Annotated in this window: 43 protein-coding genes and 1 pseudogene; 41 read left to right on the top strand and 3 right to left on the bottom strand. The window is 29.8% G+C overall.

The genetic code is table 11. The features are described from left to right. Positions 1-335 precede the first annotated feature (335 nt). The 6 genes from CHL78_RS12835 (at position 336) to CHL78_RS12810 (ending at position 7,422) form a co-directional block, all read left to right on the top strand. Positions 336-1,901 (top strand): sodium-dependent transporter, encoded by a 1,566-nt coding sequence (locus tag CHL78_RS12835; protein ID WP_094368980.1) that lies wholly within the window; start codon positions 336-338, stop codon positions 1,899-1,901. Between the two features lie 266 nt (positions 1,902-2,167). Then, on the top strand, positions 2,168-2,866 hold the full coding sequence (locus tag CHL78_RS12830) for a hypothetical protein (RefSeq protein ID WP_094368981.1): 699 nt from the start codon (positions 2,168-2,170) through the stop codon (positions 2,864-2,866). Between the two features lie 77 nt (positions 2,867-2,943). Continuing rightward, complete coding sequence (gene rlmD, locus CHL78_RS12825; protein WP_094368982.1) at positions 2,944-4,305, top strand: 23S rRNA (uracil(1939)-C(5))-methyltransferase RlmD; 1,362 nt, start codon at positions 2,944-2,946, stop codon at positions 4,303-4,305. A 351-nt stretch (positions 4,306-4,656) separates the two neighbouring features. Further along, positions 4,657-5,715, top strand: a complete 1,059-nt coding sequence (locus tag CHL78_RS12820; protein WP_094368983.1) for a lysylphosphatidylglycerol synthase transmembrane domain-containing protein — start codon at positions 4,657-4,659, stop codon at positions 5,713-5,715. Between the two features lie 124 nt (positions 5,716-5,839). Beyond that, positions 5,840-6,262, top strand: coding sequence for a DUF3783 domain-containing protein (locus CHL78_RS12815; RefSeq protein ID WP_094368984.1), 423 nt, complete (start codon positions 5,840-5,842; stop codon positions 6,260-6,262). A 224-nt stretch (positions 6,263-6,486) separates the two neighbouring features. After that, positions 6,487-7,422, top strand: coding sequence for a phosphoglycerate dehydrogenase (locus CHL78_RS12810; protein ID WP_094368985.1), 936 nt, complete (start codon positions 6,487-6,489; stop codon positions 7,420-7,422). A 107-nt stretch (positions 7,423-7,529) separates the two neighbouring features. Here the strand turns inward: CHL78_RS12810 and CHL78_RS12805 are convergent, their stop codons facing one another. Further along, positions 7,530-8,510: a hypothetical protein gene (locus CHL78_RS12805; RefSeq protein ID WP_094368986.1), complete on the bottom strand. Its 981-nt coding sequence runs from the start codon at positions 8,508-8,510 to the stop codon at positions 7,530-7,532. Between the two features lie 236 nt (positions 8,511-8,746). On the opposite strand from CHL78_RS12805, the gene ligA reads away from it, so the two are divergent. The 27 genes from ligA (at position 8,747) to proC (ending at position 40,942) form a co-directional block, all read left to right on the top strand. Further along, positions 8,747-10,768 carry an NAD-dependent DNA ligase LigA gene (ligA, locus tag CHL78_RS12800; RefSeq protein ID WP_094368987.1) on the top strand — a complete coding sequence of 674 codons (2,022 nt, stop codon included), beginning with the start codon at positions 8,747-8,749 and terminating at the stop codon, positions 10,766-10,768. A 109-nt stretch (positions 10,769-10,877) separates the two neighbouring features. Beyond that, positions 10,878-12,227, top strand: coding sequence for a ribonuclease PH (rph, locus tag CHL78_RS12795; protein ID WP_094368988.1), 1,350 nt, complete (start codon positions 10,878-10,880; stop codon positions 12,225-12,227). Continuing rightward, positions 12,227-12,697: a metallophosphoesterase family protein gene (locus CHL78_RS12790; RefSeq protein ID WP_094368989.1), complete on the top strand. Its 471-nt coding sequence runs from the start codon at positions 12,227-12,229 to the stop codon at positions 12,695-12,697. The genes rph and CHL78_RS12790 overlap by 1 nt, the downstream gene beginning before the upstream one ends. Positions 12,698-12,719: 22 nt before the next feature. Next, the gene (locus CHL78_RS12785; protein WP_094368990.1) at positions 12,720-13,256 is read left to right on the top strand and encodes a DUF2179 domain-containing protein; all 537 of its coding nucleotides are present in this window, start codon (positions 12,720-12,722) and stop codon (positions 13,254-13,256) included. Positions 13,257-13,375: 119 nt separating this feature from the next. Next, on the top strand, positions 13,376-14,662 hold the full coding sequence (tig, locus tag CHL78_RS12780; RefSeq protein ID WP_094368991.1) for a trigger factor: 1,287 nt from the start codon (positions 13,376-13,378) through the stop codon (positions 14,660-14,662). A 77-nt stretch (positions 14,663-14,739) separates the two neighbouring features. Then, positions 14,740-15,330, top strand: coding sequence for an ATP-dependent Clp endopeptidase proteolytic subunit ClpP (gene clpP, locus CHL78_RS12775; RefSeq protein ID WP_094368992.1), 591 nt, complete (start codon positions 14,740-14,742; stop codon positions 15,328-15,330). Between the two features lie 15 nt (positions 15,331-15,345). After that, positions 15,346-16,593 (top strand): ATP-dependent Clp protease ATP-binding subunit ClpX, encoded by a 1,248-nt coding sequence (gene clpX, locus CHL78_RS12770; protein ID WP_094368993.1) that lies wholly within the window; start codon positions 15,346-15,348, stop codon positions 16,591-16,593. 569 nt (positions 16,594-17,162) lie between these two features. Next, positions 17,163-19,520 (top strand): endopeptidase La, encoded by a 2,358-nt coding sequence (gene lon, locus CHL78_RS12765; RefSeq protein ID WP_094368994.1) that lies wholly within the window; start codon positions 17,163-17,165, stop codon positions 19,518-19,520. Further along, entirely contained in the window at positions 19,510-20,121 is a 612-nt protein-coding gene (gene yihA / locus CHL78_RS12760) for a ribosome biogenesis GTP-binding protein YihA/YsxC (protein ID WP_094368995.1), read from the top strand. The genes lon and yihA overlap by 11 nt, the downstream gene beginning before the upstream one ends. 204 nt (positions 20,122-20,325) lie before the next feature. Further along, positions 20,326-21,693, top strand: coding sequence for an APC family permease (locus CHL78_RS12755; RefSeq protein ID WP_094368996.1), 1,368 nt, complete (start codon positions 20,326-20,328; stop codon positions 21,691-21,693). 202 nt (positions 21,694-21,895) lie between these two features. Beyond that, the gene (locus CHL78_RS12750) at positions 21,896-22,969 is read left to right on the top strand and encodes a PRK06851 family protein (protein WP_094368997.1); all 1,074 of its coding nucleotides are present in this window, start codon (positions 21,896-21,898) and stop codon (positions 22,967-22,969) included. A 125-nt stretch (positions 22,970-23,094) separates the two neighbouring features. Next, positions 23,095-23,775: a DUF881 domain-containing protein gene (locus CHL78_RS12745; protein WP_094368998.1), complete on the top strand. Its 681-nt coding sequence runs from the start codon at positions 23,095-23,097 to the stop codon at positions 23,773-23,775. Beyond that, a complete protein-coding gene (locus CHL78_RS12740; RefSeq protein ID WP_243446437.1) occupies positions 23,768-25,147 on the top strand; it encodes a GspE/PulE family protein in 1,380 nt (459 codons plus the stop codon). The genes CHL78_RS12745 and CHL78_RS12740 overlap by 8 nt, the downstream gene beginning before the upstream one ends. Next, a complete protein-coding gene (locus CHL78_RS12735) occupies positions 25,134-26,318 on the top strand; it encodes a type II secretion system F family protein (protein ID WP_094368999.1) in 1,185 nt (394 codons plus the stop codon). Before CHL78_RS12740 ends, CHL78_RS12735 begins: the two co-directional genes overlap by 14 nt. A gap of 29 nt (positions 26,319-26,347) precedes the next feature. Next, complete coding sequence (locus CHL78_RS12730) at positions 26,348-26,731, top strand: type II secretion system protein (RefSeq protein WP_243446436.1); 384 nt, start codon at positions 26,348-26,350, stop codon at positions 26,729-26,731. 45 nt (positions 26,732-26,776) lie between these two features. Beyond that, a complete protein-coding gene (pilM, locus tag CHL78_RS12725; protein WP_094369000.1) occupies positions 26,777-27,631 on the top strand; it encodes a pilus assembly protein PilM in 855 nt (284 codons plus the stop codon). 79 nt (positions 27,632-27,710) lie between these two features. Beyond that, positions 27,711-28,076 (top strand): hypothetical protein, encoded by a 366-nt coding sequence (locus CHL78_RS12720; protein ID WP_158540698.1) that lies wholly within the window; start codon positions 27,711-27,713, stop codon positions 28,074-28,076. 1 nt (position 28,077) lies between these two features. Then, positions 28,078-28,560, top strand: a complete 483-nt coding sequence (locus CHL78_RS12715) for a hypothetical protein (RefSeq protein ID WP_094369002.1) — start codon at positions 28,078-28,080, stop codon at positions 28,558-28,560. A 242-nt stretch (positions 28,561-28,802) separates the two neighbouring features. Then, positions 28,803-29,828 carry a YecA family protein gene (locus CHL78_RS12710; RefSeq protein WP_199534046.1) on the top strand — a complete coding sequence of 342 codons (1,026 nt, stop codon included), beginning with the start codon at positions 28,803-28,805 and terminating at the stop codon, positions 29,826-29,828. 152 nt (positions 29,829-29,980) lie between these two features. Continuing rightward, positions 29,981-30,358 (top strand): hypothetical protein, encoded by a 378-nt coding sequence (locus CHL78_RS12705; RefSeq protein WP_094369004.1) that lies wholly within the window; start codon positions 29,981-29,983, stop codon positions 30,356-30,358. Between the two features lie 197 nt (positions 30,359-30,555). Then, positions 30,556-32,151: an NAD(P)/FAD-dependent oxidoreductase gene (locus CHL78_RS12700; RefSeq protein WP_094369005.1), complete on the top strand. Its 1,596-nt coding sequence runs from the start codon at positions 30,556-30,558 to the stop codon at positions 32,149-32,151. 141 nt (positions 32,152-32,292) lie between these two features. Further along, positions 32,293-33,921 (top strand): Na/Pi cotransporter family protein, encoded by a 1,629-nt coding sequence (locus CHL78_RS12695; RefSeq protein WP_094369006.1) that lies wholly within the window; start codon positions 32,293-32,295, stop codon positions 33,919-33,921. A gap of 161 nt (positions 33,922-34,082) precedes the next feature. Beyond that, complete coding sequence (locus tag CHL78_RS12690; protein ID WP_094369007.1) at positions 34,083-35,429, top strand: glucose-6-phosphate isomerase; 1,347 nt, start codon at positions 34,083-34,085, stop codon at positions 35,427-35,429. A gap of 174 nt (positions 35,430-35,603) precedes the next feature. After that, entirely contained in the window at positions 35,604-36,683 is a 1,080-nt protein-coding gene (gene htrA, locus CHL78_RS12685) for a serine protease HtrA (RefSeq protein ID WP_094369008.1), read from the top strand. A 141-nt stretch (positions 36,684-36,824) separates the two neighbouring features. After that, the gene (locus CHL78_RS12680) at positions 36,825-37,736 is read left to right on the top strand and encodes a trans-4-hydroxy-L-proline dehydratase activase (RefSeq protein WP_094369009.1); all 912 of its coding nucleotides are present in this window, start codon (positions 36,825-36,827) and stop codon (positions 37,734-37,736) included. A 4-nt stretch (positions 37,737-37,740) separates the two neighbouring features. Beyond that, positions 37,741-40,110 (top strand): trans-4-hydroxy-L-proline dehydratase, encoded by a 2,370-nt coding sequence (gene hypD / locus CHL78_RS12675; protein WP_094369010.1) that lies wholly within the window; start codon positions 37,741-37,743, stop codon positions 40,108-40,110. Between the two features lie 28 nt (positions 40,111-40,138). Next, the gene (gene proC / locus CHL78_RS12670; protein WP_094369011.1) at positions 40,139-40,942 is read left to right on the top strand and encodes a pyrroline-5-carboxylate reductase; all 804 of its coding nucleotides are present in this window, start codon (positions 40,139-40,141) and stop codon (positions 40,940-40,942) included. Positions 40,943-41,039: 97 nt separating this feature from the next. Here proC and feoB read toward each other — a convergent pair whose 3' ends face one another. Next, on the bottom strand, positions 41,040-42,980 hold the full coding sequence (gene feoB, locus CHL78_RS12665) for a ferrous iron transport protein B (protein WP_094369012.1): 1,941 nt from the start codon (positions 42,978-42,980) through the stop codon (positions 41,040-41,042). 14 nt (positions 42,981-42,994) lie between these two features. Beyond that, the gene (locus CHL78_RS12660; protein ID WP_094369013.1) at positions 42,995-43,213 is read right to left on the bottom strand and encodes a FeoA family protein; all 219 of its coding nucleotides are present in this window, start codon (positions 43,211-43,213) and stop codon (positions 42,995-42,997) included. 369 nt (positions 43,214-43,582) lie between these two features. Between CHL78_RS12660 and CHL78_RS12655 the strand changes: the two genes are divergently transcribed. From CHL78_RS12655 to CHL78_RS12620, 8 genes and pseudogenes are all read left to right on the top strand, one after another. After that, positions 43,583-43,744 (top strand): aspartyl-phosphate phosphatase Spo0E family protein, encoded by a 162-nt coding sequence (locus tag CHL78_RS12655; protein WP_094369014.1) that lies wholly within the window; start codon positions 43,583-43,585, stop codon positions 43,742-43,744. A gap of 100 nt (positions 43,745-43,844) precedes the next feature. Next, on the top strand, positions 43,845-44,684 hold the full coding sequence (locus tag CHL78_RS12650) for a mechanosensitive ion channel family protein (protein ID WP_094369015.1): 840 nt from the start codon (positions 43,845-43,847) through the stop codon (positions 44,682-44,684). An 85-nt stretch (positions 44,685-44,769) separates the two neighbouring features. After that, positions 44,770-45,393: an MgtC/SapB family protein gene (locus tag CHL78_RS12645; RefSeq protein ID WP_243446435.1), complete on the top strand. Its 624-nt coding sequence runs from the start codon at positions 44,770-44,772 to the stop codon at positions 45,391-45,393. Positions 45,394-45,441: 48 nt separating this feature from the next. Next, positions 45,442-46,287 (top strand): DegV family protein, encoded by an 846-nt coding sequence (locus CHL78_RS12640; RefSeq protein WP_094369017.1) that lies wholly within the window; start codon positions 45,442-45,444, stop codon positions 46,285-46,287. A gap of 27 nt (positions 46,288-46,314) precedes the next feature. Next, entirely contained in the window at positions 46,315-48,099 is a 1,785-nt protein-coding gene (gene pepF / locus CHL78_RS12635; RefSeq protein ID WP_094369018.1) for an oligoendopeptidase F, read from the top strand. 189 nt (positions 48,100-48,288) lie between these two features. Beyond that, entirely contained in the window at positions 48,289-49,122 is an 834-nt protein-coding gene (locus tag CHL78_RS12630) for a phosphate ABC transporter substrate-binding protein (protein WP_094369019.1), read from the top strand. Positions 49,123-49,413: 291 nt separating this feature from the next. Continuing rightward, entirely contained in the window at positions 49,414-50,337 is a 924-nt protein-coding gene (gene pstC, locus CHL78_RS12625; protein WP_094369020.1) for a phosphate ABC transporter permease subunit PstC, read from the top strand. 1 nt (position 50,338) lies between these two features. Continuing rightward, positions 50,339-50,585: pseudogene (locus tag CHL78_RS12620) on the top strand (phosphate ABC transporter permease PstA); the annotation flags it as partial.

Here is a 50,585-nt window from a genome sequence, read left to right as displayed (position 1 = left end):
AGTTAAAGATGGAGAAACTGTTACAGTAGATGCTGCAAGAGGCGTTGTATACAGAGGATCAAGTAGAGTTTTATAAAACTCTATAGAATAAATATTTAGAATATAACATAAAATTACTGGAATATTTAGAAAATTTAAAAAATAAACTTGAAAATATATCCAATAAGTGATACTATATTTTTAAGTTATATATTTGACCACTAAGTTTTGTAAGCTTAGTGGTTATTTTATAGATTGAATTATTTGAAAATTCAAATGATTCAATCTATAAAGAGTAATAATTATTTCCTTTATAAAATATAAATATAATAATACTAATAAAAGGGGGAAAATCAATGGCAGAAAGTAGAGAGAATTGGGGATCGAAAATAGGACTTATACTAGCGATGGCTGGAAATGCTGTTGGACTTGGGAATTTTTGGAGATTTCCATATGTAGCTGCGTCCAATGGTGGGGGAGCATTTATGATACCATATTTCTTTGCTCTAATCGTTATAGGTATACCTATAATGTTAGTAGAGTGGAGTATAGGGCGTTATGGAGGTAAGCATGGACACGGTACATTGGGACCTATGATGTACTTGCAAGCAAAGAAGGCTATGAAACCTAAGAAGGCAATTATAGTTGGAGCACTATGTGGAATGATAGCCTTTGGAGTTACTATACTAGTTAACTCATACTACAATCATATAATAGGATGGTCACTTGGATTTGCCGTAAGCTCTTTGACAGGTGGATATACAGGAGATCCAACAGGATTTTTTGCAAATTACATTCAAGATCCTAAGAATTTAGTTTTCTGGGTACTAGCATTAATATTTTTAGCAGTAGCAGTTATGAAAGGAATACAAAAAGGTATAGAATCATGGGCGAAAATTATGATGCCGGTATTATATGTATTTGGGATAATATTAGGTGTTAGAGCATTAACATTAGGTTCTCCTGTTGACCCTGATTGGAGTTCATTAGCAGGATTAAATTTTATATGGAATCCAGATTTTAGTCAATTATCATGGCAATCTGCTATAGCTGCAGCAGGTCAGATATTCTTTACACTATCTTTAGGAATGGGAATAATTCACAACTATGCTTCTTATCTACAACCAGATGAGGATATAATTACAGCATCTGTCGCAACAATATCACTTAATGAATTTGCAGAGGTTATATTAGGTGGTACAGCTGTTATACCTATTGCATATGCATTTTTAGGACCTGAAGGTATAAAAGGAAGTATAGGGCTAGCATTTATGGCCTTACCTAATGTATTTAGTACGATGACAGGTGGTGGAATATTTGGAGCTATGTGGTTCTTCTTATTATTCTTTGCAGGTATAACATCGGCAATAGCTATGTATAACTACCTAGTTGCATTACTAGAAGAAGATGCAGGAATAGAAAGAAAAAAAGGTGCTTGGATAGTATTTATTGGATACTTAATAGTTGGAGCCCCAATAGCATTAGAGTCAATTTTAACTAAGAGCGCTAACTTGGTATATTTCACAGAGGTTGATAACTGGATAGGTAACTATATTCTTATAGTTTTAGGATTAATAGAAATAATAGTAATTGGATGGTGTGTAAGAGATAGTGCACTTGAAGAAATGAATAGAGGTGGACTATGGAAGGTTCCTAAGTGGTTCTTTAGATTATTCCATCAATTCTTAACTCCAGTTACTATAATAACTTTCTTAGTATTTTTTACAAGAGATTACTGGTTAGCTGGTAATTTTAAGATAGTTCCTAGTTATATAGCAGAAATACCAGAGTTTGCTATATGGGTTAACCTAGGTAGAGTTGTTGTATTTGGGGTATTACTAATAGGATTTATACAATCTTATAAATCTATTAGAAGTAAATATAGAGCTGAGATAGATGCCAATAAAGAATTAGCGAAATGATATTCATAAATAAAGAGGAGGAATGTATAAATGACAGGTGTTGCATGGGGGTTTATGGGAACGATATGGGTTATTATATTTACGACTATAGGGATATCAATGAATAAAATAATAAAAGATCAAAAATAAGTTTTAAAAATATATACAAAAACCCTACTTAGTTGTAGGGTTTTTTAGCTACATACCATGCATGAAAAATATAAAAGTTAAAATATTCTGATATATGAATAGCATATATAGTAATATATAAACAAGGGGGGTCTACGATGAATGCAAATTTAGTAGTGAGTACAATTAATCAATTGAGTGTTGAAATAGGAAAGGCAAAATACATAAGAGAAAATAAAAGAAGTAAATATATATCAACTTTACAAGAAATACATAAAACTTATCAGCAAATAGAAATATCAGAGAACTTTAAGAATCAATATAATCAATTGAATTCAAAGGGTATAGAGTTAACGAAAGAGATAAGGAATTCAAGAGAAAAAGGCAATGAAAAATTAGAAAGCAGTATAGAAATATATATAAGATATCTCAAAGCATCGTTATGTGATTTTAGAGGAAGCACAAATAATTTGAGAAAGTATATAACGAGCTTTTTATTTAGCTCTATTTTATTCTTAGCGCTATCACCACAGTTTTATGGATTTATATTACCAATACTATTCTTTATCCCAATTTATCTAGGATTAAAAGGAGTTAAGAAAAGGTCTATAAGTGGATTTTATATGACGCTGAGTCTAGTTCCGGTTGCGCTAATGACATCATTTACATGGCTAAGATATGGAATCAATGCATTTTCAGACTATGCAGGAGCAGTCACAGCTATTATAAATAGTGGAGTAAGTGAAAGTTTAGCTAAAAGTTTAGTATATATTGGTCCATTAGGTGGAGCTGTATTATTAATATTTGCTTGCTTACAGCTGTACAGAGGATATAAAAGTAAAGATTTATTTATATAGGGGCTTTATAAGCCTCTATTTTTTTGGTAAAATAAAATATTGAAGTTTATTAAAATAAATGTACGGAGGATAAACCTATGTTATTAAAGAATGAAAGTTATATAGTTGATATAGTTGATATAGGTCAAGGCGGAGTTGGAGTCGGCAAGTACGATGGATTTACTGTTTTTGTAGAGGGCGGATTAATACAAGATAAAGTTAAGGTTAGGATTACTAAGGCTAAAAAAAACTATGCAGAGGGTAAAATGCTAGAAATTATAGAAAAATCTCCGTTTAGAGTAGACAGAATTTGTAGTGATACTTTAAAAGATTGTGGTGGATGTCAAATTCAAGAGCTTAATTACCAAAATCAACTTGATATTAAGACCAATGAAGTTAAACAAGTTGTAACTAGAATAGGAAAGTTAGACGACGTAGTTATACACGAAACTATAGGTATGGAAGCGCCTGTAAGGTATAGAAATAAAGCTCAATTCCCTATTCAAAAGGTAAATGGTTCTCCTGTGATAGGATTTTATAAGAAGAAGAGTCATGAGCTAATACCAACAGATAAGTGTGTAATACAGCATGATGTAAATGATAAAATTATGAAAATAATAAAAACTTATATCAATGCATATAAGGTTAGTATATACGATGAAAAAAATAATACTGGGGTTTTAAGACATTTAGTAACCAAGATAGGATTTACAACTAATGAAGTAATGGTAGTATTAGTTGCAAACGGAAGAAAGTTACCATATCTAAATGAACTAGCATCAGTATTAAGAGAAAATATACCAGGATTTAAGACGTTGGTAGTTAATGTAAATAGAGAGAAGACTAACGTGATACTTGGAAAAGAAAATATAGTTATTTATGGAGATGGTAAAATAAATGATTATATAGGAGATTTAGTTTTCGAAATATCTCCACTATCATTTTTCCAGGTAAATCCAGTTCAAACTGAAGTGCTATATAATAAAGCTTTAGAGTATGCAGAACTAGAGGAAAATGACACAGTATTTGATATATACTGTGGGATAGGGACTATATCATTATTCTTAGCTCAAAAAGCTAAAAAGGTTTATGGTGTAGAGATAGTAGAAGATGCTATAAAAGATGCGAAGATTAATGCAGATTTAAATAAATTAGATAATGTTGAGTTTTATGTAGGTAAAGCTGAAGAAGTAGTACCTAAGATGTATAAGGAAGGAAAGACTGCCAACGTAGTAGTAGTAGACCCTCCTCGAAAAGGCTGTGATGAAAAGGTATTAGATACAATCGTTTCTATGGACCCAGATAAAGTAGTTTATGTTTCTTGTAACCCATCAACTTTAGCAAGGGATTTAAATTATTTAGATCAACATGGATTTAAATGTGTAGAAATACAACCGGTAGATATGTTCCCTCACACAATGCACGTTGAGTGTGTGGCGAAAATTGTTAAGAAAAAATAAATATAACTTTTACAAAGCTATCAAGAAATTTCTTGATAGCTTTTTTAGTTAAGAAGGATAAGAGCTATGGTTATTTATTGATGCATACATGTATAAAATTAAACAATTAATATATATTTAAATTAAGCAATATAAATTTAGAAAATAGATGGAGAATACCCTATCTTGGTAACATCAATTGGAGTACTATCATATTCAATGAGTAAGAGCACTAGTGGGATTAATTAAAATAAAATAAGAATATAACAAAATTGTAAGACTATTTGTAATAAAAATTTAAGATTTATAAGATATACTAGAGGTAGAAATAATTTTAATAACTTAAATACAGGGAAAGGTTAGGAAAATTAAATGAATAAATTCAAAAACATAAATAAAAGTTTATTACAATATACATTTTTAATTTTACTAATGGCAATAACTACTTATCTAGTATTCAAGAGCTTAGACATTAGTATGCTCTCTAGTGTAGTGAAGATGGTAGACTCAAAATTTATTTTACTGGGTGCATTGTCAATATCGCTTTATGTATACCTTGAAGGGCTAGTGCTAAAGATTATGATTGATGACACACAGAAGGTAAAAGTAAGATTCATAGGATTTAAATTAGCTATTATGGGGTTTTATTATAATTTAGTTACTCCTTTTGCATCGGGAAGTCAGCCAATGCAAATTTATATACTTAATAAGTGTAAAGTTCCTCTAAGTAAGTCAAGTGCAATAGTAACTAATAAATCTCTTATTTATCAGACTATGGTTACTATTTATTGTAGCTCACTAATTTTAATAAATTCAGCTTCTTTAAAAGGCAAAATGCCTGGAATGATGCTTTTAGTTTATATGGGAATAGCAATAAATGCATTTACTATTATTATGGCAGTGTTAGTAGTATTAAATCCAAATAAGGTTAAAATAATTGCACGTTTTATTATAGGTTTTATATCTAGATATAAAACCTTTGAATTCTTAGTTAAGAAGCTAGATAATGTTGAAAGTTTTATAGATGAATATAGCCAGTCTGTAAGGTCGATAATTAAGAATAAGAGAGTTTTGTTTTTAACTATAGTACTTACAGTAATACAATTAACTTGTTACTTTAGTATATCGTTTTGGATATACAAAGCATTTAACTTAGATGGTCATAGCTATATATATTTATTAACTTTACAAGCATTCTTATATATGGCAATATCTCCAATACCTACACCAGGTAACATAGGGGCAAATGAGATAGCATTCTTTACAATATTTAATACAGTATTCCCTAAGCCTCTTATGGGATATGCAGTATTTTTATATGGTGGATTTATGTATTATTTGATATTAATAGGAAGCGGAGTATTTACAGTAATAACTCATTATAGAATGAAAAAGAAAAATTATACACAAATAGCAAGTGAACTTGTATAAAATAAAAAAGAAAAATAAGCAGATCTAATATATCTTCTTATTTTTCTTTTTTATAGAGATGTTTTAATTATAGCTTCTTGTGGTAAAAATTAATATAGTAAGCATTTTAAAGGGAGGAACAAGTATGTCGTTTGAAAAAATTAATAATGTTAATGTGCAGGATAAACATGATAGAAGTTGCATACTGATAGTAAATTTTGATAAGAAGGAATTATTAACAATAAGAAATATAAGTAGTATGCTAGGTATGAGAGATCATATTATCTTAAATAATATAAATGGGGATAGCGTAATAAGAGATATACTAGAGGATAAATTATCTGGTGAGTGTAATAATGGTATGAAAAATAAATCAATAATATTTAACAATATGCCTCATAATAAAATAAATGCATTCTTAGATAGTCTTAAGAAAATGAAAATAATGAGGCCTCTAACTGCTATGGTAACTGATACATCTATTGATTGGACTTTAAATAATCTAATAATGAACCTGGAAGAAGAGAGACAAGCTATGAAAAGTGGAAAGACTATTAATCATAAATAATAAAATATATTAGAAATTAAAAAATTTATATATAAAGAATGTTAAATTGGTTAAAATATATTTAAATAAATGCAATCACACCTCGCAGTATTAACATCATAGCCAGTGCATTTATTTTAAAATAGATTAAGTCCTTCAAAAATTTTGAAGGACTTTTTTAGTTATAAATATAATAAAAATAAGTATCGAGTAAAATATTTAGATTAAATATGGAGGAGAGTAAAATGAAAGTTTTATTTACCGAAAATTACGGAGAAGAAAAGTTTCAAAAGATAAGAGACTTAGGATACGACCTCATGTATATACCAGAGCGTAAAATAGAAAATAATGATGAAATAAATTTAGCACAAGTATTAGTGACTTATAATCCGTTTAGCAATTTAGATATAGATAAAATGAAAAATCTAAGGTACATACAAATCACAAGTGTAGGAATCGATCAAGTACCTAAGAGAAGTATCATAGAAAATGATATTTTGCTAGCAAACAATAGAGGTGGATATAGCATACCTATGGGAGAATGGATTGTAATGTATATACTTGAAATATATAAAAATACTATGAATCTATATAACCAACAATTAAATAAAATTTGGAGAGTTGATTATTCAGTTGAGGAATTGTGTGGCAAAACAATTGGGTTTATAGGTACTGGAACTATAGCAACAGAGGCTGCCAAAAGATTAAAGGCTTTCGAAGTGGAAATATGGGGAGTAAATACAAAAGGTAGAGACACTGACTATTTCGATAGATGTTTTTCTACTGAAGATATGGATATAGTATTTAGAGAGTGCGATGTAGTAGTTGTTACTATACCATCTACTAAGGAAACTATAGGTATGATTAATGATAATAAGTTTAAAATTATGAAAGATAACTCAGTATTTATAAATGTAGGTAGAGGGAACATAATTCATGAGGATGATTTAATAAAAAATATCAGAAAGTTTAAAGGGGTTGCATTAGATGTTTTTGAAGAAGAACCACTGAGTACAGAAAATAGTTTGTGGCAGTATGAAAATGTAATAATAACACCTCATAATTCTTGGATATCTAATATGAACAAAGATAGAACTTTTAACACTATATATAGTAATTTAAAAAGCTATATACAGGGCAAAAATATAAATAATATTGTGGATATAAAAAAGGGATATTAAAAAACTAGAAGGTGTATTTAAAATTGCACCTTCTAGTTTTTTAAGCTGGATGAGCTAAATAATTTATAAATAGATACGTATTAATTATATTTACTAGATTTCTGTATTTATGGCAATCTACTAGAAATAGATAAATTGCTACCTAAGGCTGGAGTGCTTGTTGAATCTATAGATAATGCAACTATTTCTAGTGGAGGGATAAATAGAGGTGTATTTCCACCTGAATCAGCTAATACAAGCATAGCATATTCATTTTTATAAACATCTCCTTCTCCAGATGTATTCACACCCAGTGAAAATGATATATGATACCCTACTGATAAATAATTTTTTATAGAAGTAATCATATCTGTATCACAGCCCTTTGGAATTGGTATATCTGGGATCAAGTAGGTTATACTTGTATCGTACACAGATCCATCTCCAACATATATTGCTATAATATGATTTATAGGTATTGATATTAAACCACCGTTATTATTTATTATAAAAATACCAACGTCACTGTTTGGGTTTGAAGAATATAATTGATAAGGTTTACCTGTTAGAGGGGATGAGGCTAAAGATGTTGTAAAAATAGACATAGTATAGTTGGGGTATTTTTCTATAAGTTGCTTTATAATATGAGCTAATTGTAAGTAAGAAAAACACAAGGATGTATTACTAAGTCCCTCAGATGTGTTTGTGTCATATTGAACAGCAACTAGTGAAGCTTGAATAGGTGTTGATCTAGAAAGAGTTATACTACCAGGATTGATATTTTTTAATGATAGGGTAGTATTAGGTGTGATTATATTAATAATTGCAGTTCCAAAGACTTCTCCAGTTTTTATGGGAGAACATCCTTTGACTATATCTCCTTGTGAAGAGCTAAGTGCGAAGGTAACAGAATTAGAATTCAAAGCCAGTTGTGTAGCAACCCACCAGTTAATAAGGTAATTTCCAGTTTCATTAAACGTTATCTCACCAGTAATATTAGAATAAGTAATGTTACCGTGAGAGTATCTTATATTATCAAATATAAGGTTGCTATTAGTAGTAAGTGTTGCTGGAATAGAGCATTTTATTTGCAACGATGTATTATTCATAATAATCATCCTTTCAATTAAAATATCTAAAATAAACTTAATACATTCTATTATTAATACATATAAAAAGTTCAATTAACTTAATTCAAAGGATTTGAATTAGTAAAATATACAATTATAAATTAAAATATTAGAATTGTATAAAATAAAATATTTAAAAGGACAAAACTATAATGATATACTAAACAATATAAAGTTATAAAATGGCAATAATATTAAATAAGAGGTGATATGATATGAATACTAAGGATAAAATAGATAAATTAATAGAAGATATAAATTATCACAATGAAAAATATTATAATCAAGATTTGCCTGAGATATCAGACTTTGATTATGATAATTTAATGAAAGAATTAATTAAACTTGAGGAAAAATATCCTGAGTTTAAGAGGGTAGACTCTCCAACTAATCGTGTAGGAGGTAAACCTCTAGATAAATTTGATCAAATCGTACATAAAATACCTATGTTAAGTTTATCAAATGCTTATTCAAGTCAAGATTTACAAGATTTTGATAAAAGGGTAAGAGATATGGTAAGTGGTAAAGTAGAGTATGTAGTAGAATTTAAGATAGATGGACTATCTGTAGGTGTTACATATAGTAATGGAACTTTTGAAAAAGGAGCTACTAGAGGTGATGGAGTAGTTGGAGAAGATATATCGAAAAACCTAATGACAGTGAAAAGTATACCTCTAAAAATACAAGATAACAGTGAGTTAGTAGTAAGAGGAGAAGTATATATATCTAAAGGAAATTTCAAAAAAATAAATGAGCAACAAGAAGAAGCAGGGGCACAACTTTTTGCTAACCCAAGAAATCTTGCAGCAGGTTCTTTAAGACAGTTAGATCCTAAATTAACAGCAAAGAGGCCTTTAGATATATTTGTGTTTAATCTTGAACATATAGATAATAAGGAATTTAAAAGCCACAGTGAATCATTAGAATTCTTAAAAAATCTTGGATTCTCTGTAAGTCCTAATTACAAGGTATGTAATAGTATAGATCAAGTTATTGGATTTATAGAGTATTGGACTGAGAATAGAGACAAATTAGACTTTGAAATAGATGGTATGGTAATCAAAGTAAATAATTTAGATCAAAGGGAAGATATGGGATATACGGCAAAAAGTCCGAGATGGGCTATAGCATATAAATTCCCAGCAGAGAAGAAGAAGACTAAAATACTAGATATAATTGTGGAAGTAGGGAGAACAGGAACAATAACCCCAACTGCTATACTTGAACCAGTTAGGTTGGCTGGAACTAGTGTAAGTAGAGCAACTCTTCATAATGAAGACTATATAAAAGAAAAAGATATAAAAATAAATGATACAGTAATAGTTCAAAAAGCTGGAGATATAATACCACAAGTATTAGAGGTAGTAAAAGAAGAGCGTACAGGAGAAGAAATAGATTTTAATCTTCCTGACAAATGTCCAGTATGTTCAGAGCCAACAGTAAGGTTAGAAGGTGAAGCTGCAGTTAAATGTATAAATATTTCGTGTCCAGCTCAAATAAGAAGAGGTATAATACACTTTGTATCTAGAGATGCAATGAATATAGATGGATTAGGAGAGTCAATAATAACATTACTGTTAAATGAAAAAATAATCAAAGATATATCTGACTTATACTATATAAATAAGGATGATGTTATAAATTTAGAGCGTATGGGTGAAAAATCAGCAACTAACTTAATAAATTCACTTGAAAAGTCGAAAGATAATGACTTATGGAGACTTATAAATGGATTAGGAATTAAATTTATTGGTGTTAAGGCTGCTAAAATTCTTGCAAATAGCTTCAAAGATTTAGATAAAATTATTAATGCAACAGAGCCAGAACTAGTTAATCTAGAGGAATTTGGTGAAACTATGGCGAATAGTGTGGTTGAATTCTTTAAAGAAGAGAAAAACCTAAGTGTAATAGAAAAACTAAAAAATGCAGGTGTAAATACTAAGTCTATTGAAAATGAAGATTCAGGGATAGTTAAAGTATTTGAAGGTATGAAAATTGTCTTAACAGGAACTCTTCCAACTTTAAAAAGAAATGATGCAAAAGAAATAATTGAATCTAGAGGTGGTAAGTCAACTTCAAGTGTTAGTAAATCAACTACATTTGTATTAGCAGGAGAAGAAGCTGGGTCTAAACTTACTAAGGCTAATGAACTAGGTGTTAAAGTAGTTGATGAAGATGAGTTTTTGGAACTATCAAAGCTATCTTCTAAGGAAGAGGTTGAAAATAAATTAGTTTAGTAAATTTATTTTTATAAAATATATAAAGTTGTTAGTAAAATATGTATATAATAGATAGAGTAGAGACTAAATATAAAAGTTTAATAATTGATTTGAGAGAGGTATCAACATGGCTAGAATAGGTAATAGAAAAAATGATGAAATAAGAGATATAAAAATAACTAGGAACTATACGAGATATGCAGAAGGTTCTGTGCTTATAGAAATGGGAGAAACTAAGGTAATATGTACAGCTTCAATAGAAGATAAGGTCCCTCCTTTTTTAAGAAATAGTGGAACAGGGTGGATAAATGCTGAATACTCTATGCTTCCAAGGTCTACGCACCAAAGAAAGATAAGAGAGTCATCAAGAGGAAAGATAGATGGAAGAACTCAAGAAATACAGAGATTAATAGGTAGAGCTATAAGATCAGTTGTATCTTTAGATAAAATAGGAGAAAGAACTATTTGGGTTGACTGTGATGTTATACAGGCTGATGGTGGTACTAGAACAGCATCTATAACTGGAGCTTTTGTTGCAGTAGCTGATGCAATACATAAATTATATAAATCAAAAGCAATAAAAGAAATGCCAATAAGAAACTTCGTATCTGCTATAAGTGTAGGTATAGTGAATAAGACTCATATGTTAGACTTATGTTACGAAGAAGATTCTAGTGCGCAAGTAGATATGAACGTTATAATGACTGATAGTGGAGAATTTGTTGAAGTTCAAGGTACAGGAGAAGAAAGACCATTCTCAAGAGATGATTTAAATGAACTTTTAAAGCTTGGTGAAATAGGAAATCAAGTGTTAATAAAAGAGCAAAGAAAAGCTTTAGGAGAAATTGCTGATGAAATATTAGGTGTAGACTACGGAAATGAAGTAGTAATAGCGACTAATAATGCGCATAAACTAGAAGAAATAGGTGCTATATTAAAGGATTTTGATTACAAGATAAATTCATTAAAAGATGTTGATTTAGCAGGAATAGAAATAGTAGAAGATGGTAAAACATTTGAAGAAAATGCTCTTATAAAGGCAAGAGTAATAGCACAAAAAACTAACATGATATCAATATCTGATGATTCAGGATTAGAAGTAGATGCTATAGGCAAAAAGCCAGGAGTATATTCTGCTAGATTTGCAGGAGAAGATGCTACTGATGCGGATAATAGAGAGAAATTATTAAAGATGATGAAAAATGTACCTATGAGCCAAAGAAGTGCAAGATTCGTATCTGCTATAGCGGTAGTATTCCCTGACGGAAAAGAGTTTGTAGTAAGAGGAACTTGTGAGGGTACAATAGCTATGGAAGAAAAAGGTGACAATGGATTTGGTTATGACTGTTTATTTATAGTAGATAAATATAACAAGACATTTGGAGAAATACCAGCTTCAATAAAGAATGCAATAAGCCACAGAGCAAATTCATTAAAATTAATGAAAAATGAATTTAATAAGAGGATATCAAGATAATGAAAATAGGGGTATTAAGTGATACACATAGAATTAAGAAATGTATAGATGAGGCTATACCATATCTAAAGGAATGTGATTTAATAATACATGCAGGGGATAATTTTGAAGATTCGAAATACTTATATTCGATGACTGGTATAGGCACTATGGCTGTCAAAGGAAATTGTGATTTTGAAAATGTTGAAGAAGAATTGGAAATTGATATAGTTGATAAAAAGATATTTCTGTGTCATGGAGACAATTATGGAGTTAAGTATGGTATAAAAGAGCTAGAATCAAAAGCTAAAAAAGTTGGTGCTGACATAGTTATATTTGGGCATACTCATACGCCATTATGCCTAGAAAAAGACAATATACTCTATATAAACCCAGGAAGTGTATCTCTTCCTAGAGGTGTCAATTACAGAAGTTTTGTAATACTTAATATAGAAGATAATCAAGTAAGTGTTGAGAAAATGAAATTATAATTGTTTATTTCAGGAGGGGGAAATGGGAACATTAATATTGGGGTATTTACTGATTTTTTTAGCAAAATGTGCAGACGTATCACTTGCTACAATCAGAACTATATTTGTAGTTAAAGGTATGAAGAAAATGGCATTTTTTATAGGCATATTTGAAATTATAATATACTTAACCGCTATGAACTATGTGCTTAGCGATATGGGTAATCCATTAAAGATTATGTCATATGCTCTAGGATTTGCTACAGGAAATGTTGTAGGAATTACATTAGAGTCTAAGCTTGCTATAGGACTTATAACTGCTCAAGTGTTTACGAGTAAGCAAGTTGAAGAATTTGCAGATTTCCTTAGAGATCATGGTTTTGGAGTTACCGTAATAGAAGGTAGAGGTAGAGAAGGTATAAAATATATTATGCAGATTGTCTTAGATAGAAAGAAATTAATTAGATTTGAGAAAACAGCTTTAGACTATGATCCAAATGCATTTATTACAGTGTCAGAAACAAGGACTGTAAGGGGTGGATACTTTGGAAGAGACATTGGTAGAGAGGCTATGAAATAAAGGGAACACTTGTAAATAAAAAAACTTATGTGCTATAATTAAAGAGTTGAATTAATGTATAATGGGATTAAAATACCATATCACAAACTATTACATAATATATAGGAGGAATTAAGTAAATGAAAGCAGAATTAATAAAAAAAGAAGGCAATAAAGTTACTTTAAAAATAACTGTAGATAATAATAAATTTGAATCAGCGGTGAATAAAGCTTACTCTAAAAATAGAGGTAAGTACAATATACCAGGATTCAGAAAAGGTAAAGCTCCAAAGGTTGTTATAGAAACTCAATACGGAAAAGGAATATTCTACAATGATGCGATAGAAATATTATTCCCAGAAGTATACCCAACAGCTATAAAAGAATTAAACATAGAACCAATAGACAGACCAGACCTAGATGTTGAAGAAATAAGCCAAGATAAAGGTCTAGTAATGGTTGTTAACGTTGAAGTTAAGCCAGAATTCGAATTAGGAGCTTACAAAGGTATAGAAATAGCTAGAGTTGATAATACTGTAAGTGAAGAAGAAGTAAAATTAAGATTAGAAGAAATGTTAGATAAAAACGCTAGATTAGTAAGCGCTGAAGATAAAGCTATAGAAAATGGTGATACTGCTGTTATAGATTTCGAAGGATTCCAAGATGGAGTTGCTTTCGATGGTGGAAAAGGAGAAAATCATAACTTAGTTATAGGTTCAAACTCATTCATACCAGGATTTGAAGACCAATTAGTTGGGAAAAAAGCTGGAGAAGAAGTAGAAGTTAACGTTACTTTCCCAGAAGAATACCATGTTGATACTTTAGCTGGAAAGCCTGCAGTATTTAATGTAAAAGTTAATGATGTAAAGGTTAAAGAAGTACCTGCATTAGATGATGAATTTGCTAAAGATACTACTGAATTCGAAACTTTAGCTGAATTAAGAGCTGATGTAAGAGCTAAGATAGAAGAAGAAGCAAATAACAGAGCTGAAGGTGAAATGAGAAATGCTATAGTTGAAAAGGTTGCTGCTAACACAGAATTAGAAGTACCTAAGGCTATGGTAGATCAACAAATAGATAACTTATTAATGGATCTTAACTATAAGTTACAACACCAAGGATTCAGCTTACAACAATTATTAGAAATGACTGGAAGAAGCATAGATGAATTAAGAGAAGAAAGAAGAGTAGAAGCTGAGAAATTAGTTAAATCTTCTTTAGTATTAGAAGCTGTAGCAGAAGCTGAAGGTATAGAAGTATCTGAAGAAGAAATAACTGCAGAAGTTGAAAAAATGGCATCTATGTACAACATGGAAGTTGAGAAATTAATATCTTCATTACAAGATACAGATAAAGAAGATATAAAAGGTCAAATAAAGATAAGAAAAACTATAGATTTATTAGTTGAAAATGCAAATATAGCTTAATTTTTTATAGTAGCCTATGATTAGGCTACTATAAAATTATATATATAAGAAATAGTAGATATAAGGGGGTATGATCCATGGCACTAGTACCTGTAGTTGTTGAACAAACAGGAAGAGGAGAAAGATCCTATGATATATATTCTAGACTTCTAAAGGATAGAATAATATTTTTAGGAGATGAAGTAAATGATGCTACAGCAGGTCTTGTAGTAGCTCAGTTGTTATTCTTAGAAGCAGATGACCCAGATAAAGATATTCATTTATATATAAACTCACCAGGTGGAAGTATAACAGCTGGAATGGCTATCTATGATACTATGCAATACATCAAGCCAGATGTAAGTACAATATGTATAGGTATGGCTGCTTCAATGGGTGCGTTCCTGTTAACAGCGGGGGCAAAAGGAAAGAGATTTGCTTTACCAAATAGTGAAATAATGATACATCAACCATTAGGTGGGACTAGAGGGCAAGCAACAGACATAGAGATACATGCAAAGAGAATCATAAGAATGAAAGAATCTTTAAACCAAATATTATCTGAGAAAACAGGTCAACCATTAGAAAAAATTCAAATGGATACAGAACGTGATAACTTCATGAGTGCTCAAGAAGCTAAAGAATATGGCTTAATCGATGAAGTTATTGTGAATAAAGACCGTAGATAGGAAGAGGTGTATAATATGTCAAAATACGAAGATAAGAGACAATTAAAATGTTCATTCTGTGGTAAGAATCAAGAACAAGTGAGAAGATTAATTGCAGGTCCAAATGTTTATATATGTGATGAATGTGTGGAACTTTGTGATGAAATCATTCAGGAAGAGATTGAAGATACTACAGAAGAGGATACTGCATCTCTACCAAAGCCAAAAGAAATGATGGGAATATTAGATGATTATGTAATAGGTCAAGAAAGAGCTAAAAAGGCTTTATCAGTAGCTGTATATAATCACTATAAAAGAATTTATAGTAAAAAGGTTAATAGCAAAGATGTAGAAATACAAAAGAGTAATATTCTTTTATTAGGACCAACGGGTTCTGGTAAAACTTTATTAGCTCAAACATTAGCCAAGACTTTAAATGTTCCATTTGCAATGGCAGATGCTACGTCATTAACAGAAGCAGGGTATGTTGGTGAAGATGTTGAAAATATACTTCTAAAGCTTATTCAAGCAGCTGATTTTGACATAGAAAAAGCTGAAAGAGGAATTGTGTATATAGATGAGATAGATAAGATTGCTAGAAAATCTGAAAATCCATCTATAACTAGAGATGTCAGTGGAGAAGGTGTTCAACAAGCGCTTTTAAAGATATTAGAAGGTACAGTTGCTAATGTTCCTCCACAAGGTGGAAGAAAACACCCTCATCAAGAATTCTTAAAGATAGATACTACTAATGTATTATTTATCTTAGGTGGAGCGTTTGATGGAATAGAAAAGATAATCCAAAATCGTGGAGGAACTAAAACTTTAGGTTTTGGAGCTAAAATAGAGAGTAAAAGAGAAATGGACTTAGGAAAAGTATATGCTAAAGTTCTTCCTGAGGATCTTCTTAAGTTTGGTATAATACCAGAATTTATAGGTAGAATACCTGTAGTAGCAACTTTAGAGCTACTAGATGAAGATGCATTAATGAGCATATTAAAAGAACCTAAGAATGCTCTAGTAAAACAATACAAAAAATTACTAGAAATAGATGATGTAGATCTAGAGTTTGAAGATGATGCTCTTAGAGCTATAGCTAAAAAGGCAATAGAAAGAAATACAGGAGCCAGAGGACTTAGAAGTATCGTTGAGTCTGTAATGATGAACAGTATGTTTGAAGTTCCTTCTAGAGATGATATCAAGAAGGTTATAGTAACTGAGGCGTCTGTAAATGAAGATGTAGAACCTGTTATAGTGCTTAAAGATCAAGAGGAAAGTGCATAATAAGTAGAGGGAGCTTTGAAGCTCCCTTTTAAGTTGCATCTATATAGCTTTATATATTAAGGTATAATATATAAAGCTATATAGATGATAGGTAAATATAATTAGACTATTACAATAATTTATAAATTACCGTATATAAATACTATGATTATGAGATAAAGTTATTGGTATAAAATAAATAGATACGCTTTATTAAGATGAATTTGATTAAGATAATAGATATAATTGTTTTATATATTTATGATAATTATTAACAAATAGGAGTTATATGGAATACATGGACAAGTAAAAATGTTATAATTAAAGTTGGTATATCTTTTTTATAAAGGAAAATACATTCTCTTCATATATAAACGTGTTAATTTTTAAGTAAATAGGATTTTAATATTATATAATAAACCCTTTAAAGAAATAATATATAAAGTAAGTTAGTATGAATATATTAAGATTATATAATAATAAAATAAGACTAAATGTACGAAGAAATTAGTAATAATGTTGAAAATTAAGTTTTGTAAATATATAATATATAAAGCGATAAAATACAGCACTTTTAAGGAGTGATAACAGTGGAACAAAATTATACTAAGATTGAACATGAATTACCGTTAATTCCACTTAGAGGGTTAGCGATATTTCCATATATGATATTAAACTTTGACATAGGTAGAGAGGTATCACTAAAAGCCTTAGATCAAGCTATGTTAGATGGAGAAATGGTATTTTTAACTTCTCAAAAAGAAGCAGATGTTGATGAACCATCAGAAGATGATTTCTATCATGTGGGAACAATATGTAAAGTTAAACAAATGATAAAGTTACCAGGGGATACAGTTAGGGTATTAGTTGAGGGAATTTCTAGAGGTAAAATAAAAGAATTAAATCAAGATGATGGATACTTTAAGGCAACAGTAGAAGAAATAGTATATGATCAAGAAAATTCAGATGAAGATGTTGAAGTAGAAGCATTTGTAAGAAATGTCTTTGATGCATTCGAAGAATACATAAATATCGGAAATAGAGTTTCACCAGAAATACTTATTTCATTAGCTGATATAGAAAGTGTAGATAGATTTATAGATACTATAGCAGCAAATATATACTTAAAGCCAAATCAAAAACAAGAAATATTAGAAGAGTTTGATATAAAGAAAAGATTAGAATATATTTATAGGACTTTACTAGAAGAAATGGATATTCTAAAGATAGAGAAGAAAATTACTTTAAGAGTAAAGAAACAAATGAATAAGGTTCAAAAAGAATACTATCTTAGAGAGCAATTAAGAGCAATACAAAAAGAATTAGGTGAAGAAGAAGATATAAACTCTGAAGCTGATGTGTATAGAGCAAAACTTAAAAAGATAAAAGCACCTAAGGAAACTAAAGAAAAGATATCTAAAGAAATAGAGAAGTTTTCGAAAATTTCTCCTATGTCACCAGATATATCTGTAATCAGAGGATATTTAGATACAATATTCTCACTACCTTGGAATAGTGAAACAAGAGATAAATTAGATATAAACAAAGCTAAAGAAATCTTAGATAGTGATCACTATGGATTAGAAAAGGTTAAAGAAAGAATATTAGAATATTTAGCTATAAGAAAATTATCTAAATCATTAAAAGGACCTATAATTTGTTTAGTAGGACCTCCAGGTGTAGGTAAAACATCGATAGCAAAATCAATAGCTACATCTTTAGGAAAGAAATTTGTAAGAATATCTTTAGGTGGAGTTAGAGATGAAGCTGAGATAAGAGGACATAGAAGAACTTATGTAGGAGCTATTCCAGGAAGAATAATAAATGGAGTAAAAGAAGCTCAAACAAAAAACCCTGTGTTCCTATTAGATGAAATCGATAAGATGGCGGCAGATTTTAAGGGAGACCCTTCAGCTGCAATGCTTGAAGTATTAGACCCAGAACAAAACAAAGATTTCGTAGATCACTATTTAGAAATACCTTTCGATCTATCTAAAATACTATTTGTTACGACTGCAAATAGTTTAAGTACTATACCTAGACCATTACTAGATAGAATGGAAGTAATAGAGGTATCAGGATATATAGAAGAGGAAAAGCTAAATATTTCAAAAAAATACTTACTTCCAAAACAGTTAAAAGAACATGGATTAGAAGAAAACTTTATAAAGATGGATGATGAGGTTATAAGAGATGTAATAGCTTACTATACTAGAGAAGCAGGTGTTAGGAATCTAGAAAGAACTATAGGTAAAATCTGCAGAAAAGTAGCTAAAAGATATGTAGAAGACATGTCTATAGAAGAGGTAGTTATTACTAAAAATGACCTAGAAGAATATCTTGGTAAAGATAAATATAAATTTGATCTTATAGGAGCTAAGCCTGAAGTAGGTTTAGTTACTGGACTTGCATGGACTTCAGTAGGAGGAGTTACTCTTACGGTAGAAGTAAATGTACTTAAAGGAAAAGGACAGATTGTCTTAACTGGTAAGCTTGGAGATGTTATGAAAGAATCGGCTAGGACAGCTATATCATATATAAGGTCTATTGCTGATAGATTTGATATAGATTCTGAATTCTATCAAAATAGAGATATTCATATACATCTTCCGGAAGGTGCTACTCCAAAAGATGGACCTTCAGCAGGTATAACTATGGCATTAGCTGTTATATCAGCACTTACAAATATACCTGTAAGAAATGATGTTGCAATGACTGGAGAAATAACTCTAAGAGGACGTGTAATTGCAGTAGGAGGAGTTAAAGAAAAGTTATTAGCAGCTCATAGAGCAGGTATAACTAAGGTATTATTACCTAAGGAGTGCGAAGCAGATTTAGATGAAATACCTGAAAATGTAAAAGAAAAAATGGAATTTGTTCTTGTTGACCATATGGACCAAGTATTAGAACATGCGCTAGTAAGGAATGGTGAAAATAATGAAAATTAGAAGCTCGGAAATCGTAATGAGTGCAATAAATAAATCTCAGTACCCAGAAGAAGGTATACCAGAGATAGCTTTAGTTGGTAGATCTAACGTAGGAAAATCTTCAACAGTAAATACTTTATTAAATAGAAGAAACTTCGCTAGAACAAGTCAAACTCCTGGTAAGACTAGAACAATAAACTTCTATCTTATAAATAATGAATTTTATTTTGTAGATCTTCCAGGATATGGATACGCTAAAATAGCTAAAAGTGAAAAAGAAAAATGGGGAAAAATAATGGAAAGATATCTAGAAGATAGAGATGAGCTTTGTGCTATTTTCTTACTTGTAGATATTAGACATGAGCCTACTGCTGATGATAAAATGATGTATGATTGGATAAAGCACTTTGGATATAACTGTGTTGTAATAGCAACTAAAGCAGATAAAATATCTAGAGGACAATACCAAAAGCATATTAGCATAATAAGAAAGAAACTACAGCTTGAAAAAGATGAGAAAGTAATACCATTATCATCTCTAAAAAAGACTGGTGTAGAAGAAGTATGGAATGAGATTATTAAGCAATATGAAGAGCAAGGATACGAAATAACTGTAGACTAATTTAATATATAAAAATAATTTTAAAAGCTACTAAGATTAAATTAATTGATTTTAGTAGCTTTTTGTTGGGTATATACCGAATATTATAAAAAAATTAACAATTAATGTTGATAAAATATGTAAAATATTGTAGAATATGTAGAAATAAATAAGTAAGGAATAAATAGAAAATATAATGAAATTAAACAACAAGGAGGTGTACATATGAGTCAAAATACAAATCAACAAGCTCTTAGAAAAACAATAGGGCTTAGTGCAGCTTTATCAACAGTGGTAGGTATACTTATTGGTTCTGGGGTATTCTTTAAGCCTCAAGCTATATACACTGCGACAAATGGAGGGCCAGGATTAGGACTATTAGCATGGTTAATAGGAGGACTTATAACAATTGCAGCTGGATTAACAGCATCAGAAATATCAGCAAGTATAACAAAATCGGGTGGATTAATGATATACTTAGAGGAAATTTACGGAGAGAGAATCGGATTTTTAACAGGTTGGATGCAAAGTATATTATTTATACCAGCTATAGCAGCTGCATTAGGAATCATATTTGCACAAGAAGCAGTTTCTTTACTAGGATTACAAAACAATGTGTACGTAATAGTTATTGCAGTAGGTACGATAGTATTTATAGCATCATTAAATTCTTTAGGAGCAAAATTCGGTGGAGCTATACAAACAGCATCAACTGTATGTAAATTATTACCATTAGCTGTAATAATAATATTTGGTTTCATGGAAGGTGATTCATCAGCAAATCTTGTAACACCTTTTGTTGGAGAAGGAACTAATATGGTAGGTGCTATATCTCAAGTACTTATAGCGACAATGTTTGCATATGATGGATGGATATATGTAGGTGCATTAGCAGGAGAGATGAAAAACCCAACTAAGCATTTGCCGATGGCGATAGTTGGAGGTATATCTGTAGTTATGGCAGTTTACTTAATAATAAACGTTGCATACTTATGGGTAGTACCAGCATCAGAATTAGCATTAGCAGGTGCACCAGCTACATTAGTTGCAAGCAAATTATTTGGACCAATAGGAGCTAAAGTAATTAGCGTAGGTATACTAATATCTGTATTTGGTACTCTGAATGGATTTATATTAACAGGCGGAAGAGTACCTTATATAATGGCATGTGATAAGAGAATACCATTCTCAGAAACTTTATCAAAGTTAAATAATAATGGAGTACCATTAAATGCAACTTGGTTAATAGTTGGATTATCAGTGATATATTCTTTATCAGGACAGTTTAACTTATTATCTGACTTAGCAATGTTTACTATATGGATATTCTACACAATGTTATTTGTAGGTGTTATGAAACTTAGAAAAACTAAGCCTGAAATGGCAAGACCTTACAAGGTACCTTTATACCCTATAGTTCCTATAATAGCAATACTAGGAGGGCTATTTATAGTTGTAAGTACACTTGTGACTCAGACTCAAAACGCTATATTAGGATTAGTAATAACTCTTATAGGACTACCAGTATATGAATATATGAGAAGAAAAAATAATGAAAAGAGTGCAGATTTATCAAAAGAAAAATCTGCATAATATATATAAGTGCCGATTTAATCGGCACTTTTTTTGTTGCATAGTTTATAACTTCTATACAATTTATATATCTTATGTCTAGATAAACAGTATGGACTGACCCTAAAATATGTATTGACTCATTAGTACGAAGCAGATAGTAACCAATTTTATAGAACGTTAATATCATAATAGTGTATAACAGAAGTTAGGGGGCATTTGCATGGAAGGTAAAGTGAGAAAATTATTTCCAGGAGGTAATACCTCAAATGGGTCTCATCCTATGTTTGAGTATATGATTCCTGAAAATGTAAACAGAATTTTTTGTTTAAAAGGAGGTCCAGGAGTAGGTAAATCATCTATGATGAAAAAAATAGCAAAAGAGTTTTTAGAGAAGGGTTATGATATAGAATTACATTATTGTCCATCAGATCCAAGTTCTTTAGATGGTGTTGTAATAAAGAAGTTAGGAGTAGTGTTATTAGATGGAACTGCTCCTCATATAGTAGATCCTAAAGATCCAGGGGCTATAGATGAAATAATAAACTTCGGAGATTTTTGGGAGTTGGAAGGATTAGAGCAAAATAAAAAAGAAATTGTAGAGTGCGGTAAGGATATTAGTAGCTCGTTTAGAAGAGCATACAAGTTTTTAAAGTCAGCTGAGCCTATATACTATGATATAGAAGAGAAATACAGAGATTCTATGGATTTTGGAAAGGTAAATATATTAACAGATAAATTTATAGAGGAATTATTTGAATCTATAGAAAACAAAGAAATATATAAAAGACCAAGACATTTATTTGGAACTGCAATAACGCCTGTAGGTCATATTGACTATACAGACAGTATATTAAGTGAGGCAACAAAAATATATTATCTATCTGGAGAGATAGGTACAGGCAGAACAACATTTTTAAAGAAAGTATATGAAAAGGCAGTTCAAAAAGGAATGAGTGTAGAGGTGTATCACTATCCTCTATTACCAGATAAAATTGAAACTATATTAATTAATGATTTAAAAATTGGTATAACAACTAGTAATATATTTAAAGATAAAGAAGTTATTGATCTTAATTCATGTATTGATCAAGAAAAGCTAGAAAGATACAAAGAAGAAGTTGAACTTGACCAAAAGATTTTGGATGAGTTAATAAATTATGCTATCTCTAATCTTAAGAAAGCTAAATCTAAGCATGATGTAATAGAAAATTATTATATTCCAAACATGAAATTTAATGAAGTTCAAGAATTGAAAGAGGATATAGTTAAAAGAATATTAAAGTATGAAAAATAAATATAAGAGAAAAATAAAGGAAGTCTTTGGGCTTCCTTTTTTGTATAAATTAATTATATAGATTTTTATAAAGAATAAGATTAGAATAAATATAGAAAAAAATAATTTATAGGGAGTAAACTCGTATGAAAAATAAATATGTGTTGATAATACTAGCGAGTACTATTTTAGGTATATTAATTGGAAACATGATAAGAGATTACAATAGAAGAGATTCTATTTTTACAGATAAAGGAAATTTAGCAAAAAAAGAAGTGAAATTGATAACTAAAAATATTAAAGAACTTAGAAGGGAGAGAGAGGTTTTAGAAGAAGAGTTAAGTGAATTAAAAGATAAATATGAAGATGTAGAAAAGATAAAAGAAGTAAATACACTAAAAAGAGATTTGTCCTATACAGATGTAGAGGGTAGTGGAATATCACTAAGTATTGATGCACAAAATGAAGAAATAGGGAATATTGCCAATTTTGTAGATTATAATAAGATATTAGTGAATATAGTAAATGAATTAAAGTTAAATGGAGCAGAATTTATTTCTATAAACGGGCAAAGGATAAATCAATACTCACCAATAGTTTTAGCAGGTAGCCATATAAATGTAAACTTGGTACCAATAGCTCCTCCGTATGAAATAAAATGTGTAGGAGACAAAGAAAAGTTATCTAAGTACATAAAAAAAGGCAGTGTATACTTAAAGAGCATACAAGATAATTATCCAATTAAGGTAGGATCTAAAGTTTTGGATACTATAGTAATAAATAAGATGAATGTACCTAATAAACTAAAATATATAGAGGGTGAGTAAAATTATTTTAGAAGAAAATAAGCTAACTATGCTTATTCCTGAAAAGCTAGCAAAAAAATATAATGTATTTCCAGTTGAACTAGATAAAGACAATTTAATAGTAGAGATAGATAATAATAATATACATGCAAAACAAGATTTAAAGCTAGCTACAGGGATGAATATTACCTTTAGGAGAGAAGAGAAACAGATTATTAAGAATAAGATAGATAGACATTATAGTGAAAGTATTAAGTTAGATGAAAACTATGCGAGAGAATTATACAATGATATATTACACAGAGCAATAAAAGAAAAGGCTAGTGACATTCATATTGAGCCATTTGAAAATTATTTAATTATAAGAAATAGAATAGATGGAGAATTAATAGAGGTAAAGAGGTTTTTAATGGACTTATACCCATCCATACTGTCTGTAATTAAACTAGACTCATCTATGGATATTACCGAAAAAAGGTTACCTCAGGATGGAAGGATAGATATTAAAATAGATAACTCTACTATAGACCTTAGAGTCTCGTCTATACCAACTGTTTATGGAGAGAAAATAGTAATAAGGATACTAAATAGAGACTCCTTCTTAAAAACAAAAGAGGAGCTTGGATTTTCAAGACAAGCAATATCCACTATAAAAAACATAGTCAATAAAAAGTCAGGAATATTATTGATTACAGGTCCTACAGGCAGTGGTAAGACGACTACGGTGTATTCAATACTTAATGATTTAAGAAATATAAGTAAAAATATAATGTCCATAGAAGACCCGGTAGAATATAAGATGGATGGAGTGAATCAGATTCAAGTAAATAATAAAGTAGGTCTTACATTTGGAGAAGGGCTGAGGTCAATTTTAAGGCAGGATCCTGATATTATTATGCTTGGAGAGATAAGAGATATAGAAACTGCTCAAATAGCAATAAGAGCAGCTATAACAGGTCACCTAGTTATTAGTACTATGCATACTAATGATGCGATATCATCTATAGCAAGATTAGTAGATATGCAAATACCTCCATATCTTATAAATTCATCGTTAATAGGTGTAATATCTCAAAGACTAGTTAGGAAAGTTTGTAAGCACTGTAGCCATAATATTATTATAAAAAATAGCTCTGAAGAAGAGATAAGTACTAAAGTTTCATCGGGATGTAGCAAATGCAATAGAGGATATTTGGGAAGAACTGCAATTTATGAAGTTCTAGAAATTAATGATGAAATAAAAGATTGTATACAATGTATGAAAGATTCTAAATCTATAAAAGATATAGCTACAAAAAATGGGATGATAACTTTTGAAGATAGTTGTAAAGATCTAATAAAAAAAGAAATAACTACACTGGAAGAATGTATGGCGGTTAATGAGTACTTATAGATGTGTAGTTTACGATGAAGATAGAAATAGAAAAGTTATCAAGTTAGACCTAGAATCTAAAAATGAAGTAGATAATTATGCAATAAAAAATAAGTTAAAATTAGTAAGAGTAAAAAAATATAATAGTTACATAAAGAATAAAAGAGTAAAAGATAAGGACACACACATCATATGCAAGCAAATTGCAATTTTACTAGAATCAGGGTGCGAGGTCACCAAGTTGCTAAGTATATTAGAAAAGCAATCGAGTAGTAAAATAAGTAAAATATTATTAAAAATATCAAATCACATTCAAAAAGGAAATTCTATAACGGATTCATTCAAAAACACAAAGTTATTCTCGAATTTTTTCATAAGTATGGTAAGAGCAGGAGAAGTGAGTGGAAGCTTAGATAAAGTAATGAACAATTTATCTGACTACTATAATAAAGAATATAAGTTGAAAAATAAAATATTGGGAATTATGACATATCCAATAATACTAATGGCATCATCTTTTGTGGTTATGCTATTTATGTTGATAAAGGTAATTCCAAATTTTGCTGAGAGTTTCTTAGGTAATGGAATAGAACCACCTATAATGACGAAACTCTTAATAAACGTATCTTTATTCGTAAGAGAAAATTTAATATATATTACATCAATATCTATAGTGCTACTACTTTCTATAGTGTTTTACATAATTACAAGTGTTAAGGCAAGGTACTTTATCAATAAGATTAAGTTTAAGATTCCGATAGTAAGAGATATAAATCAGCTGGTTATAGTAAGTAGATTTTCTAGATCGCTACTAATACTACTGAGCAGTGGAGTACAGATAATGGATGCCATAGATATATCATCTAAAGTTATAGACAATGACTTTGCGTATGAGCAAATCTTACTATCTAGTGAAAGTTTGAGGAGAGGGAATTCTATAAGCAGCTCATTGGAGTTATCAAATATATTTCCTAATTTATTTATATCTATGGTGAGTATAGGTGAAGAAAGTGGGAAATTGGATAATACATTACAAGCTATAACTGAATTTTATGATAATGAATTAGATACTACAATAGAGCAGATTATAAGACTTTTAGAACCGGCAATAATTGCGATAATTGGAATCATAGTAGGTGGAGGGATTTTGATTATGCTTACTCCTATGTTTGATTTAATTAATACGATTTAAATAAAAATATAATGGAGGAAAAGTAAAATATGATTAAAATTGAAATGAAGAAGTTAAAGAAAAGGTGCGGGTTTACATTAGTTGAAATGGTAGTGGTGGTAGCTATATTAGGGATATTATCTAGTGTAGCTATAGTTAAATATAGTAAGGCACAGGAGAGCGCGAAACTTAATGCAGACTATGTAAGTGCTGCTAATATTGCTACAGCTACAAGTCTGGCGATAAATGATAAAGTAGAAGATTTGGTTTCATCAGGCAATGTAATAAAATTGAATACTCTAAAATCAAAGGGATATTTACCTACTATACCAAAGCCTCAAAGCGAAGATAATAAGGACTTTACAGTAAATGTTTCAAATAGTGATGTGACTGTTAAATTGGGAGATACTCAGTTATATCCTAAAGATAAGTAGTGTTAATTAATTGCTTAATGTACTAATTTATTTGTTTTAGATAATATAGGAGGTTATTTTATTAAAAATATAATTACTTTAGATTTAAATGATGATTACGTAAAGCTTAATTTTATTAGAAAGTACAATAGAAGCATACATATAGATAAATCAGTATACCGATTATTTGAGGAAGGATCTATTAGTTATAACAATAAAAGTTACTTAGAGAAAATAAATAATATTCTCAAGGATGAATTGCAAAATACTAATAAATCATACAAAGATATATACTTTAATTTACAGAATGAAAATGTTATAGTTCGAAATATAAAAATACCAAATATTAAGAAAAGAAAAGATATATTCGGTATGATAGAGAATGAGATTACTCAATATATACCGATTGATATTAAGAATTACGTAGTTAAATATAATGTACTAAATTCAAATGACGAGGATTTGGATTTACAAGTAATACTTTTTCCAAAGATTATAATAGATACTTGTATGCTTGTTTGTAAGCAGCTGAAGCTAAGAGCCAAGGCATTAAATATTAATTTAAATATACTTCAAAAAATAATAAATCTAGATATCATTAAAGAATTTGGTCAAGAAGCTATATTTATTGAAGAAAAAAGAAATGATTTTATTCTGAATATAGCTAAAAACAGAACAATACAAGAGTCATACATATTACAAAAAAATTTTCAATCATATGAATTTGCTAAAGGATTACTGAATCAAAATAAAGATATATTTTATTATGGAGAAAGGCTAGAATTATTCAATGAGATTCTATCAGATAAATATGAGACCAAAATATTAAGTTTAAAAGAAAATATAAAAGTACAAAGTCACATAGATGAAGTTTATGAAGAGAATATTAATTATATAAATAGTATAGGAATGATTATTTAAAATGAGGAAATCTGTAAATATAAACTTTTTTAAATACTATAAGATCCGAAATGGTAATAAATTTTTTGTAATGATATGTATGATAGTAATGATGTATATGATACTTGAAATTTATAATGGAATTAGTACTATTAAGGATTTAGACAGTTTTGTAAATAGTAATATCAAGGAAGAAGTTGTTCCTGAAAGTAATGGTGCAAATGGTAATTACATTACATTTATAAGCTTAGAAAAGGTACGAAAAATATACGACTTACTAGGTATTAGTAATATATCAAAATTAAGTATAAATGGAAATATAGCGAATATTGATGGAGTGTGTGAAGACTTAAATATTTTAGAAAATATTAAGAGAGAAGAATCTATTAAGAATCTTTCGATAAACCACATAAAAAAACAAGAAAGTAACTATTTATTTAATTTAACATATGAGTTAGGTGATTAAAATGAAGATAAGTAAAAAAGATAAATATCTGCTAGCAATTTTACTTATTTCTATATTGATGATATCCGTAGATATAATTATAATAAATCCTATGAAAAATAAGATAGACAATTTAAGTTATGAAAAAGAAATTATATTATCTGAAAATACTAAGGAGAATAAGTTAAATAATGTACAAAATGAAAGTTTAGAAGATGATATATTGCTAAAAGTAGAAAAAGAAATAAATAGTCTAGCTAATATAGATTATATAAATAAATCGGTATATTTAGATGATAACGGAAAAGAAAGTATCAATGTAGAAATGAAAATAAATGGAAGTATATATAATGTGTTTCAAATTAATGAAGCATTAAAAAAATTGAATATGGAAAAGTCGATAAATATGGTAGAAATTAATAGTATCCCTAGTGAAAATACAGAAGAAGAAGGCTTGGTTACCACGGATTCTGTAGAGTGCATGATGACGATTAGTGTCAAGTAAAATACATATATACATAAAGTACAAGTTTTATATCAATTTGTATATAAATATAGGTAAATAAATATTATGATTTATACATAAAATCAAAGGAATATGGACAAAACATATAGAAAAATTATATTATAACTTAAATAATTTAGGTTAAATAAATAAAATAACGCTATAATTATAGAACTATATCAAAAAAAATGATATAATTATAAATTGTACTTTAATTTAGAAACAAAGGAGTGACCGTTACATTGTTAGGGAGAAATGAGTTATGCCCCTGTGGAAGTGGCAAAAAATATAAAAGATGTTGTTTAAATAAAGATGTTGTTTTAGAAAGAGCTGGAAGAAAGATAGTACTTTCTCAAAAACAATACTCAGAATTATATACAAAAATATATAAGTTTGCACAACAAGATAAGTTTAATTCAGAGCGTGAAAAAGCTAAGGAAATGTTCTATATAGTAGAAAATGAAAATACAAGCGAAAAATTCGAAAGATTCTTCAACACTTATTTTATACAAGACCATATAATGGAAGATAAAAAAGTTATGACTGTAGAATTCTTTGAAGAGAATAAGATGAACTTAAATAAAGTTGAAATGGACATATTAAGAAGTCTATTTGAATCTTATGTAAGTATTTACGAAGTAAAAGAAATACTAGATGGAAAAGTATTACTAGAAGATTGTTTAACTAAGCAAGAAGTTCACACTGATGATGTAAACCTACTAAAAGATTTTAATGTAGGAGATTGTATGATAGCAAGAATGGTAACTATAGAAGATGTTAGTATATTAATTGACATAACTATAAGTATATCTGAATCAGTTAAAGATGTTATAGCAAATGATATAACTACTTTATTTGCTCAATATGAAGATATATATAAAGATATTAAGACATTCTTAATACATCATACACACATATTATACAAGTATATCCAACAATTATTAGATCCAACTGTTGCAGAGCATCTTAAGAATCAAAGAGAGCAAAAATCTAGTCAACAAGGTGAAGTAGTTGAAGATGATTGTAATGTATGTAGCATGATCAGAAATAATGCAGACAAAGAAGATGTAGATGCATGCATCGCATTCTGGAAATCATTTAAAGAATCTCAAGGCGAAGTAAAAGGTTCTGAGAATGGATGGGCAGCAGCTGTAGAGTACCACATAAAGAAAGAAAGTGGACAAACTGTAACTCAAGCTCAAATATCTAAAAAATATGATATAAGTCCAAGTACTTTAGGTAAAAGATACAAGGATCTTAAAATATAATAGCTAGATATAAAGACTAAGGAATCATGTATATATATGATTCCTTAATTTTTATTAAAAAAAATATTTTAAATTATGAAAATGGGTTTTAATATATTCGAATAATGTATAAAATAGTAGATATATATAATATATAGAAAAGAGGGATACTTATGAGTCTTAGTTTAGGAAATGCAGTTGCAGTATCAACAAATTATATAAAATCCAATCCAGCAGTACCTGTATACAATGGAGAAGAAAATCCAAGTAACTTATATGCTGTTATTTATCATATAGAGATAGGATATAATGAAGAGAGTTTAAACAACATTAAACAATACATAATAATAGATTACAAAGAGTTTGATTTAGATATAACTCAAAAGAATGAATTAGTAGAAGTTGCAAAAGAATACTGTAGATCTAAAGGTATAAAAGAAGACCAAAATCTTGAAATAGCACTTTTAGATAATGAAGAAGCTGAGAATTTCTTAGAGAAGGTATTTAATAATATGAAAGTTATAAGAGGACTTATAACAAAAAAAGACTAGGAGAGTATAAAACTAAGTCTGAACTGAAAATATAACACCATATAGAGATGTATTTAAGTATAAATACTAAAATGCAATCTATAAAAGAAGATAATCCTAAAAAAGAGAATATGGGTGTTATATTTATAGAAAGCTAGGTATTAATCCTAGCTTTTATAATTTAAAATAAAAAATATATATGTTAGAGAGGATGCAAAATGCTAAGAATATCGAATATAAAACTAAGCATAGATGAAGATGTTTCTGTAATAAAGAAACATGTCTTAAATAAATTGAAAATAAAAGAAAATCAGTTAGTTAAGTACTATATTTATAAAGAGTCTATAGATGCAAGAAAAAGAGGTAAAATTGATTTTGTATATACTGTAGATGCTGAAGTAAAAAATGAAGAAAGTATTATAAAAAGAAATCCTAAGGATGTAGTAAAAATAAAAGAAACAAAATACTTAGGTGTTCAAATGGGAAATGAGGACCTTAAAAATAGACCCGTAATAATAGGCAGTGGTCCAGCTGGATTATTTGCAGCCTTATTGTTAGCTCAAAAGGGATACAATCCTTTATTATTAGAGAGAGGTCTAGATGTAGATAATAGAAGTAGAGATATTGAAGATTTCTGGACAAATAGAAAGTTTAAGAGTAACTCAAACGTGCAATTCGGAGAAGGTGGAGCGGGAACTTTTTCGGACGGAAAACTTACAACAAGGATAAAAGATATTAGATGTAGAAAGGTCTTAGAAGAGCTTGTAAACTTTGGTTCACCAGATGAAATATTGTACTCTTATAAGCCACATGTGGGTACAGACATACTAAAAGGTGTTGTTAAAAATATTAGAAATGAAATAATCAGACTTGGTGGAGATGTTAAGTTTGATGCAAAAGTAACTGATATAGTACTTGAGAATAATGAAATAAAATCAGTAATAATAAATGATAAAGAGACTGTAGATACAGAAGCAGTGATTTTAGCCATAGGTCATAGTGCTAGAGATACTTACAAGATGTTACATAAAAGAGGTGTTAGAATTATTCAAAAACCATTTGCAATAGGTGCTAGAATAGAACATCCTCAAGAGCTAATAAATAAATCTCAATACAAAGAGTTTTATAATCACCCAAGATTAGGTGCAGCTGACTATAGACTTATAGAACATACCTCAAATGGTAGAACCGCTTATAGCTTCTGTATGTGTCCAGGAGGAACTGTTATAGCTTCTGCATCAAATGAGTTTGAAGTAGTAACTAATGGTATGAGTGAGCATGCTAGAGATGAGGATAATGCAAATAGTGCATTTTTAGTAAATGTTCTGCCAGATGATTTTGGAAGTGATGATCCTTTAGCAGGTATTGCATTCCAAGAGAAATATGAAAGATTAGCTTATGAGTTAGGCGGAAAAAATTATAATGCACCAGTCCAATTAGTGGGAGACTTCCTAAATGATAAAGTATCTACAAGTATTGGTAATGTAGATCCTTCGTATAAGCCAGGGTATGAGTTTGTAGATTTAAGAGAATGCTTACCTGCATTTGTAACTGATACTATGAAGGAAGCATTAGCATCTCTTGATCATAAGTTAAGTGGGTTTGCAATGCATGATGCTGTATTAACTGGAGTTGAAACAAGATCTTCAGCACCTATAAGAATTGTTAGAGACGAAAACACTTTAGAATCTGTAAATACTAAGAATCTATACCCATGTGGTGAAGGTGCAGGATATGCAGGAGGTATAGTTACAGCGGCGGTAGATGGGATAAAATGTGCAGAAAAAATTATACAAAAATATGCAAATATATAATTAACATAGATTTAACGAAATGGTAACATAGAATTAATATTTAACATAATTTTAACACTAATCACCTCCAAGATTTGATAAAATACAATAGGCGTAATAATTTGATATACAAGATAATTATCTCTTAAGGAGGATGTAACTTTGGAAATTGTGATAAGTCTGATGGGAGGACTAGGTTTATTCTTATATGGTATGAACCTTATGGGAGAAGCACTAGAAAAATCAGCAGGTACTAAGTTAAAGAAGATAATAGAGCTACTTACAAGTAACTTAATAATGGGAGTTGTAGTTGGAGCATTGGTTACAGCGGTAATACAAAGTTCTAGTGCAACGACAGTAATGGTTGTAGGGTTTGTAAATGCAGGAATAATGACCTTACCACAAGCTGCAGGAGTTATAATGGGTGCAAATATTGGGACTACAATAACTGCTCAATTGGTATCATTTAATTTAAATGGACTAGCTCCAGTAGCATTAGGAATAGGTATCATATTATATTTATTTGGAAAAAAAGCAAAAACAAAACATTTAGCGGAAATACTTATAGGGTTTGGTATCTTATTTACAGGTATGGACTTTATGAAGGCAGCAGTTGAACCTTTAAAAGACTTCCAAGGATTTACTGATCTACTAATCACATTTGGAAAATATCCTTTACTAGGACTTTTACTAGGATTTGGTATAACTGCAATAGTACAAAGTTCAAGTGCATCGATGGGTATGCTGGTAGCTTTAGCATCAGGAGGGTTAATACCTTTATCTGCAGCACTACCAATATTATATGGTCAAAATATAGGAACTTGTGTTACATCTTTAATATCGAGTGTTGGAGCAAATAAAAATGCTAGAAGAGCAGCTATGCTTCACTTAATATTTAATGTATTAGGTACAGCTGTATTCTTAATATTCTTAAATAAACCAGTAGTAAGCTTAGTTACATCTATAGATCCAACAAATGTAGCAAGGCAAATAGCAAATACACATACTTTATTTAACATCATATCAGTTTTATTATTAATACCATTTACTAAGTATATAATAAAACTTGCAGTTAAATTAGTTCCAGAAGATGAAACTAGTGCAGATATGGATGAAATTAGAACAGTAAAATACTTAGATGATAGAATGATAGAGACTCCATCAATAGCTTTGGCTAATACAGTTAAAGAAACTCTAAGAATGGGTGAGAAATCCAAGGAGAGTTTAAATTCAGCTATGGAAGGTATGTTTGAACATTCTACTGAACATATAGAGAAAAGTTTAAAGAAAGAAAAACTTATAAATCAATTACAAAAAGCAATACTAAGTTATCTACTTAAATTATCAAAGGCACCTTTAAATGAAGAATCTAGAGAAGTTGTAGATGCTTTATTTAATACAGTTAATGATATAGAGAGAATTGGAGATCATGCAGAAAATATTGCTGAGTTAGCACAAAGCGCTATAGATGCAAAAGTATTATTCTCTGATCAAGGAAAATCAGAGCTTAAAGATATGTACGATAAGGTTATATCAGCATATACATATTCTTTAGAAGCAATGAGAACTGATAATATTGATCTAGCTTGTAAAGTTATTAAAATGGAAGAACAAGTTGATATGATGGAGAAATCTTGTAGAGCAAATCACATGCATAGATTAAATAATAGTCTTTGTAGTATAGACAATGGAGTTATCTACTTAGATATAATAACTAATCTAGAAAGAGTATCAGACCATGCTGTAAATATAGCACAACAAGTTATAGCACAACAGTCTGGAAGTAATTAATATATATGCTGCCTTATTTTAAGGCAGCTTTTTTATTGGTGTTTAAGTATATAATTAGGAATTAAAAGGGAATGATTGTTATTTTTATAACTTTATTATTAATGAAATTATAATTTTGTGCTATAATTTCATTATACTATTAAAAGGAAAGAGGTAGGGATATGGAAAGAATACAATTTGACTACAGTAAAGCTCTAGGATTTTTTAATCAAACAGAAATAGATGCACTACAATCATATGTAGATGTATCTCACAAAATGTTACATGAAAAAACAGGACTTGGAAATGACTTTTTAGGATGGATAGACCTTCCTAAAAATTATGATAAAGAAGAATTTGATAAAATAAAGAAAGCAGCTGAAAAGATAAAGTCAGACTCAGATGTTTTATTAGTAATAGGAATAGGTGGATCTTACTTAGGTGCTAGAGCAGCTATAGAAACATTAGGTCACTCATTTAGAAATAATATATCTAAAGAAGATAGAAATGCTCCAGAAATATACTTTGTTGGACAAAATATAAGCTCTACATACATGATGGACTTACTAGATGTAATAAAAAATAAAGATGTATCAATAAATGTTATATCAAAGTCTGGTACTACAACAGAACCAGCTATAGCATTTAGAGTATTCAAAGATCTCTTAGAAAAGAAATATGGAAAAGAAGAAGCTAGTAAAAGAATATATGCAACTACTGATGCTAAAAGAGGGGCACTTAGACAATTAGCAGATGAAGAAGGATACGATACATTTGTAATACCTGATGATGTAGGTGGTCGTTTCTCTGTTTTAACACCAGTGGGATTATTACCAATAGCTGCTGCTGGACTAGATATAGAGGCTATGATGAATGGTGCAGCAGATGCAAGTGATGAATTCAATACATCTGACTTAAAGAATAATCACAGTTATCAATATGCAGTAGTAAGAAATGTATTACATAGAAAAGGCAAAGATGTAGAATTATTAGTAAACTACGAACCACAGTTACATTATGTAGGTGAATGGTGGAAGCAATTATATGGAGAGAGTGAAGGAAAAGATAATAAAGGTATATTCCCCGCATCAGTAGATTTCTCAACAGATTTACACTCTATGGGACAATATGTACAAGAAGGTAAGAGAATATTATTTGAAACAGTACTTAATGTAGCTGAATGTAAGAGAAGTATAACTATAAATGAAGAAAAAGTTGACTTAGATGGATTAAATTATTTAGCAGGAAAGACTGTTGATTTTGTTAATCAAAAAGCATCTCAAGGAACTTTATTAGCTCATACAGATGGACAAGTTCCAAATTTAATGATAAACATACCAAAGCTAGATGAATATAACTTTGGATACCTTGTATACTTCTTCGAAAAGGCATGTGCAATAAGCGGATACTTACTAGGAGTTAATCCATTTGATCAACCAGGAGTTGAAGCATACAAGAAAAATATGTTTGCATTACTTGGAAAACCTGGGTTTGAAAAAGAAAAAGAAGAATTAGAAAAAAGACTTTAATAGTTAAGGTTTAATTAAGAATAAAATAATATAATGAAATCATCATAAGATAGTTTTACTACTTAATGATGATTTCTTTTTTTTATGAAGTTATTAAAATGTAAAAAATGTAAATAATAAATATTAAGTAAAGTATGTACAATTTGAAATGTAATTAATTAGGAGGGAATTGGTATGTCAAGAAAAAGAGGGATAGGTTTAGTCGTAACAGTAGCCATTATTTGTTCAGTATTAAGTAGTGCATTGACTGTAGTGTTAATGAAAAATACACTTGGGAATAATTCATCTTCAGGCAAGCCGACACAAATACAAGTAAATGATGAAGGTAAAACACAAAATGTTTATCATGCAGTAACAGAAAAAGCTATGCCATCAGTAGTAGGTATAACAACGACTACGGTAGATAGAAATAATGTATTTGCTATTCCTACTCAATCAGAGGGTGTAGGTACAGGAGTTATAGTAGATGCAAATGGATATATATTAACAAACTCTCACGTTGTATCTGATGGTAAAGCAACTAGTGTAAATGTTCTATTCAATGATGGTTCTACAGTAGAGGGGACAGTATTTTGGAATGATCCTCAATTAGATTTAGCAATAGTTAAGGTTGAAAAAACAGGATTAACTCCAGCAGAACTAGGGGATAGTGACCAAGTAAGAACTGGGGATTTATCAATAGCAATAGGAAACCCTTTAGGTCTTGAATTCCAAAGAAGTGTAACTCAAGGTATAATAAGTGGTTTAGATAGAACTATAACAACTGAGAAAACTAATATGACAGGTCTTATTCAGACTGATGCAAGTATAAATCCTGGTAACAGTGGAGGGCCATTATTAAACGATAAAGGTCAAGTTATAGGTATAAATACGGCTAAAGCATCTCAAGGAGAAGGACTAGGATTTGCTATTCCGATAAATACAGCTAAGCCTATAGTTGAATCAATAATATCTTCAGGTAAGTTTGAAAAAGTTACTTTAGGAATAAAAGGTGTAGATGTAGCTACATTTGAAGCTTCGACTGGAACATCTTTAGAAGCTGAGTCTGGTGTTTATATAGCAGAAGTAATGGATAATACAGCAGCTAAAAGTGCAGGGATACAAGCGGGAGATGTTATAGTTAAGGTAGGGGACACTAATATAACTAGTATGTCAGACTTAAATAAATCTTTATATGGATATTCTTCTGGTGATAAAACTAAAGTAGTCATAAACCGAAGTGGAAAAGAAGCTAGCATAGACGTAAAATTCTAAAAAACTTAAAATAAAGATTAGGTATATATATCAATTTATTTTATATTATAAATTGATTTATGTACCTTTTTTTATTAAATTGGATTATTATTAAATTAGGAAAATGTATTCTACAAAGAAAAATTTTTTAAGGGGGGGAATATGGATAGTCTATTAGTGATAAATTTTCAAAAATGTAGTATCCATGATGGACCAGGTATCAGAAGTACTATTTTTTTCAAAGGATGCCCTCTTGATTGTGTATGGTGTCATAATCCTGAAAGTAAAAAATTTACTAAAGAGGTACTGTATAATCAAGAAAGATGTTCAGCTTGTGGAACTTGTGCTAAGATTTGTCCGAGTAATGCAATATCCAATCAACTGTATAGAGTTAGCTTAGATAGAGATATTTGTACTACTTGTGGTAGTTGTCTTGATTACTGTGTAAACAATGCAAGAGAAATTGTGGGTGAAGAATATAGCATTAAGCAGCTTGTAAGGGAAATTGAGAAGGATATAATGTTTTATGAAGAGTCAGGTGGAGGGGTAACTTTATCAGGTGGAGAGGTAATGTGCCAGGATATAGAGTGTATATCTAAGTTATCTAGAGTATGTAAGGATAGAGGAATACATATTGCGGTTGACACATGTGGTTATGCTAAATTTGATAATTATGAGAGAATACTAGAATTTGTGGATTTATTCTTATATGATATAAAGCTTATTGATGAAGAAAAACATATAGAATTTACAGGAAAATCAAACAAATTGATATTAGAGAATCTTAAAAAGTTAAGTGAAAAAGGTGCAAATATAAATATAAGAATACCTTTGATAGAAGGTGTAAACGTTGATGAAGAAAATATTGAGGTTAAAAAAATTATAGAATTTATTAAGCCTTTAAATATAAAAAAAGTAAACCTTCTTCCATACCATAGTATTGGGAAGCATAAGTATGAGAAGCTTGATGAAGTATACCACGCTGAAGATTTTGAAACACCAGATACTTCTAAACTAGAAGAGATTAGAGATATCTTTGAAAGAAATAATTTTAGTACAAAAATAGGGGGGTAATTCAATGAGTAGGGGAAGTTTTGAAAGAACTAGAAAATTGAGACATCAAAGTTTAGAGGCGCAACCATATATATCTATCGAAAGAGCAAGGCTTATAACAGAAGCTTACAAAAAATATGAAGGTAGTGTAGAGACACCAATACTTCGTGCATTAGCTTTCAAATACTATATTGAAAATAGAACTATATGCATAAATGATGGAGAGTTAATAGTTGGTGAAAAAGGTGATGCACCTCAAGGGTCACCTACATATCCAGAATTATGCTGTCATACTATGGAAGATTTAGAAGTTATGCATAGTAGAGAAATCATAAACTTTGATGTATCTGAAGAAGCTAGAAAAATACAAGAAGAAGAAATAATACCATACTGGAAGGGAAGACAAACTAGAAATAGGATAGTTAGTTCTATGGATACGGAGTGGGTAGATGCTTATGAATCAGGTATTTTTACTGAATTTATGGAACAAAGAGCTCCAGGTCATACTGTATGTGGTGATACAATTTACAAAAAAGGATTCTTAGATTTAAAAAAAGATGCAGAAAATAGCATATCAAAATTAGATTTTATTAATGATATGGATGCATATAATAAAAAAATAGATTTAGAAGCTATGATAATCTGCTGCGAGGCTATGGTTGTATTAGGAGATAGATATGCAGCCAAAGCAAGAGAATTAGCTGAAAAAGAAATTGATGAGAATAAGAGAAATGATCTATTATTAATAGCTAGAAACTGCGAAATAGTACCTGCAAGTAAGCCTCAAAATTATCATCAGGCTATACAAATGTATTGGTTTGTACATATAGGGGTTACTACAGAGCTTAATATATGGGATGCGTTTAGTCCAGGGAGATTAGATCAACATTTAAACCTGTTCTATGAAAATGATCTAGAAGAAGGACTATTAAATAGAGAAAAAGCACAAGAATTGCTTGAGTGCTTATGGGTTAAATTTAATAATCAACCAGCACCACCTAAGGTTGGAATAACTTTGAAAGAAAGTGGAACTTACACTGATTTTGCAAATATAAATACAGGTGGAATAAGTCCGGATGGTCAAAATGGTGTTAATGAAGTAAGTTATATAATCCTTGATGTAATGGATGAAATGAAATTACTTCAACCTAGTTCAAATGTACAAATAAGTAGAAAGACTCCACAAAGATTCTTAAAGAGAGCATGTGAGATATCTAGAAAAGGATGGGGTCAGCCTGCATTTTACAATACTGAAGCTATAGTACAAGAGCTTCTAGAAGCTGGGAAGACTCTAGCAGACGCAAGACTTGGAGGTACTAGTGGATGTGTTGAAACAGGATGCTTTGGAAAAGAAGCATATGTATTAACTGGATATATGAACATACCTAAAATACTAGAACTAACTTTAAATAATGGTTTTGATCCAATATCTAAAAAGCAACTAGGTCTAAAAACAGGAGATGCAAGAGATTTCAAATCATATGAAGAATTATTTGATGCATTTAAACAACAATTAAGTTACTTTATAGATATAAAGGTAAAAGGAAACTTAATAATAGAAAATATATATGCAAAACATGTACCTTGTCCTCTTATGTCTTCCATAGTAGATGACTGTATAGAGAAAGGTATGGATTATCATAGAGGTGGAGCAAGATACAACACTAGATATATACAAGGTGTTGGAATAGGAACAATAACAGACTGCTTAACAGCTATAAAATATAATGTATTTGATAATAAAAAGTTTGATATGGATACGTTGTTAAAAGCCATGGAAGCAAACTTTAATGGATATGAAGCTATTCATAATATGTTAGTAAATAAATCGCCTAAGTATGGAAATGATGATGACTATGCAGATGAGTTAATGCAAGATGTATTTAATTTTTATAATAAAGAAGTAACAGGAAGACCTACAGTTTCAGGAGGGCATCATAGAATAAATATGTTACCAACTACTTGTCACGTATACTTTGGAGAAGTTATGGGGGCAAGTGCAAATGGTAGACTATCAGGTAAACCAGTATCTGAAGGTATATCTCCAGAAAAAGGTGCTGATACTAATGGACCTACAGCAGTTATTAAATCATGTTCAAAAATGGATCATCTAAAAACAGGTGGAACACTTTTAAATCAAAGGTTTGCTCCATCAGTAGTTGAAGGAGACGAAGGTCTTGATAACATGGCAAATTTAGTAAGAGCTTACTTTAACATGGATGGTCATCACATACAATTTAACGTGTTTGATAAAAATGTATTACTTAAAGCACAAGAAAATCCTGATGAATACAAAGATTTGATAGTTAGAGTTGCAGGATATAGTGACCACTTTAATAATTTAAGTAGAGCATTACAAGATGAAATAATAGGAAGAACAGAGCAAACATTTTAAAATAATATAACAAAGGAAGGAATACAAAATGAAAACAATAGGATTTATAGGATCAGGAAACATGGGGAAAGCAATGATAGGAGGTATAGTTAAATCAGGATTACTAACTCCAAATCAAATAACTGTGTCAGACTTAAATAAAGCAGCATTAGAGAGCGTATACAATGAGTTTGGTGTAAATACTACTACTGAATCAAGAGAGGTTGTAAAAGACTCTGATATTATAATAGTTGCGGTTAAGCCTAATATATATGATATAGTTTTAGAGCAAGTTAAGGATTTGATAGATACAAATAAAATAATAGTTACAATAGCAGCTGGAAAAACTATAAGTTCTATAGAAAGTATAATAGGATCAGATAAAAAGATAATTAGAACTATGCCAAACACTCCAGCATTAGTAAATGAAGGTATGACTGCCATATGTAAAAACAAAAATATAACTGATGAAGAATTAGAGATGATAAAAAGTATATTTGAATCATTTGGTGAGGCAGAAATAGTAGGAGAGTATTTAATAGACTCAGTAATTGGTGCAAGTGGATCAGCACCAGCATATGTATTTATGTTTATTGAGGCTATAGCAGATGCTGCTGTAATTGGAGGTATGCCAAGAGCTCAAGCTTATAAGTTTGCAGCGCAAGCAGTTATGGGATCTGCGAAAATGGTTATTGAAACAGGTAAACATCCAGGAGAACTAAAAGATATGGTATGTTCACCAGGAGGAACTACTATTGAAGCGGTTAGAGTATTAGAAGAAGAAGGATTTAGAGCTTCAGTTATAAAGTCTGTTGTAGCTTGTATGGATAAATCTAAAGAAATGAGTAAATAAGAAATTACTCTGATCTGAGATGTATATGAGTGGAGTATTAAGAAAAAACAGAGTGCTACAAGATATAATTTATATCCTGTAGCACTCTGTTTTTTTATTATTTATTTGCAGATTCTTTTTCTTCTAATGAACAATCAGAGTTGCTTGGGCATCCAGAGCATCCTGAACAAGAGCTACAACCAGAAGATTTTTTATTTGTAAATTTATTGTAGATAATAGCTATAGCTATTATTATTATTCCACCGCCGATTAATAACTCAGATACTGAACCTGAACCATTAGAGAAGATTACATTTCCTATTGTGTTAGCTAAAAATGCACCAACCCATGCAAGAGCAAACTGGTAAGAGAATGAAATCATCATCATTTTATTTCCATACTCTTTTCTCATTGTAGCAAGAGCTGCAATACATGGAGTATATAAAGCTGAAAATACTAAGAATGAATAAGCACTTACTCCAGTAAACACTGTAGGAAGAACTGTATCTAAATTTCCATAAAGAACATTTAAAGTGTTTACAACTATTTCCTTAGCACCAAGCCCACTTAAGATAGCAACTGAGGCCTTCCATTCACCAAATCCTAGTGGTGCAAATAAAGGAGATATAAATTTACCAATATGAGCTAAGAAACTATTATTCATATCCTCAGTAAATCCACCAAAGTTAAATGAAGACATAGCCCAAAGTACAACTGACATAGCAAACATTATAGTAACAACTCTTATTAAAAATCCTTTTGATTTATTCCAAGTATTTCTTAATAAAGCACTCAAAGTAGGAACTTTATATTCAGGTAATTCTAATATAAAAGGTTCTGGAGTACTTTTAAATGCAGTCTTATTTAATATTAAAGCTATTAATATAGCAACAACTATTCCTATTAAATATAATGAAGTAGTAACTAAAGCTTCATTACGAGGGAAGAATATAGATGCAAACAATGCATATATAGGCAACTTAGCTCCACAAGTCATAAGTGGTGCAATAAGTGCAGTTATCTTTCTATCTTTTTCACTTTCTAAAGTTCTAGTAGCCATTATAGCTGGAGAAGAACATCCCATACCCATTATCATAGGTATAAACGCCTTACCAGATAGACCAACTTTTCTCATTATTTTATCCATTAAAAATGCTGTTCTTGACATATATCCACTATCCTCAAAAATAGATAATCCTAAGAATAAAGTAAATATTAGAGGGAAGAATGGTAAAGTACCACCAACACCAGCTATAATACCATCAATTATAAGAGATTTAAACCAAGGGCTTGACCCTGCAAGTAAAGCATCTACTGGAGCAGATACATATGCATCAATTAGTCCAGCTAAGCCTTCTTGGAGAGGACCTCCTACCCAATCAAATGTAAATTTAAACAAAAGTAACAGTAACCCTATGAATATAGGATAAGCTAAAATAGGATTTAACACGATATTATCTATCCTATCACTTATAGATTTTTTTCTAGTTGATTTAGTTTCAACACAATTTGAAAGTATTTTTTCTAATTTTTTATATGTCTCAGTTTCGCTACCGAAATTAGTTTCATATTTAACATTTCTATTAGAAGCATTTCTAATAGCTTCAGATATTTTCTCAGTACCATTTTTTTTCTTTGCTATTATAGGAATAATTGTAACTCCTAATTCATTAGCTAGTTTATCACTATTTATATCCATACCCCTAGACTCTGCAACATCAAGCATATTTAATAAAATAACGATTGGCTTATTAAATTGCATAAGTTGAGTAGTTAGGTAAAGATTTCTAGATAAGTTTGCTGCATCTATAACATTGACAATCACATCAACAGCTTCTTTTTCTAAGTAAGATTTAGAAACTTTCTCCTCATTTGAAAAAGTGTCCATTGCATATATTCCAGGTAAGTCTACAACCTTTATATCCTTTTCAAAAATTCCTTCTTTCTTTTCTATAGTAACCCCAGGCCAGTTACCAACATATTGATTAGAACCTGTAAGTAAGTTGAAAACAGTAGTTTTTCCAACATTGGGATTACCTAATAATGCCACATTAATCATGTCTAATCACCTCTTTATTTTAAATAAATATTCTTAGCATCTTCTTTTCTTATAGCTAAATCAAATCCTCTAAATCTAATTACTATAGGATCTCCGAATGGAGCGACTTTTTTTACTTCTACCTCTGTGTTATTTATACATCCTAAAGCAAGTAATCTCTTGCTTAATTTTACGTCACCATCTATATCATTAATAATACCTTTTTGGCCAACTTTTAAATCGTTAACAGTCATCATTAATACCTCCTAATGAAATTCATTATCAAGAAAGATTGTAACAATATAATACCAAAAAGTCAAGTATGGGCAATAGGTATAGACATATTACTATGAGTAGTTATTATAATAGATGTATATTTAGATTAGAGAACACGCGATAAAATATATAATAAAATTAAATTATAAGTATTGATTAAAAAAACTATGTAAGCAGGCATCAAATATTAGTAATTATAGAAATAGTGGTCTATGTATAATTTAGATAATAATTACCAAACTTTAGAAATAAAGTAAAGGAAATTTAGGGGCATTTTATTGACATATAGTGATATTATTTGATACTATAAACATAATAGTACAAAATTTGTAATAGTGGTGATTATTATGGCAAATACAGAGTTAGAAAAGCTAAAAAAAGAAATAGAAACACTGAGAGATGAAATAAACACGTATATTGAATATCCAGAGATATTTAAAGAAGAGTTAGTAGAATCAAGCAGTAGGATAGACATTTTAATAAATAAATACATTGATTTAAGCAAATAGTCCACGAAAGTGGGCTTTTTTTGCATATGTTCATAATAAAAGGCAAATATTAAATATCTAGGTAAATATTTATTAATATATAATTTAAAGGGTGGAATCTATGCTAATAGGTAAGCTTATAAACTCAGTTATAATTATTGTATTATCATATGTCTTATTAAAATTAATACAATATCTTTTAAATAAATTATTTGAACTAACTAAGTTTGATGAGAGGTATGAAAATACATTATGTAGTGTATTATCATCAATTTCGTACTATATTATATTTGTTGTAAGCTTAATTCTAGTTTTGAGAGAATTTAACATAGTAGATGCTACAAAATTTAGCACGCTAGTAACTGGAGCTAGTATAGTAGGATTAATAGCAGGAGTTGCTGCTCAGAGTATATTAAAAGATATATTCAATGGATTTTTCATACTTTTTGAGAGGCAAATACAAGTTGGTGATTTTGTTGTTATTAATGAGGATTTTAAAGGAACAATAGAAGAAATAGGACTTAGGAGTACCAGCCTAAGGGATTGGGACTTAAAGCGTATTACCATATCTAATGGAACAATAACTAGTATAAGAAATTATAGTAAGAATAAAATGAGAGTAGTAGTTCATGTAAGAGTCTCTTATGAAGAAGACCCTATGAAAGTATTAGATTCATTGGAAGAGGTTTGTTCTGTAATGAATGAAAACTACAAGGACTATTTTATTAAAGATTCAAGAGGAGAGATAACTAGCAAATTTAAGGTATATGGAGTAACAGATATAGAAAAAAATCCAATTGGCGCTCAATATACAATGACTGGTGTTGTAGAATCATGTAAATACTTCTCTGCACTGAGAGATACAAAGTTACAGATCTTAATTATATTTAAGAAAAATAACGTAAGAATCGCATATCCTACACATATAAATGTAGTACATTATAATGAAGATAGAAACTGATTATGAATCAAATATGAGTTTAGTAAAGAATTTATAAAATGGGGGAGATTTTATAGAAACAAGAGATATTATTATTAGACTGCTATTGGCTCTAGTTATAGGAGGGTTAACTGGCTTAGAAAGAGAGAAATCTCATCAGTTTGCTGGATTTAGGACTCACATATTAGTAGCAGTAGGTTCTTGTATTACATCTGTAACCTCAATAGCTTTATTTGAAGAATATAGTGTATATAGCACTATGGATCCAGGTAGGATAACAGCTCAGGTATTATCAGGTATAGGTTTTTTAGGTGCAGGAGCTATATTAAAAACATCCAATGGGATACGAGGTCTTACAACAGCAGCAGGAATATGGGCTACTGCATGTATAGGTATTGCTATAGGATATGGATACTATACACTTAGTATTTCTGCATGGTGTTTTGTAATGATAACGCTCTATATATTAAAAAATATAGATAAGATATTTTTTAAGAAAAAACAAACTATGTTTGATGTAACTGTAAATAATATAAATATAATATCGATAATTTATAGTAAATTTGAAAGATCTCATATTATGGTAAAAAATATCGAGGTAGTATCTATTGATGAACATACATGGAAATTAAGTTTTTTTATAATTTATGATAGACGAATTATAATAGAAGAACTCATAAAAGAATTAAATGAGTCAAAATGCATAATAAATGTAGATTATTTGCACTAAAATAATATAGAATAGAAGATAACTACAATTATAGATGAGGTGTATGAATTGAAGAATAACATAAAGATAATAACAGATGGTTCATGTGATTTTCCACAAGAAATTATAGATAGAGTAAAACCAGGTATAGTTGGAATAAACGTTGCTTTTGGTGAAGAAAGTTTTATTGGTGGAGTAGAAATTAATGCTGAAACTTTTTATGAAAAGATGAGAGGGTGCAAAGAGCTACCAAAAACATCAAGTCCTTCACCAGAAAGATTTATAGATTTATATAATTGTGATGAAGAGGAACTATTAGTATTTACTCTAACATCTAAATTATCAAGTACTTATAGCAATGCTGTACTTGCTAAGACTATGTACTTAGAAGAAAATCCACATAAGAGAATAGAAGTAGTAGATAGTCAAAGTGGGTCGATAGGTGTTGCATTAATGATATCAAAATGTCACGATATGATTGAAGATGGAAAATCTATGGATGAAATACTAGAAGCTATAGAACAGATGAAAAAAGATATGATATTCTTTGGTACACTAGATACATTAGAGAATGCAATAAAAGGCGGAAGGGTAAATCCTATTGCTGGTAAACTTATTAATGCTTTAAACTTTAAAGTAGTAATAAGAATAGATGAAGGCTTAGTAAAACCAATAGATAAGGCTAGAGGAGACAGCAATAGCTTAAAGAAGTTATTTGAATATGTTAAAAATAATATATCTAATACTAGTGGCAAAACGATAATATTAGCTCATTCAAATTGTCCTAAAAAAGCTGAAAAAATAAAGCAATATATAGATGAACATTACGATGTAAAAGAAATACTAATAGCAAGCATAGGACCTATAATGGGAACATTTACATCTGAAGGTGCGATATTAGTGTCTGTTCTATAATTTATTAAAAACGAAGGAGTGGTAAATATGGGAATTGACAGAAGTAAAATAGAATCTAAATTTAAATGGAAGATAGAAGAAATGTATTCTAATAAGGAAGCATTAGAAAGTGATATAAGTAAGGTAAAAGAACTTATAGCAAAGGCTAAAGAGTACAAAGGTAAGCTAGAAGAAAGTAAGAATAATTTACTAGAAGCGCTTAACATATCTGAAAAGGCTTCACAAATATTACAAAACCTATATGTGTATACTCATATGAAGCAACATGAAGATACTAGAATAAATGCTAATCAAGGAATGGCAACAAAGACTGACATGCTTTCTACAGAATTATCAATGGCAACTTCTTACATGATACCAGAGATAATATCTATAGATGATAAAAAACTAGAAAATTACTTAAAAGATGAGAATTTATCATTTTATGATAAATACATAAAAGATATATTAAGAGAAAAGCCTCATACATTAAGTGAAAGTGAGGAAGAAATATTAGCCGCAACTTCTGATTTATCAGGAGTACCAGAGAATATTTATGATATGCTATCTTTTGCAGACTTAGAGTTTCCGGAGATAGAAGATGAAGATGGAAATAAGGTAAAGCTTAGTCATTCTAATTTCTCAGTATTTCTTAAGAGCAAAAATAGTAGAGTAAGAAAAGATGCTTTTGAAGCGACTTACTCAGTTTATGACAAGTATAAAAATACTTTTGCATCTACTTTATATGGTGGAATCAAGGGAGAAATATTCTATTCAAAGATTAGAAAATATAACTCAGCACTAGAAGCATCTTTATTCCAAGATGATATAAGTAAAGATGTGTATACTAATCTTATAGATGCAGTAGATGAAAACTTAGATTCTTTAAATAAATATGTAGATATAAAGAAGAAATTACTTGGATTAGAAGAAATACATATGTATGACTTATACGTTCCTCTAACAGATAAATTTGATATGAAAATACCTTATGAAAAAGCACAAGGTATTATATTAGAGGCACTTAAGCCATTAGGTGAAGAGTATTTATCTATAATAAAAAGAGCTTTTTCAGAAAATTGGATAGATGTATATGAAAATGAAGGTAAGCAGGGTGGAGCTTATTCTTGGGGAAGCTATGACTCGCATCCGTTTATTTTAATGAACTATAAAGATGATTTAAACTCTTTATTTACTTTAATACATGAGTTAGGTCACTCTGTTCATAGTTATTACTCTAGAACATCTCAGCCTTATATATATTCAAATTATAAAATATTTGTAGCAGAGGTTGCTTCGACTTTAAATGAACTATTATTAATAAACTACTTATTAGATAACTCTAATTCAAAAGAAGAACGAATATATCTATTAAATTATTATCTAGAGCAATTTAGAACTACAGTTTATAGACAGACTATGTTTGCTGAATTTGAAAAGATAACTCATGAGAGTGTTGAGTCAGGAGAACCGCTAACTGCTGATGAATTTAATAATATATACTATAAATTAAATGAAAAATACTATAAACAATCAACAATAGTAGACGAACAGATAGGATTAGAGTGGGCAAGGATACCTCACTTCTACTCAAACTTCTATGTATATAAATATGCAACTGGATTCTCAGCTGCAAGTGCATTAAGCCAACAAATTCTTGAAGAAGGTCAGCTAGCTGTTGATAGATACTTAGTGTTCTTAAAGAGTGGGGGATCTGACTATCCGTTAAATCAATTAAGAGCAGCAGGTGTAGATATGGAAAAGAAAGAAGCTGTTGATAAAGCGTTACATGTATTTAGAGAATTAGTAGAAAAATTAGAAAAAGAAATATAGATATAAAAAGAAGGATATCTCATTAATAGGGATATCCTTCTTTTTATTTATAATTATGGAGATTTACATACTCTTAACAAAGTTTACACTCACTTAACCCATTCATAATATTGAGTTAACATAAAATATGTATTATTAAAGCATAAGGATGACACAAATTAAAATTAAAATATAGCGGGGGTAAGTATTATGTTTAAGAAGAGAGTAGCAGCATTAATAGCGAGTACAGTTTTAGTAGGAAGTTTAGCAGTAGGATGTGGAAATTCAGATGCATCAGGAGGAAGTTCAGATGGATCAAAAGTAACAGTATCAGGATCAACTTCGGTAGGTCCAGTAATGGAAGTTGTAGCAGAAGATTTCCAAGCAAAGAATGAAGGTATAAAAATTGAAATACAACAAGTTGGTTCTTCAGCAGGTGTAAAAAATACTATAGATGGAACTTCTGAAATTGGTATGGTATCAAGAGATTTAAAAGATGAAGAAAAAAGCTCTGGAATAAAAGAAACTGAAATAGCACTTGATGGTATTGCAGTAGTAACAAATAAAGCCAATGAGATTAAAGACTTAACAGTAGCTCAAATTAAAGATATATACACAGGAAAGATAACTAACTGGAAAGATGTTGGTGGAAAAGATGCACCTATAGTAGTTGTATCAAGAGAAGACGGATCAGGAACTAGAGATGGATTCCAAGATAACGTAGGATTTGAATCAGAAGAATTAGTAGCAGATGCAACTATAAGTGATGGATCAGGAAACATAAAATCAACAGTTGAAGGAAATGAAAATGCAATAGGATATATTTCTTTTGGATATGTAGATGAAGCTGTAAATAATGTAACTGTAGATGGTGTTGAATTAAATGCAGAAAACGTAAAAGGTGGTACTTATCCAATTGCAAGACCATTTATATTAGTAAACAAAGATGATATATCAGAACAAGGGAAATCATTAATAGATTTCATACTAAGCGATGATGGACAAAAGATAATGGAAAGCAAAGGGTTTATAAGTATAAAATAAAACTTCTCCTAAAAAAGATACATTGAAAAATGTATCTTTTTTTATTATCAAAAATATATGATTCAGTATTTAATTATAGGTGTAAAGTGTTAGGTGTTCTTTGCTAATTTTAAGATAAGGTTAGAAAAGTAAAGTTCACGTTAAATACTATGTTAAATTTTACTCTGACTTAACTCGGATTTAATATTAACTTAACTTTAAAATTGTATTATGTAATTGTAGAGAGTTAAGATTATTAAGAAAAGAAAGAACTAATTTTATTTTATAGAAAGTTTTGGAGGAGGAAGTTTTATGTTGGTTAAGTCTCGTGTAGCTAAGGACGTAAAAAAAGGAGACAATAGAAATAATAACAGAGGCAAATACATTATGGAGGACGTAGCTAAGAATATTTTCATGCTTAGTGCCTTAGTAGCAGTATTGAGTTTACTTTTAATAATAGGGTTTGTATTTTACAAAGGGTTAACGCCATTTATATCTAAGGGTTATTCATTTATTAGCTTTTTAGGTGGATCTGAGTGGGTTCCATCATCAGATAAATTTGGTATATCATCAATGATTGCTGCATCTATATTTGCAACATTAGGAGCAATGGTAATAGGAGTTCCAATTGGAATATTAACAGCAGTTTTTATAGCAGAGATTGCGCCTAAAAAAGTATCTAAAATAATATCTCCAGCAGTTGAGTTGTTAGCAGGTATACCCTCTGTATTATATGGAGTATTTGGATTGGCATTTATAGTACCAAATATACAAAAAATATTTAACCTTCCAAAAGGTCAAAGTTTACTAGCAGTAATAATAGTATTAGCAGTTATGATGTTACCAACAATAATATCTGTATCTGAAACAGCGATAAGAGCAGTACCTAAAGCTTATAAAGAAGGATCACTAGCATTAGGGGCTTCAAAAATAGAAACAATATTTAAAGTTATATTACCAGCAGCTAAGTCGGGTATATTAGCAGCAGTAGTATTAGGAATAGGTAGAGCATTAGGAGAAACTATGGCAGTGATACTTGTAGCAGGTAACTCACCGGTTATGCCAAGTTCTATAATGGATAGTGTAAGACCACTTACAACAAACATAGCTCTTGAAATGGGATATGCATTTGGGACACATCAAGAAATGTTATTTGCAACTGGAGTTGTATTATTCACATTTATACTAATCTTAAATATAGTATTAAATAAACTTTCAAGTAAGGCGGTAGACTAATATGAATAGTAGGAAGTTAAAAGAAAATATTTTAAAATTATTAGTTTATTTATCTGCACTATTTACAGTAGGGTCACTAGTAGTGATAGTGGGATATATATTTATAAAGGGAATAAAAGGTATAACACCAACATTTTTATTTAGTAGTTATTCAGCATCAGGAGATGGCGGAATATTACCGATGGTGATTACTACATTATATACAGTGGCTCTTTCGTTAATTATAGCTACACCAATAGGTATATTGT

This window comes from Romboutsia weinsteinii, assembly GCF_002250835.2.
Taxonomy (GTDB): Bacteria; Bacillota; Clostridia; order Peptostreptococcales; family Peptostreptococcaceae; genus Romboutsia_A; species Romboutsia_A weinsteinii.
This window is presented reverse-complemented; position numbering and strand designations above follow the sequence as displayed.

What these genes read in the sequence shown, in the direction of transcription:
- CHL78_RS12735 (WP_094368999.1), top strand. Translation starts at nt 25,134, where the DNA reads ATGAGTACTTATAGATGTGTAGTTTACGATGAAGATAGAAATAGAAAA.
- CHL78_RS12720 (WP_158540698.1), top strand. Translation starts at nt 27,711, where the DNA reads ATGATAGTAATGATGTATATGATACTTGAAATTTATAATGGAATTAGT.
- CHL78_RS12750 (WP_094368997.1), top strand. Translation starts at nt 21,896, where the DNA reads ATGGAAGGTAAAGTGAGAAAATTATTTCCAGGAGGTAATACCTCAAAT.
- CHL78_RS12680 (WP_094369009.1), top strand. Translation starts at nt 36,825, where the DNA reads ATGGATAGTCTATTAGTGATAAATTTTCAAAAATGTAGTATCCATGAT.
- CHL78_RS12815 (WP_094368984.1), top strand. Translation starts at nt 5,840, where the DNA reads ATGTCGTTTGAAAAAATTAATAATGTTAATGTGCAGGATAAACATGAT.
- CHL78_RS12690 (WP_094369007.1), top strand. Translation starts at nt 34,083, where the DNA reads ATGGAAAGAATACAATTTGACTACAGTAAAGCTCTAGGATTTTTTAAT.
- pepF (WP_094369018.1), top strand. Translation starts at nt 46,315, where the DNA reads ATGGGAATTGACAGAAGTAAAATAGAATCTAAATTTAAATGGAAGATA.
- CHL78_RS12830 (WP_094368981.1), top strand. Translation starts at nt 2,168, where the DNA reads ATGAATGCAAATTTAGTAGTGAGTACAATTAATCAATTGAGTGTTGAA.
- tig (WP_094368991.1), top strand. Translation starts at nt 13,376, where the DNA reads ATGAAAGCAGAATTAATAAAAAAAGAAGGCAATAAAGTTACTTTAAAA.
- CHL78_RS12715 (WP_094369002.1), top strand. Translation starts at nt 28,078, where the DNA reads ATGAAGATAAGTAAAAAAGATAAATATCTGCTAGCAATTTTACTTATT.
- yihA (WP_094368995.1), top strand. Translation starts at nt 19,510, where the DNA reads ATGAAAATTAGAAGCTCGGAAATCGTAATGAGTGCAATAAATAAATCT.
- clpP (WP_094368992.1), top strand. Translation starts at nt 14,740, where the DNA reads ATGGCACTAGTACCTGTAGTTGTTGAACAAACAGGAAGAGGAGAAAGA.
- CHL78_RS12810 (WP_094368985.1), top strand. Translation starts at nt 6,487, where the DNA reads ATGAAAGTTTTATTTACCGAAAATTACGGAGAAGAAAAGTTTCAAAAG.
- pstC (WP_094369020.1), top strand. Translation starts at nt 49,414, where the DNA reads ATGTTGGTTAAGTCTCGTGTAGCTAAGGACGTAAAAAAAGGAGACAAT.
- CHL78_RS12835 (WP_094368980.1), top strand. Translation starts at nt 336, where the DNA reads ATGGCAGAAAGTAGAGAGAATTGGGGATCGAAAATAGGACTTATACTA.
- clpX (WP_094368993.1), top strand. Translation starts at nt 15,346, where the DNA reads ATGTCAAAATACGAAGATAAGAGACAATTAAAATGTTCATTCTGTGGT.
- ligA (WP_094368987.1), top strand. Translation starts at nt 8,747, where the DNA reads ATGAATACTAAGGATAAAATAGATAAATTAATAGAAGATATAAATTAT.
- feoB (WP_094369012.1), bottom strand. Translation starts at nt 42,980, where the DNA reads ATGATTAATGTGGCATTATTAGGTAATCCCAATGTTGGAAAAACTACT.
- CHL78_RS12820 (WP_094368983.1), top strand. Translation starts at nt 4,657, where the DNA reads ATGAATAAATTCAAAAACATAAATAAAAGTTTATTACAATATACATTT.
- CHL78_RS12730 (WP_243446436.1), top strand. Translation starts at nt 26,348, where the DNA reads ATGATTAAAATTGAAATGAAGAAGTTAAAGAAAAGGTGCGGGTTTACA.
- CHL78_RS12790 (WP_094368989.1), top strand. Translation starts at nt 12,227, where the DNA reads ATGAAAATAGGGGTATTAAGTGATACACATAGAATTAAGAAATGTATA.
- hypD (WP_094369010.1), top strand. Translation starts at nt 37,741, where the DNA reads ATGAGTAGGGGAAGTTTTGAAAGAACTAGAAAATTGAGACATCAAAGT.
- htrA (WP_094369008.1), top strand. Translation starts at nt 35,604, where the DNA reads ATGTCAAGAAAAAGAGGGATAGGTTTAGTCGTAACAGTAGCCATTATT.
- CHL78_RS12630 (WP_094369019.1), top strand. Translation starts at nt 48,289, where the DNA reads ATGTTTAAGAAGAGAGTAGCAGCATTAATAGCGAGTACAGTTTTAGTA.
- CHL78_RS12785 (WP_094368990.1), top strand. Translation starts at nt 12,720, where the DNA reads ATGGGAACATTAATATTGGGGTATTTACTGATTTTTTTAGCAAAATGT.
- CHL78_RS12755 (WP_094368996.1), top strand. Translation starts at nt 20,326, where the DNA reads ATGAGTCAAAATACAAATCAACAAGCTCTTAGAAAAACAATAGGGCTT.
- proC (WP_094369011.1), top strand. Translation starts at nt 40,139, where the DNA reads ATGAAAACAATAGGATTTATAGGATCAGGAAACATGGGGAAAGCAATG.
- CHL78_RS12745 (WP_094368998.1), top strand. Translation starts at nt 23,095, where the DNA reads ATGAAAAATAAATATGTGTTGATAATACTAGCGAGTACTATTTTAGGT.
- CHL78_RS12700 (WP_094369005.1), top strand. Translation starts at nt 30,556, where the DNA reads ATGCTAAGAATATCGAATATAAAACTAAGCATAGATGAAGATGTTTCT.
- CHL78_RS12650 (WP_094369015.1), top strand. Translation starts at nt 43,845, where the DNA reads ATGCTAATAGGTAAGCTTATAAACTCAGTTATAATTATTGTATTATCA.
- rlmD (WP_094368982.1), top strand. Translation starts at nt 2,944, where the DNA reads ATGTTATTAAAGAATGAAAGTTATATAGTTGATATAGTTGATATAGGT.
- CHL78_RS12805 (WP_094368986.1), bottom strand. Translation starts at nt 8,510, where the DNA reads ATGAATAATACATCGTTGCAAATAAAATGCTCTATTCCAGCAACACTT.
- CHL78_RS12655 (WP_094369014.1), top strand. Translation starts at nt 43,583, where the DNA reads ATGGCAAATACAGAGTTAGAAAAGCTAAAAAAAGAAATAGAAACACTG.
- rph (WP_094368988.1), top strand. Translation starts at nt 10,878, where the DNA reads ATGGCTAGAATAGGTAATAGAAAAAATGATGAAATAAGAGATATAAAA.
- CHL78_RS12660 (WP_094369013.1), bottom strand. Translation starts at nt 43,213, where the DNA reads ATGACTGTTAACGATTTAAAAGTTGGCCAAAAAGGTATTATTAATGAT.
- CHL78_RS12705 (WP_094369004.1), top strand. Translation starts at nt 29,981, where the DNA reads ATGAGTCTTAGTTTAGGAAATGCAGTTGCAGTATCAACAAATTATATA.